The organism is Nonomuraea sp. KM88 (assembly GCF_052245635.1).
Taxonomy (GTDB): Bacteria; Actinomycetota; Actinomycetes; order Streptosporangiales; family Streptosporangiaceae; genus Nonomuraea.
Genome location: NZ_JBQQCC010000030.1, coordinates 1 through 55,884, shown reverse-complemented (window position 1 = coordinate 55,884; position 55,884 = coordinate 1). Strand labels below are relative to the sequence as shown.

Sequence of the window (55,884 nt, the reverse complement as noted above, 5' to 3'; positions counted from 1 at the left end):
GGCTGCTCAAAGGGCTCGCCGACTCGTCGAGCACCTGGAACCTGCTGGCCAACCAGGTCATGATGTTCCAGCTCGACCGGCTCACCGACCCCGGGCTGCAGCAGCTCAACCCCGACACCTGGGACGGCTACGCGGCCGCGCGCGACCGGCTGTGGACCGGCATCGGCGAGCGCCGCGTGTCCAACCCGGTGGTGCTCACCGGCGACGCCCACGTCAACTGCGCCGCGGAGCTCAAGGCCGACTACGCCGACCCCGGCTCGCCTAGCGTGGGCGTGGAGTTCGTCGGCACCTCGATCACCTCCGGCGGCGACGGATCCGACGACACGCCGGGAGGCCAGGAGTGGCTGGCCTCCAACCCCCACCTGAAGTTCTTCAACAACCAGCGCGGATACGTGCGCTGCCGGGCCGACGCCGACACGCTGACCACCGACTACGTGGTGGTGGACAAGGTCACCACGGCCGGTGGCGCCGCGTCGGTGCGCAGATCGTTCGTCGTCGAATCCGGCCACCCGGCCCTGCAGGACATGTGAGGCTGATCATGAGAAGGACGTTCCACGCCGCCGCCGCGGTGGCGCTCTGCTCGGGCCTGTTCACGATGCCCGCCTCCGCCGGGTCCGCCTCCCCTGGGCCGTCCGCCGCCGGGGCCGCGGTGCGGCGGCTGCCCGTCACGCCGGCGGGCCAGGTCCTGGTGGTGCAGGCCAACCTGCAGGACTCGGTACGCCAGGCGGACGCCCGCGACACCAGAGACCTGGACAACTTCGCCAGGCTGCTGGCCGAGAAGGCCCCCGCGGCGCCGGACGCCCTGCTGCTCACCGAGATCCTCGGCCCCGGCGCCCGCCACCTGGCGAACGCGCTGAGCCGGGCCACCGGGCAGCGCTACCGGGCCGAGGTGGCGGGTGAACGCTCCGCCTTCCTGCCCGACGGCGCGGTCAGGGAGAACGCGATCATCCTGAACACCGGCACGATGACCGCCGCCGCGCGCGGCGGCTTCGAACGGGTGCAGGACGAGGACCAGGCCTACGTGGTGGCCGCGCGGCGGGACGGCACGCTGCGCGTGCCGCTGGTCGCCGCGCACCCCGGTGGCGATCCCGCGCCGGCCGCCGCCTGGCTCGCCGATCGGTTCGCCCACGAGGACGGCGTCACCGTGCTCGGCGGCGACTTCCGCGCCGGGCGCTGCGCCGTACCCGCGGAGGACCAGGCCATCGGCTGCGAGCCGCAGGCGTTCTGGGCGGACCTGACGGGGCCGCGCGCCTACACCGACGCGTACTTCGAGCGCGGCGACGCGCAGGCGCGCCGGCACAGCGGGTACGTCTTCGCCAGGGGGGATGTGCTGAAAGCCGCGATCGACACCGACATGCCGGACGTCTCGGACTGCAAGGCGGCCTTCGACGCCGGGCGCTCGCACACGGCGGACCGGGACTGCCGCGCCGCGTACTACGCCGACGAGCCGTTCGGGTGGGCGCTCATCGGGGCCGCCCGCGACGAGCAGCAGTCGGTGGTCCCGGCGAAGCTCGCGCTGGATCACTGCGAGCTCGCTGTGCGCACCGCCGACGCGATGGCCAGGGTCGTCAACAACACCGCGGCGCCGCTGTCGCGGCCGGTCCGCGTGAGCGCGTCCGAGCCGCTCACCGTCACCCCCGCCGAGGCCGCCCTCGATGTGCCCGCCGGCCAGGCGAAGAACGTGATCGTGACCGTCACCGCGCCCAGGGACACCGAGCCGGGCGAGCACACCGTCACCGTGACGATCGGCAGCGAGAAGCGGGAGATCCCGGTCACCGTCACCGAGGACTGCGTCGAGCCGAAGGTGTACGCGACCAGCTTCCACGCAGGCTTCGGCCCCGAACTGGCGGTGGACGACGACATCGCGACCTACTGGCACTCGGAGTACCAGCCGCCGCACCCGCTGCCCCAGTCGATCACCCTCAACCTGGGCGAGACCAGGCAGGTCAGCGCGCTGGACTACCAGCCGCGCTTCGACGGCAACCTCAACGGCACGATCCTGGACTACAAGGTCTACCTCAGCACAGACGGCCGGACGTTCACGGAGGTCGCCGGCGGATCGTGGGCGGCCGACGCGCGGCAGAAGAGCGCCTCGTTCGACGCGGCGGACGCCCGCTACGTGCGGCTGGAGGGCAGCCGGGCCAGCGGCGGGTCCTACCTGTCGGCGGCGGAGGTCACCGTCCGATGAGCAGGTTCGCGGGGCAGGCGGCCGTCGTCACGGGTGGCGCGCGGGGCATCGGCGCCGCCACGGTCCGCCGGCTGGCGGCGGAGGGCGCCTCGGTGGTCGTCGCCGACATCGACGACGCGGCGGGCCGGGACGTGGCGGACAGCGTCCCCGGGGCCGTGTACGCCGCCTGCGACGTGGCCTCGCCGCAGGCGTGGGACGACCTGCGCACGCTGGTCCTGGACCGGTTCGGGCGGCTGGACGTGCTCGTCGGCAACGCGTACGTGCTGCGGCAGGGGCCAGCCGACGAGGTGGGGCCGGACGACTGGAACGCCCAGCTCGCGGTCAACCTCGGCGGGTTCTACCTGGGCGTGCGCGCGTTCATCGGCGAGCTGCGGCGGGCACGCGGCGCTCTCGTGGCGGTCTCCAGCGTGCACGCCGGTTTCGGCCTGCCCGGTCGCCCTGCCTACGCCGCGTCCAAGGGCGGGCTGCTCTCGCTGACCAGGCAGCTCGCCGTGGAGTACGGCCCCGAGGTACGCGCCAACGCGGTGGTGCCCGGCCCCATCCTGACCGGGGCGTGGGACGGCATCGACGAGGCCGGCCGGGAACGCAGCGCCCGCGCCACGGCGGCCGGGCGGCTGGGCAGCCCGGACGAGGTCGCCGCCGCCATCGCGTTCCTGGCCAGCGGCGAGGCGTCGTTCGTCACCGGCGCCGCGCTGACCGTCGACGGCGGCTGGAGCGTCATGAAGGACTCCGACTGAACCCGTCTTGCCGCTACTGATCGAAAAGGGACCCATGCGTATCGTCTCGCTCACGACCTACCTGGTGGCGCCCCGCTGGCTGTTCCTGCGCGTCGACACCGACGAGGGCATCACCGGCTGGGGCGAGCCGGTGGTCGAGGGCAGGGCGGCCACGGTGGCCGCGGCCGTGACGGAACTGTCCGAGTATCTGGTCGGCGCCGACCCGCTGCGCATCGAGGACCACTGGCAGGTGCTCACCAAGGGCGGCTTCTACCGGGGCGGGCCGGTGTTGTCCAGCGCGGTCGCCGGCATCGACCAGGCGCTGTGGGACATCGCCGGCAAGGCCTACGGCGTGCCGGTGCACCGGCTGCTCGGCGGGCCGGTCAGAGACCGTGTCCGGGTCTACAGCTGGGTCGGCGGTGACTCTCCCGCCGAGGCGTCCGACGCGGCGGCAGGGCTGGTGGAGGCCGGGTTCACCGCGCTGAAGATGAACGCCGCCGGCATCCTGCGCGCCATCGACACGGCGGCCTCCGTCAGGGCGATCGTGGACCGGCTCGCGTCGGTGCGCGCCGCAGTCGGCGACGAGGTCGACATCGCGCTGGACTTCCACGGACGGCTGAGCCTGCCCATGGCCCGCAGGGTGCTGCCGCTGCTGGAGCCGTACCTGCCGTTCTTCGTGGAAGAGCCGGTCGTGCCCGAGCTCACCGGCGAGCTGGCGGCGGTCACCTCGGCCACCGCCATCCCGATCGCGGCGGGGGAGCGGCTGTACTCGCGGTGGGATTTCCGCCCCGCGCTGGAGGCGGGGATTGCGGTCGCCCAGCCGGACGTCTCGCACGCGGGCGGCATCTCCGAGACCCGGCGTATCGCCGCCATGGCCGAGGTCTACGGCGCCGCCCTCGCCCCCCACTGCCCGCTCGGCCCGATCGCCCTGGCCGCCAGCCTGCAGACCGGCTTCGCCACCCCGAACCTGCTCATCCAGGAGCAGAGCCTCGGCCTCCACTACAACGAGCCCGCCGACCTGCTCGACTACCTGGTGGACCCGTCGGTGTTCCAGTACGCCGACGGGCACGTGCCGCTGCTGACCGGCCCCGGCCTCGGCATCGAGATCGACGCCGCCGCCGTCGAACGCGCCGCCGAGACCGGCCACCGCTGGCGCTCCCCGGTCTGGCGCCGCGACGACGGCGGCCTCGCCGAGTGGTGATCGCCCGGTGCGTCCTGAGCCCGGGTGGCACGCGTCGGGGCTGGGTCGAGAGCAGGACTGTTCTGGTGGGCGACGTTGTCCTGGCTGTCGGGCCGTAGATCCCTCGCTTCAGGTCATGCCTATGAAATATCCGGATTGAGTGAGCGCTGGGCCCCTACGGTCGACGGACGCCGCCTGCGGCAGTCGTGACCGAGCAAGGTCGGCTGGCGGTGGAAGAGCCCCCCGGGGTTCGTGGGGAACGTCGCCATCGCGGGTTCGAACGCGGTGGTCGAGGTCTTTGACGGCCTCGTGGCGCTGGACACCGCCACTGGCAAGGAACGCTGGAAGTACCTCCGGCGGGGATATGTCGCTCGTGATCTCGCGGTGTCTTCCGATGGCCGCGTTGTCACGATCGACATGGACATCAGGCGGAAGTTCAGCTACGGGCCTACCGCTCAATCACGGCGGGTGCTCCTGGACGCGTCCACGGGAAGGGTTCTCGCCGAGCACGCCCATGCCTGGGGAGGTGCCCGTGACGCGGAGCTGCACTCGAAAGGGGTCGTCACCGCACCACGCCCGAAACGGGATTTCAGCTTGTCCTCCGGACGCCTCACCGGCTGGGACCCGGTCACCTCCGTGGCCACCTGGCACCACAAACCGCCGAAAGGTTGTGTGGGCGGCTACGAGGCCCGCCACTTCAACACTTCCCGTGCGCTGGGCAGGGACGTGCTGGCCCTGCTCATCATCTGCGCTCCGTGGGCCAAGGAGAAGGCCCCCGGAGACAAGCCGCGGAATTTCACCTTCGCCGTGCTCGGCTTGGATCCCGCCACCGGCGACGAGGTGTGGCGGCGCGAGCGGAAGGTGTCGGTCAAGCCGGAAAGCGTCCGAATCCTCCCGTCAGCGGACGCGCGGGCCTTCTCGGTGGTCTGGGGCGAGCGCAAGGGCATGGTGCTGGATCAGGCGTCAGGAAAGGTCATCGCCCGGGAACGGGTGACCGGCACGTTCAGCGTGGAAGGCTTCAGGCTGTATGGCGCCGGCAAGGATCACAAGCAAACCTACGAGTGGAAGAGGTACGGCGCGAAGAAGGGGAAGCGGGCGTCGCCCAAGTTGACGGGGGTCGAACGTTGGCCCGACGGAGACAGCGCGGCCGAACGCCTGCCACTCGACGACGCGCTGGTGACGGCCTATCCGTCCTGGGGACGGGACACGGACATGATCGTCACCGTGTTCGTCACCCCGTGGGACACGGGCGACACGGTCAGGATCCCGATTTTCCTCCCTCGCTGGGGAGGCCTCAGCGGCGACGAGCCCACCGTAGGAGTGCTGCCCGCGCCCGGTGCGTTGGTCGTCGCCGTGGTGATGAACTCCGAAGTCGTCGGTCTCGTGTGAGAGGCGGGTTCACGGGCGGCCCAGCGCCGCGCAGCGGGCGCGGACTGCCTCCGCCTGCGTGTCCCCGAGAGCGTCGTAGCACTCCACGGCCCGCTTCCAGGCGTCCAGCGCGGCCGCCGTGTCGCCCGCCGCCGCGTGCGTCTCCCCGAGCCGGACCAGCGTCTGCGCGGCAGGGTGGAGGTCGTCGCACTCCTGGAACAGTTCGGCCGCCCGCTCGTAGCCGGCCACCGCCCGCGTGTGGTCGCCCATGGCGTCCAGCACGTAGGCGATGCTGTCCCAGGCATGCCCCTCGCCCTGGGCGTAACCGAGGTCGGCCAGGATGGCCTGCGCATGGCTGCAGTCGGTGAGCGCCTGGTCGTACTCACCGAGCTGGGCGCGCCACCAACCGGCGTTGTTCAGCGCCCGGGCCTTGCCGATGGTGTCCCCGCCCTCCTCGAAGAGCTCCAGGGCCCGGAGCGCGTGGCGGAGCTCCTCGCCGGGCCGTACCCGGCTGACCGGGACCGTCAGGCCCAGGTGCAGGTGCGCCTCCAGGACGGGCTCACCGAGGTCGCGGTGGAGCTCGATGGCCTGGTCGAAGTGCGTGACCGCCTTCTCGTCGTGGCCGAGCTTGGCGCGGGCGCGGGCCAGGCGGCTGTGACTGCCGGCCTGCGCCAGGCGGTCACCGAGCCGCGCGGCGGCGCCCAGCGCCACCGCCTCGACGTGCAGGATCTCCTCCCAGGGGCCGCGGCGCTGCATGAACTCGCCGAACCCCCAGGCCAGCTGCCAGGCGTGCCGGTCCAGTCCGGCCTCGGCCGCCTCCGACACCACCGCGGGCAGCGCCACCGACTCGGCGGCGTACCAGCGCAGGGCCTCCCCCTGCCCGGCGAAGTGCTCCACGGCGACGCCAGGGGCGGGCGGGTCCGGCTTGACGCGTTCGCGGTGCGGGTAGCAGATGGCGCTGGCCGCGCAGGCCGAGTGCAGGTAGTGGTCCAGCAGGCGGCGGGTGGCGGACCGGCGCACGGTGCGGCTGTCGGTGGCGCGGGCCTGCTCGGCGGCGTACGCGCGCAGCAGGTCGTGCAGGCGCACGCGGCCGCGGGCGGAGTGGTCGACGAGGTTGGCGCGGTCGAGGTGGTCGATCAGCTTCCGCGTACGCTCCACGGGCAGGGCGGCAAGGCTCGCCACCGCGGTCACCGGAAAGTCCGGTCCGGCCTGCCTGCCGAGATGGCGGAAGAGGCCGGCCGCCTCCTCGGTGAGCTCGCGGTAGGACCGGGCGAACACGACGCGCAGGTCGATCGCGGGGTCGGTGTCGGCGAACGGTTCCAGGCCGGTTTCCGCTCGTTCGAGGTCGGCGGCGACCTCGGCCAGGGGCAGCTCGCTCCGCCGTACCATCCGCGCCGCCACGATGGCCAGGGCCAGCGGCAGGCGCCCGCACCTGTCGATGATCAGCTCCGCGGCCTCGGGCTCGGCCGCCAGGCGGGCCTCACCGACCCGGGCGGCCAGCAGGTCGCGGGCCTCCTCACGAGAAAGGACTCCCAGATGGAGGAGGGACGCTCCGACGGTGACCGACAGCGAGGGCAGCTCGGACCGGCTCGTGATCAGCGTCAGCGACCCAGGCGCGGTGGCCAGCAGCGGAGCGACCTGCTCGGCGCCGCGGGCGTCGTCGAGCATGACGAGCACCCGGCGGTCGGACACCAGACTGCGGTAGAGCCCGATCTGCGCCTCGACGCCGGAGGGCACCTGGCTCTCCGCGACGCCGAGCGCGCCGAGGAAGCGGGGCAGGACCGCGCGTGCGCCGGCGGGGTCGAGGGCGCCGAGGTCGGCGTAGAGCTGGCCGCCGGGGAAACGGTCGCGGTGCAGGTGGGCCCAGCGCAGCGCCAGCGACGACTTGCCCACTCCCGGCGGTCCCGAGATCACGCACACGGCGCCGGCGGCGGCCAGCCCATCCAGCTCGGCCTTCCGGCCGACGAAGCACCCGAGGCGGACGGGCAACTGCGCGGGTACGGGACGTTCGGCCTCGGCCACCTCGCCCTGCCGCAGCAACATGCGATGGACCTGGCGCAGCGCCGTCCCTGGTTCGACGCCCAGTTCCTCGGCGAGCGTGTGGCGCACGCCGGCGAAGCAGGTCAGCGCCTCGGCCGTACGCCCCGACGCGTGCAGCGCCTCGATCAGCGCGACGGCGACCAGCTCGTCCAGCGGGTACTCCTCCGCCAGCGGCGACAGCGCCGCCACCGCGGCTCCCGGATCGGCTTCGGCCACCGAACGCGCCCACCGCAGCAGGATCTCCTTCCGCTCGTCCCGCAGCCGCCGGCGGGCCCGCTCGGCCCATTCGCCCGGCAGCCCTGTCAGCGGGTCACCGTGCCACAGCGCCAGCGCCTCACTCAGCGGCGGCCGGGGATCCGGTACGGCTGCCGCCCGCTCGGCGAGGCGGCGGAACCGCGACAGGTCCACGGCGGACTCGTCCACGTCGAGCAGGTAGCCGCCGAGCTTGCGCAGCACGTCGCCGTCGTCGCCGAGCACCTCGTGGCGGAGGTGGGTGATGATCGTGTACAGGGTGTTCCGCGCGCCGGACGGGATCCGTTCGCCCCAGATGCGGGTCAGCAGCGTCTCGACGGGAACGACCCGGCCGACCTCCCAGGCGAGGGCAGCGAGCGCGAGCGCGGCCTGCGGAGGGCGCACCGCACTGGTCTGATCCGCGCGCTCCAGCTCCACCGGTCCGAGCAACCGAATCAACATGGCTTTCCAGCGTAGTCAGGGGAGATCGACTCCTCCCAGGTTGTCATGTGTTCGGAACAGCATTGAGAAGTCATTGAGAAATCGCTGAGATGCCCGGGTGAGGCTGCCAGGCGAAGGCTCCTCTTCAGGAAGCGAGGGCTCATGAACGCCTTACACGGACTCTGCGACCGCCTTGTCGCACGGCTCGTCCCCCAGGTCAAGGCCTCAGCCTTGGGGTGCTACTGGCAGTGGGACGACAAGCCGCAGCAGTGCTACAAGCGCTGGTGCTGCGAGTACATCAACGGGACCAGGTGCAACGGCTGGGTCCGCTGCTGACCGGGAACAGAAAGCAGGACGTCATGCGGGTTCTCACCAGATTCACCGATCGGCTCGTCGAACGGCTCGTCCCCCAGGTCAGGGCCGCCGCCAGCAGCTGCTGGGAGGAATATCGCACCGTGATGGGCGGCCGGTGCCAGTACCGCAGGTGCTGCACCTACAACACGGGGACCAGGTGCAACGGCTGGTCGTACTGCTAGACGCCGATCCGGTGTCGTGATCCACGGGCCGGGCCCTCTGATCAGGCCCGGCCCTCCGTACCGCGATGAGGAGATCGTGATGGTTTACGCCCTGTGGGCGGCCGTGGTGGTGCTGGCCGTGCTGTGCGCCCTCAACCTGGCGCTGGGCCTGGGCATCATCCGCAGGTTGCGCGAACACACCGAGCGCCTCAACGGCCTGTACGAGCAGGCCGGCGGCGCCCCGCCGCCCTCGCTCCTGCCCGGTGAGACGGTGGCGGAGTTCGAGGTGGAGCACGGGCTGCGCGGGCGTACGCTGGTCGGCTTCTTCTCCCCGTCGTGCGCGCCCTGCAAGGAACTGGCCCCCAAGTTCGCCGAGCTGGCCGCGACGATGCCGCGTGACCAGGTCATCGCCGTGATCGCCGGCTTCCGCGACGAGATCGGGCCGATGCGCGAACTGCTCGAACCGGTCGCCATGGTCGACACGGCCGGCCCGGACGGCGGGTCGATGGCCACGGCGTTCAAGGTGGCTGCCTTCCCCCGGGTCTTCCTCATCGACGACAGCCGTACGGTGCTCGCGACGGGACATGACCTGGCCGACGTGCTGGCCCTTACCGCCGCGCGTGGCTGAGCGGTCCTGGCCGCGCGCCCTGGCCGCCGTCACGGGGCTGGCCTGGCGCAGCGCGCCCGTGACGGTGATCCTCTACGTCGGCGCCACCCTCGCCCAGGCCGCGGTCCCCATCTCCACGACCTGGTTCACCAAAGCGCTGCTCGACGCGCTGACCACCGAGCGCGGCTCCGTGCTCGGCGCGGCGCTCGGGCTGGCCGCCAGCGGCCTGGCCGCAGGCGTGCTGCCGAGCCTGTCCACCTACGCCAACGGCGCCCTCGGCAGGGCGGTCGGCCTGCGCGCCACCGACCGGCTGTTCACCGCCACCGGGAAGTTCGCCGGGCTGCGCTACTTCGAAGACCCCGCCTTCCTGGACCGGCTGCGCCTGGCCCAGCAGTCCACCACCGACTGCCACGGGCTGCTCGGATCCGCTTTCGACGTCGGCAGGGCCGCGCTCACGGTCGCCGGGTTCCTCGGGGCGCTGGCCCTGATCAACCCGTGGATGGCCGTGATCGTGCTGGTCTCGCTCGCGCCCGCGCTCGCCGCCCAGCTACGCCTGGCCAGGCAGTACACGACGATGATGTGGCAGACCAGTCCCGCCCAGCGCAGGGAGTTCTTCTACGGCCAGCTGCTGACCGGCGTCCAGGCCGCCAAGGAGGTCCGGCTGTTCGGGATCGGCGGCTTCCTGCGCGAGCGGATGCTGGCCGAGCGCAGAGGCGTCAACCGCGCCCAGCGCGGCCTGGACCTGCGCAGGCTGGCCACGAACGGCGCGCTCGAACTGCTGGCCGCGCTGGTCGCCGGCGGTGGGCTGGTGTGGGCCGGAATGGCGGCGCGCGAAGGCAGGATCAGCGCGGGAGACGTGGTGATGTTCATCGGCGCGGTGGCCGGCACCCAGCTGGGGCTCAACACGATGGTGCACATGATCGCGCAGATGGCCCAGAGCCTGAGGATGTTCGGCCACTACCTCGACGTCACCCACACCCCGCCCGACCTGCCCGCGACGGCCACCGCCCCGCTGCCGGCGCTGCGGCGCGGCATCGAACTGCGTGACGTGTGGTTCCGGTACGGCGACGACCACCCCTACATCCTGCGCGGCGTCGACCTGTTCATCCCGTACGGCGGCACCATCGCCCTCGTCGGGCTGAACGGAGCGGGCAAGAGCACCCTGGTCAAGCTGCTGTGCCGGTTCTACGACCCCACCAAGGGCACGATCCTGTGGGACGGGGTGGACCTGCGCCGCTGCGACCCCGCCGACCTGCGCGCCAGGATCAGCGCCGTCTTCCAGGACCACATGGCCTACGACCTGTCCGCCGCCGAGAACATCGGCCTCGGGAACCTTCCCCTGATCGGCTCCGAACCCGACATCCAGGCCGCCGCCCGGCGGGCCGGCGTCCACGACACGCTCGTCGCGCTGCCGCGCGGCTACGACACCCTGCTGACCCGGCTCTTCTTCAGCGACGGCGACGAGGACTCCGCGTCCACCGGGGTCGAGCTGTCGGGCGGGCAGTGGCAGCGCATGGCCATCGCCCGCGCGCTGCTGCGCGACCGGCCCGACCTGATGATCCTCGACGAGCCCAGCTCGGGGCTGGATCCCGAAGCCGAGCACGACATCCACGTCCGGATGCGCGCCGGCCGGTCAGGGCGTACCAGCCTGCTCATCTCCCACCGGCTCAACACCGTGCGCGACGCCGACCTCATCGTCGTGCTGGAGGAGGGGCAGGTGGCCGAGCAGGGGCGGCACGAGGAACTGATGGACCGGGAGGGCCCTTACGCCAGGCTGTTCACCCTGCAGTCGGCGGGCTACGTCACGGAGCACACCGCATGAGATACGTGGTGGGAGTCGTGCTGGGCGCTGTCGCCGTCCTGGTGTGGCTGCGCGGGCGGTTCGTCACGGTCACGGTCGAGGGCGCCAGCATGGAACCCACCCTGCACCCGGGCCAGCGGCTGCTGGCCCGGCGCACCAGGGGCGTGACCGGCGAGGTCGTGATCGTGCGCAACCCGCACCCCGTTCCGCCGCTGCTGGTCAAGCGGCTGGCCGCCTGCGAAGGCGAGCGCCTGCCCGCGGTGCTGGGCGGCGGGCTGGTGCCCGCCGGGCGCGTCGCGGTCCTCGGTGACAACCCGCCCCGGAGCGTGGACTCCCGGCACTTCGGCCTGTTGCCCGCCTCTCATGTGGTGGCGGTCATCAGGTCCCTGCCGCCACGAGAGGGACGGTAGCCGATCATGCGGTACGTCGAGGTGGCGAGCGGGCTGCTGCTGGTCACGGTGTTCGCGCTCGCCCTGGCGGGCAAGGTCCGCGGCCGTCGGGCGTGGGAGGGGTTCGTCGAGTCGCTCAGGGAGATGGCCGTGATCGGCCGGGCGGTCGTCCCGATGGCCGCCGTGGCCGTCACCGCGGGGGAGGCCGCGGTGATCGTGCTGGTCCTGGTGCCGCCACGCTGGGCCGGGACGGCGGGATTCGCGCTGGCGGCGGTGCTGCTGGGCTGCTTCACCCTGGCTGTGGGCGTGGTCGCCCGCAGGCCCGCTCCGGTGCCGTGCCGTTGCTTCGGCCCCTCCGAGACACCGGTCGGCGTGGCGCACGTGGTGCGCAACCTGATCCTCGTCACGGTGTCCCTGCTCGGGCTGGTGGGATCGCTGGCGAACGACTCCGCCGACCCGATGATCAGCGCGGCTGCCGGAACGCTGGGCGCTGTACTGGGACTGCTGCTGGCGCGATGGGACGACCTCGCGGCGCTGCTGAGGCCGTCCTGGTGAACGCCTCGCGCTCGCCTGCCGGGCGGCGTGGAACGGTCACACCAGGGCGGCGACCGCGCGCAGGGTGACGCCCGTGCCGACGAGCAGGACGAGCGCGGCGGTCATGGTGGCGCTGTAGGGGCGCAGGCGCTGCAGCCGTCCCACCAGGGTGAGGTCACCCAGCTTGCGCAGGGCGAGCGCGGCGGCCAGCAGCGTGAACGCCATGCCGAGCCCGTAGCAGACGACGGTCATGACACCAAACACGGTACGTCCCAGCGCCACCGCGCCGAGCAGGACGACCAGGGCAGACGGGCTCGGCACCAGCCCGCCGGCCACGGCCAGCGCCACCACACCACCCGACCGCCGCCCCTGCCCGTGGCCGTGACCATGCCCGTGGTCGGGGACGGGGACGGGGACGGGGCTGCGGCGGCGGGCGGAGCGGAGCAGGCCGACGCCGATCAGGGCGATGATGAGGCCGCTGGCCACCCCGAGCCACCTCAGCACCGCCTCCCCCGTGAACGACGCGGTGAGCGTGACGAGCACGCCCAGGACCAGCACCCCCGCCGTATGGGTGGCGGTGACCGTGGCCGCGACGGCGACCGTGTCCCGCAAACGTCTGTCCCGTCCGGCGAGGTAGGCGGCCATGACTGTCTTGCCGTGGCCGGGCATCGCCGCGTGCACGGCTCCGAGCAGCAGCGACAGGAACAGGGCCAGCATGCCGAGCGGCACGGTCAGCCGGTCGGCGCCGACCAGCGTGTTCAGCCGGTCGGCCAGCAGAGCGGTGTAGCGGGTGATGGTGTCCACGCCCGGCACGGTCACGGACGTTGCGGCGTCTCCGGCCCCCGGCTCCACCGTGACGCGCGCTCGGCGTACGTCGAGCGGGGAACTGAGCAGGTCGGCGGGGTAGTCGCGCAACCCGCCCGACACGCTGTGCGCCGGCACGCTGGAGGCGCTGAGCCGCACGCCGTCTCCCCGGGCCGTGATCTCCCGCCAGCCCACGGTGCCGGCGCGGTGGGTGTTGGCGAAGGTGAGGGTGAGCGGCCGGTCCACCCGCAAAGGCGCGGTCAGGCGGCACGTCAGCCTGCTGGTACGCAGCCCCGCGGCCCCCGCCTGGTAGGCGAAGGACGCCTCGGTGACCCGCCAGGCCAGCGGCCGCCCCTCCACAGTGCCCCTGACGGTGTCGCGCAGCCCAGCGCAGGCACGACGGGCGTGGGCGTCCACGGGGCCGCGTACCGGCTGCTGCAGGGTCGGGATCTCGGCGCTGTCCACAATCGAGACGAGCTCGATCCGGTCGCGGTGAATCGTCAGTCCGTCGTAGTGGTTGACGCTGAAGTTGCCCAGCGGATGCGCGGCCAGCGCTGCGGAGACCAGAGGGGCGGCCAGTGGAACGATCATGCCGTCGCCGCCAGCAGCTTGCGCGCCCGTGCGGCCCCAGCCGGGGAGAAGTGCGGGTTGATGGACAGAGCCCTGGTCAGGTGGGCGCGGGCGGAGGTGGTGTGCCCGAGCGCCTGCTCTATCTCGCCGCGGTGGTAGGCGAACAGCGCGTGGTGCCCGCCGAGCCTTTCCGCGCGGGCGGCGTACGTGGCGGCCTCGGCATGGCGGCCCGCCCGGTGCAGTGCCCAGCCCAGGGCGTCGGCGACCTCGATGCTCCGGCGCCGTTTCCACTCCGCCCGCAGGTGCCGGACCGCGGTGTCCGGATCGCCGTGATCCGCTTCGTACGTGCCCATGGCCAGGTGGTCGGTCTTCCCGGCGGCGGCTAGGAGCTTGTGCTGGGCGGTGAACACGGCGTACTGACGCCTGGCCCCCGCCCGGTCGCCGAGGTGTTCGAGCAGTTCGCCGTACTCGACGACGAACGACGGGGCCCGGGCGACGACGGCGGCGTAGCCGCGCCGCGCCTGGTCGACGTGGCCGAGCGCGGCCTGTGCGCGGGCCTTGCCCACCTGCGAGGGCACGTGCCCGGGATCGGTGGCCAGCGCCTCGGCGTAGGCGGCGAGCGCGGGGCGCGGGTCACCGGTTTCCCAGGCCAGGTCGCCGAGTTGCCCCTGGCAGAAGGCGTACTCGGCGGGGTCGCCGGCGATCGCGCACGCGCGGTGCAGCAGTTCGCGTGCGGGCCCCGGCCGCCCGTGCACCCGCTCCAGGCGTGCGGCCCTGGTGAAGGAGGCGAAGTCGGGGCGGCCGTCGAGCATGTGCCGCAACGTGCTCTCGGCCTGGCGGTAGTGGCCGAGTTCGAGGTGGGCGTCGGTGAGCACGCCGTAGAGCGGCCAGCGGTAGGGGGCGGCCTTGCGGGCCCGTTCGGCCCATCGGACCGCGTCGGCGAAGTCGTGCCCGGCGTTGGCCAGCGCGCCCATGCCGATCACGGCGTCGATGTACGGCTCACCGTCGCCCGTGGGCAGGCGCATCGAACGTTCGAACGCGCCCTTGGCCTTGGCGTGGTAGGCGCCGTCGGCGGTGCGGCGGGCCTGCTCCAGGTACAGGAAGCCGAGGCCCGCCCAGGCCGCCGCGTCGTCCGGGTGACGGCGCAGGCGGTTCTGGGCGTCCTCGATGGACCCGGCCAGGTCGTGCGGCGACCACCCCGCCTGCCTGGGCGTTGGTTCGTCCCGGCGCAGGGCGCCGCCGGGGGCGTACAGGGCCAGCAGCACGCATCCCAGCAGCAGGCATCCCAGCAGGGGCAACGATCGCCGTATACGACTCATCTGATCGGGTGTCCTCGGTGTGGGCTCAGACGGCGGTGACGGGCAGCGCCAGGTAGGGGAAGCTGCCGGAGATGGGTTTGAGCAGGAACGCCGGGTTGTCCTCGGCGATGAGCCCCGGAGCGCCGGGCCCCGCGGGCTCGCCCAGGAGCATGCGCAGGTTGACGGTCACGACGTCGTCGATGAGGCGGCGGCCGTTGGGGTAGCCCTGCTCGTCGCCCTTGAGCAGGCCGTACTTGTCCGGCTCGGCGGCGACGGGCGTGCTCATGTTGAGGCGCAGCTCCTCCGCCTTGACGATGCGCGAGACGTCCCGGTTGAGCAGGTGGGAGTTGAGGTCGCGGTTGATCGGCCCGTCGCCCCGCGTGGTCAGGCCGGTGAGGTAGATCTCCTCCAGGTCCTTGCGCGGGGTCGGCGGCGCCGCGACCTTGGCCTGTTTCGCGACGACCTTGGCCTGGTCGGGGTCGAGCGTGGACGGCATGACGAGCCCGCCGCTCTCGTCGCCGTCGGGCCGCAGCGTGTTGAAGCGGTCGCGCTGCTTCAACGGAATGATGACCTCGTTGAAGTTGGGGTTGCCCAGCCGCGAGACCTGCTTGAAGCCGGCGGACTCTGAGCCGAGCACGCCGCTGGACCTGCGGGAGGCGGTGGTCCAGACGCCTATGACGGGGTTGGCCGCGGGGTCGCCGCCGAGCGCCAGCTCCGACTTGGGGATCTGCAGGGCCAGCGAGCTGACGTTGAGCGGCACGCCGGTCTTGACCGGGAAGAACGGCAGCCCGAACCTGAGCAGGTTGACCGCGTGGTTGTCGGAGTAGAACGGGTCGGCGGCCGTGCCGGTGAAGACCTTGCCCCCTCCCGGCAGGTCACGGACGGCCTTGCGGCGCAGCTCCGGATAGTTCGGCGTGGCCAGGGCGCCCATGTCGGTGGGAGCGACATAACCGTCGCGCACGAGCGTCTCCCACTTGCTGTCGCGCAGCCTGGTCAGCGTGTAGCTCTGCTCAACCAGGGCGTCGGCCGGACCCGCCTGGTGCTTGCGGACCAAGGAGGGCACCGGCAGCCCCTTGGTGGTGAACGTCCAGCGGTAGGTGACGGCGGCCCGGCCGGTGCCGGTGTTGTCGATGTGCACCTCGTAGCGGGCGCCGGTGTCGAACTGGTAGGGCTTGTTCGGCACCTGGAAAGGGATGTAGTTGGCCACGATCGTGACCGTGTCCTGGCGTTCGGGGCTGATGAAGGCGTACAGGTCGGTCGCGTCGACCTGCTTGTCCCGGGTGGTCGCGGGGGCGTCCCAGTGGCTGGTCGCCGTGCCCGGCCGCATGGAGGGGCCGAGCAGCACCGTGGTCGTCAGCATGGCTATGGCGGCGCCGCCGGTGGTGGCCCACGTCCACCGGCTTCTCGCGCTGGTCACTTGCATCTGTCTCTCGTTTCGCCGGCACCCGGCCGTGCCCGCGGGCACGGCCGGGCGGATCTCAGGTCTGGGGAGGTCGCCCTACGGCACGTACTGGACGACCGCGTCGAGGTTGGCCAGGTAGGCGCCCTCGTTCAGCGGGATGCCGGTGAGCTGCCTGACGGTCCGGCTGAGGTAGGGGCTGACGTAGAACGGCCAGTGCTTGGGCCCGATGCCGCCTTCGAGCGGCCGGGGCGTGGGAACGTACGGGGCGAACTCCGACAGCCGGTAGGTGGCCACGAGCTGCTCGCCCTGGGGCCGGCCGTCGATCTCGACCTGAGCGTGCGCGCCGTCGGGGCGCAGGTAGATGTCGTGGATGGCGACCCTGTGCCCGCTCCTGACGTCGTTGATGACGAACCCGCCGGGGTAGTAGACCCCGTTGCACGGGTCGATGTGGTCCTGCTTCCACCCGATGGGCATGTAGATGCCCCTGTTGCCGGGCTTGGCCTGCATGGGGGCGAGGCCCTCCACCCGGGCGCCGCGCTCGTCGAGGAGCCTGATGATGTCGTTGCCGAAATCGAAGTTCGCGTGCCCCTTCGGGCCGAAGTAGGGGAACTCGAAACACGTGGCGCTCGGCGGCTGAATGGATGGGCTGCCGGGGATCGCGGGAGCGGCCCCCGCGGGGGCGGCCGTCGCCGCGATTATCGCGGCGCCGATCATGAGTGTTCCGGTAATGCGGGAAAGGGTGCGCATGGCTGTCGTCCTTTCGTTGTCACGAGACGGTCAAACGCCTCTGACCTGCAATGACATGCTCAACGTAGTGAAGATGTCACTCCTTGTAAAGGGAGTGTAAATGCAGTCATCGAAAGGCCGGCACCGGTAAATCGGGTGCACAAAAACAATGCGTGGCGTGGCCAGTTGTGCGGGGTGCAAAAGGAGAAAGGCGCCCGGTTTTGGGGGCGCCTTATGGTGGCCTCAGATTCCGGTGGCTGGGGAGGGTGGGACGGTGGCCGTGGGGGTCGCGCGCATGCTGGTTGCTCCTTGGAGGGAGATGGGGAGGCGCAGCGGGGCGGCGCCGGGGCGCCGCGCTCACATAGTGTAGTTATACCACTGCACAGAGCCTCGGTCAGCGGTCGACGGCGCAGGCGTCCCTGTTGAGGGAGAACCTGCTCGGCAGGGACGTGTCGCCCGTGTGGCTGACGAGATAACCCAGCGTGACGCTGCCGCCAGGGGCGATGGAGCCGTTGTGGGCGGCGTTGACCGCGGTGACGATGTCGCCGCTCTGGGTGAGGTCGGTGTTCCAGTCGGAGATGACGGTCTGCCCGCGCGAGAGGGGGAATCTCAGCGTCCACCCGTTGATCGGGGTGGTGCCGGTGTTGGTGATGGTGAGGTCGACGGTCATGCCGCCACCCCAGGTCTGCGTGGTGTGCCCGATGAGGCAGGCCGGCTTCGCGCGTTCGAACGAGACGCGGTGCAGGCCCCCGGGAAGGTCGTTGACGACGTACAGCTCGCCCTCCGGCGTGGCGCCGAACGCGGTGACCTGCGTCGGCGTCTGGCCGATCTCGGCCTGGTGATAGCCGCCCGCGCCGTCCTCGCGCAGCGCCCACACGGTGGAGGAGCAGTAGTCGGTGGCGATGTAGGTGCCGCCGACCAGGTCGGCGAACTCCTCGCCGTGATAGACCTGCCCGCCGATGACCGCGCAGCCGCCGGTGTGCGGGGAGTAGGTGAAGACCGGCTCGGTGTAGTCGGCGCCGGAGTCGCACTGGGTCTCGTCGAACACCTCCAGCCCCTCGTAGCAGGACCAGCCGAGGTTCGCGCCGGACTGCCGTCCGGGCTTGATGTGGTTGATCTCCTCCCACCTGCCCTGGCCGACGTCGGCGATCCACATCGAGCCGTCCGCCGGGTCGACGGAGAAGCGCCAGGGGTTGCGCCCGCCGTACATCCAGATCTCCTCGCGCGCGCCCGCGACGCCGGCGAACGGGTTGTCCTCGGGTACGCAGTAGGCCAGGTCGCCGCAGCTCCGGCTGACGTCGATGCGCAGGATCTTGCCCAGCAGGGTGTCCACGCGCTGCCCGGAGTCGAAGGGGTCGCCTGAGCCGCCGCCGTCGCCGATGCTCATGTACAGGTTGCCGTCGGTGCCGAAGGCGATCTGGCCGCCGTTGTGGTTGCTGTTCTCGGCGTGCTCCTGGGAGAGCAGGGGTTCGAGGTTCGCGTCGTCCAGCCCGTACCGTGCCAGGGTCACCGCGCCGTCCGGCAGCGCCGTGTAGGCGAGGTACACGTCATGGCTCTCGGCGAAGTCGGGCGAGAGGGCGATGCCGAGCAGCCCGCGCTCGTTGCCGGACTCGTCCACCGACGCCGTGATGTCGATGATCGGGGTCTGGCCGAGACCGGTGTCCGGGTGGTAGACCCGCACGGTCCCGCGCTTCTCGGTGACGAACAGCCTGTCCGTCCCGTCATCGGGTGCGGCGATGGCGGTGGGGCGGCGTAAACCGAAGGCGACCTGGGTGGTGACCGTGTTGATCTCCTCCAGCGGCACCTCGGAGACGGACGTCGCCGCGGCGACCGGTGGGGTGAGCACGCCCACGGGGGCGAGCAGCGGCAGGGTCAGGGCGAGCAGTGCGGGGGCGGCCCAGCGTTTACCTGGCATGAGGGACTCCAGAGGCGAGGCGTCGTCGGATCGGACGGTATAGGCTCGCCCGCCGTCCCAACCAGGGCGGCGATCAAGATGTACGCGCGGAGCTGACGCGCCAGGCCATTGACACCATCTCACCTGCGGTGATGCGACATCCTCCGGCAAGGGCCGCCACCGGCCGCATGAAACGTACATCGCCCAGCGCGCGCGTGGCCGCCCGTTCGAGGCGCTGCTGTCCGCCGTCCGTGTGGGCGGTGCTGGCCGGTGCGGACTCGGTCGACGTCGAGGCGCTCAGTCAACAACCGCGAGGTGGTCGGCGGCGCCCCCGTGCCACTCGATCATGAAAAGGGTGGCGTCGTCGCTGGTGCGTTCGCTCCGTTCCTGCTTCAGCGTGTGGGAGAGCCGACGCAGATCCGCCCGCACTCCCTCCGACGCTTCTTCCCCCAGGCGCTTGACGCAGCGGATGAGGCGTTCCTCACCGAACGGCTCGCCACCGGCGACGCGCTCCTCGATGATGCCGTCGGTGTAGCACAGCACCCGGTCGTCCCGCTGGAGCATGTGCACTGCGATCCGGGGCTCCTCTCCGCCGAAGCCTACGGGCAACGTCGTCGCGCTCTCCAGCGTGCGCGCGACCCGGCCATCGCGGATCAGCAGCGGCGCGGGATGTCCCGCGTTGACCAGCTCCAGCTCACCGGTGGTGATGTTCACCTGCATCAGCTGCGCCGTGACGAAGTGGTCAGGCCCGAACTGCCGGGAGATGGCATCGTCCATGAAGGCGTACTTCTCCGCCAGGCTGATGAACACGCGCCGGGCATGCCGGTAGGCGCCGATGGCGATGGTCGCCATCGAGGCGGCGTCCAGGCCGTGGCCCATCGCGTCGATCACGGCCACTTGCAGGATGTTGTCGTTCAGGGCGTAGTCGAAGCTGTCGCCGGCGACGCGGTAGGCGGGCTCCAGGATGCCGGCCACCTCGATCTGCGGCACGGACATCGACAGCGGCGGCAGCAGGCTCCATTGGATCTCCGCGGACACGCTCATCGGCTCCCGGCGCCGGGTCAGGAAGAACTGGTCGGTGTAGGCGTTCTTGGTGACCAGCATGTCGGCGACCAGACCGGCGAGCCGGCGTAGCAGGCGCCGGTCGTCGTCGGTGACGGCGTCCAGGGTCAGGGCCATCACCCCCACCTGATCGCTTCCGTCCAGCAGGGGCAGGTACATCCGTACGCCTCTGACCTGCGCAACCTCGACGACATCCGCGCTCAGGAAGGCCCGGCCGGCGGGGGAGTCGGCCATCGGCTTGGGCTGGCCCATGTGCAGCTTCCTGCCCGAAAGCGGCACCAGCAGCTCTTAGGCGTAGTCCTGGAGCAGGATCGAGACGTCACGGCCGCCAACCCTGGCCACTTCCTCCGCGATCAGCGGGGCGATCAGCTGCGGCGGCATCAGCCGTGCCCTGTCCAGCAGCAGGCCGAGCAGGCGCTCACCGAAACCCTCCGACCGGTCCACGATCTCCTCGCCCATGGCCGGGCTCACCCCCTCTTCCCCCGCCACTGATTTCATCTTCGGACGACGCTCGCGCTCCGGTGAGAGGTTCACCGAGGACATCGCCCGGCTGGCCACTGTCAGGGCGTGTCGTGGCAGCCCGCCGCTACAGGTACTGACCCGCCTCGGCGCTGGCTGTCTTCGACACACGCGCCGACACCACGTTGGCGAGGTTGATGACCACGCCGTTCACTTCGGTCTCACGGCCATATCTCGCTCGCATCAACACCAGGCCGCGCCGCTCGTCCATGGCACGGGCGATCGCCGCCACCGCCTCCGGTTCCCCGTCGAAGTCCCCGCTCATCACGGAGACGTCTTCGCCGCTTATCAGGTGGAATCGAATGATCAGTGCGACATTCTCCGGCACGGTCGGCTCCTTTCACCAGAATCCGCAAGGGACCTCCTGCCCAGGGTCGAATGCTGTAGGCGGCTGCCCTCCACATTCGCCTCCTGCGGGGCGGACGCGGTGCCCTCCAATCAAGCTGGGACACGGAAGTGACCATCGCGGCACCCGCTGCGCACCGGTTTGTTGCTCTGGTCAGTGGTCGGTGATGAGGGCGTCCAAGGCGGCTTCCTTGTCGACTTCGCTCGGCAGGGCGTAGCGGCGTGTTTCTGGAAGCTGATCCGGCTGGTTGCGTGATCTTGAGGGCATGTTTCCGGAAACCACCTGGTCAGCCTACTTCCAGAATTGGGAAATTCCGGAAGTAGGAGGTAAGATAAACGTACCGAGGACTTTTCGAGCGTTGGCACTCAGGTCTGCGTCGCCCCCGGCGAACCACCACCGGCCTCTTCGGGGGCCCGGACAGGTCAGGCGACCATGACGCCGACACTTCTTTCTCCACCCGCACCGCTCAGCTCCACCTCATCCGCGATCCCCCGGGTCGATTCTGCGCTACGGCTCGGTCTCCATCCGGTGCTGGATCGGCGAGCTGTGGTGGACGGGGCCTGGTGGCCCTACTCCCGCGACGCGGCCACCGAACTGCCCGGCCTCATCGCCGCCGTCGACCGGCTGCTTGGCCGTGTAACGCTCCGCATCGGCCTGCATGGCGATGCGTGGCAGAGCATCCCGCACCGCATCCCGGCACGCGGGCGTCAGGTCCGCGTCGGCTGGTTCCGCCACACCGACCCGCGCCTGATCACTCTCATCTTCGCGGCCGGCGACCCGATCGTCCTGCTGGTCATCCCGCCGGACACCGCCGCCGGTCCCGCTGAGGCCACGCTCAAGCTCACCGCCCAGGACACCGCCGGCTTGAGCGTCGACGACGCTCTCACAGGCGCGCGTTTGCCGCCCGATCCCGTTCCGCCTCTGAGCGGGACGGCCGCCGACGGCACGGCCCGCTGGGAGAATGAGGGCGGGTCAGTCACCGGTCAGCAGCCGCCCTCCCTACCAGACGGCCATCAGCACCGGCGTAACCCGCGTTCCGTCTGCCGACCGGATCAGACGGTAGAAGGACCCGCCCGTTCCGGCGGACCGATCTCCAGCCGGCAGGCATCTCATCCCATTCCAGCTTCTCCAAAGGAATCCGCCATAACTGTCATCGACATCGCGCCACTCGGCGTGGCCGACCGGTCAAAGCCGACCACCGTTCATCTGTCCGGAGAGATCGACATCTTCACCAGCGCAGCGCTCCGCCGTCAACTGCTGAGCACGCTGCACTACAGCACGAGCCTGCTCATCCTCGACCTGTCGCAGGTGTCCTTCTGCGACGCCGGCGGCGTGGGCGTCCTGGTCGGCATCCAGCGCCGCGCCCGGTCGATGGGCATCACCTTGGCGCTGAAAGCGCCCCGCCCGTTCATGTCCCGGCTGCTGCACATCACCGGCCTGGACCGCAGCCTGCCGATGGTGGCGTGACCGGGGTGCGCGCCCAGGCCCCGGCATACGACGGGCGATCTCCGTTCCCGCACGCCGAGCAGCGCCTCAATGTCCATGCCGGGCAGGTGGCACTGACGATCACGATCGTCATCGCGCCGTTCATCGCGCTGGGTGCCGGAATCTGGCTGGCGTGGGGAAGGGGGATCACCCTCACCGACCTGCTGCTGACCGCCGTCTTCTACATCGTGACCGGGCTGGGAGTGACGGTCGGCTTCCATCGGCTGCTGACTCACCGCTCCTTCACCGCCCGCCCCTGGCTACGCATCGTCCTGGCCATGGCCGGATCGATGAGCTTCCAGGGCAACCTCATCGACTGGGTGGCCGTCCACCGCCGCCACCACGCCTTCACCGACCAGCCCGGCGACCCGCACTCCCCCTACCGCTACGGCACCGGTCCTGGCGGGCAACTGCGCGGCCTGGCCCACGCCCACCTGGGCTGGCTGTTCTCCAGCGAACCCACCTCAGCCGCACGGTATGCCCCTGACCTGCTGCGCAACGACCCGGCCATGCTGCGCATCTCACGCGCCTTCCCCGCCTTGTGCGCCGCCTCCCTGCTCCTGCCGTTTGCGGCGGGCTGGGCGATCAGCGGCAGCCCGTACGGCGGGCTGACCGCGTTCATCTGGGCCGGCCTGGTCCGCATCGCCCTGCTGCAACACGTCACCTGGAGCGTCAACTCCCTGTGCCACATGATCGGCGAGCGGCCGCACACCACCCGCCGCCACGACCGCTCCACCGACCTGTGGCCGCTGGCCCTGCTGTCCTTCGGAGAAAGCTGGCACAACGGCCACCACAGCCAGCCCAACTGCGCCCGGCACGGCCGAAGCGGCCGACAAATCGACCCTTCCGCCGCCCTCATCAGCCTGTTCGAACGCCTGAACTGGGCCACCAACGTGCACTGGCAGCCCCCCGAAATCCTCGGCCACCAACGCACGGTGGCCGGCAAACACACGCTGCGCGCCAGCATCCCACGCCCCGGCGAGACAAGAGACCCCGCATAGTCGGTAGTGAAGTGCGCCGATCGGCAGACGTCACAGTAGTCAGCCACGGATCCGGACCATTCGAGTCCTCCGCGTCAGGCCGAGGGACGGTCGTGGAGCAGGGCGGCCAGTTCCACCCGCGAGGTCACGCCCAGCTTGGGGAAGGCCTTGTAGAGGTGGTAGGCGACCGTACGAGGGCTGAGGAACAGGTGCGCGGCGATCTCCCTGTTGCTGGCGCCGGTGGTCGCCATCCGCACGACCTGGAGCTCCTGGGGCGTGAGCGCGGCCAGTCCGGCCGTGGCCGTGGCGGCGGGCTTGGAGCCGTGGCCGGTGGCGCGGAGTTCGGCGTTCGCGCGCTCCGCCCACGCCGTGGCGCCGAGCCGGTCGAAGGCCTCGAACGCGGCCTGCAGGGGTCCGCGGGCGTCGGCGCGGCGGCGTGCGCGGCGCAGCCACTCGCCGTAGGCCAGACGCGTGCGAGCGTGGTCGAAGGCCCGTGGCCGGCCGGAGAGCCCGGCGCGGTCATGGAGTTCGAGAGCCCGTTCGAAGTGGCTTTCCGCGTCGTCGTGGTCGGCGAGCAGCGCGGAGCAGCGGTGCAGCGCGGCCAGTGCCCAGTCGCGGCGCACCCTGGCCGACCAGGCGGCGTAGCGCGCCAGGTGCGGCCGGGCCAGGTCGGCCCTGCCCGCTCTGGCTGCGGCCTCGACCAGGTCGGGGGTCTGCATGATGGCGATCAGCGGATGGCCGCCGCTCACCGCGGCATGGGGCAGGAGGTGGGCCAGCGCCTCGTCGGCGTGGCCGAGCGAGAGGTCGAGCAGCCCCAGCGCCCACGAGGCGATGGCGGCGCTCGGCGGGATGCGCTGCGCCTCGGCGTGGCGCAGGCAGAGCATGGCCCGTTCACGGCATGACTCCTCCTCGCCCGCCACCGCGTCCAGCCAGGCGAGCACCCCTCTGAAGTGGCAGGCGCGGTTGTCCTGGCCCAGCTCCACGGCCAGGTCGAGCCCTTCGGCGGCGGTGGCCGCGGCGAAGTGGTGGCGGCCGGACAGCAGTTCGGCTGAGGCGAGCAGCTGCAGCGCGAGGGGCAACCAGCCGATGCGGCCCGCGGCCCGGCAGGCCCGCACCGCCTCGCCCGCCACGTCGGTCAGCCCCACGTCGTCGCCCACCATGGCGGCGGCCGCGGTCATGATCGCGCCGAGGGGTGTCTCGGGGGTGACCGCGCCGAGCGGCGGCCTGGCGTTCTCCATGCCGTCCACCGGGTGGCCGGCGCCGTCGACGACCTGGCCGAGGGCGAGCACCGTGCCGACCAGAGGCGTGAGCGGGCTGCCGTGCGGGAGAGGGACGGCGGCCAGCGCCTCGGAGGCCGAGCGCGTACGTGCCGGGTCGTTGAGGAACCAGCCGTTCTTCACGGCGTCGAGCAGCATGGTGGCGGCGAGTTCCGGATACGTCCTCGCGATGGGCGCGGAGCGGTCGAGCAGCAGGCGGTGGACGTCGGCCGGGGAGCCGCGGTCGAAGGCGGCGCTCGCGCGGAGCAGGCCGAGCCTGGCCCGGCCCTCGGGGCCGGCGCCGGCGCGCTCCGCCTGGCCGGCGAGCGCCTCGGCGAGCTCGGGGTCGCCCGACGTGCCGGCGGCCTCCGCCGCGGAGACGAGCAGGGCGGCCCGGTCAGGAGCCGAGGCGGTCAGCCACGCCGCCCGCTCCAGCGCGACTGCCGCGGTGCCCGGAGCTCCGCGGCGCAGCGCGCGCAGGGCGCCGCGTTCGAGGTCGCGGGCCACCTCGGCGTCGGGTCCCGTCGCCGCGGCGGCGCGGTGCCAGGCTCCGCGTTCGGGATCGAGCGCTCTGGCCAGCGCCCGGTGCACGGCGAGCCGCCGGCTGAAGGGCGCGTCGTGGTAGACGGCGGTCCTGACGAGGGGGTGGCGGAACACCACCCGGCGGCCGTCGGCGGTGTCCTCGATCGTGACGATGCCCGCCCTCTCCGCGGCGTCCAGCGCCTGCGCGCGTACGCCCAGCTCGCCGGCCGCGCGGAGGACGGCGGCGAGCTCGCCGCCGTCCTCGGCTGCGGCTACGAGCAGCAGCGTGGCCGTGTCCGCGGGGAGGTCGCGAACGCGGTCGGCGTACAGGCGGCGCAGGTGGTCGGGGATCGGCAGCGGGCCGAGCAGCGGGGTGTGGGCGGTGCGCTGGTCCGCGGTGAGCGCCGTGGGCAGGTCGGCGAGGGCCAGGGGGTTGCCGCCGGCCGCGGCGGCGATCCGCTCGCGTACGTGCGCGGCCAGCTCCGGGTGCCGCTCGGCGAGGAAGGCGGAGGCGGAGGCGTGGTCGAGCCCTCGCACGGGCAGCTCGGGCAGCCCGGGGAAACGTGCGGGGGAGCCGTCGCGGACCGCGAACAGCAGCCCGATCGACTCGCCGGTCAGCCGCCGGCCCACGAACCCCAGCGCGTCGGCGGACGGCACGTCGAGCCAGTGCGCGTCGTCCACCACGCAGAGCACGGGGGTTTCCTCGGCCGCGTCGCCCAGCAACGTGAGCATGCCCAGCGAGACCAGCAACCGCCCGCCCGCGCCTTCCGCCGCCGGGCCGCCGTCGCCGGGCCCGGCCAGGCCGAAGGCCCGGGACAGCGCGGCGGCCTGCGGGCCAGGGAGCGCGCGGACGCCTGGGAGCAGGGGGCGCAGGAGCTGGTGCAGAGCCGCGAAGGGCAGGTCGGCCTCGCTCTCGACGCCGTGGACGCGCAGCACGCGGACGCCCTCCGCCCGGCCGGCGGAGTGGTCGAGGAGGGCGGTCTTGCCCGTGCCTGGCTCGCCGGTCAGCAGGAGCGCTGCGCTGCCGCCCGCCCGGACCGCCTCGATGAGGTGCTGGATCCGGCGGAGCTCCGCGTCGCGCCCGTACAGCATGTCTCGGAACCCTAGCCCACGGTCCGCGACCTCCCGCATCCCCACTGTTCGGTTGACGGATTCGGGACCCGGCCGGCTCCTCCTACCGTCGGGGTCCGTAATTACGAGAGGTCAGGGGGTGGCCGGAATGAAGGATCGCGGTGCCGTGGTCGTCACGGGCGCTTCGTCGGGCATCGGCAGGACGACCACGCTGGCGCTGGCCAGGGTGGGGTTCACCGTGTTCGCCGGGGTCAGGAGCGACGCCGCGGCCCAGGAGGTGGCGGCGCTGGCGCCGGGCAGGACGTTGCCGCTGCGGCTCGACGTCACCGACGGACATCTGATCGCGGAGGCGGTCGCGACGGTGTCCGATCACGTGGGCTCCGGCGGGCTGTCCGGAGTGGTGAACAACGCGGGCACCGGCTCGCCGTACCCGCTGGAGCTGATCCCGCTGGACGACCTGCGGCGCGAGCTGGAGGTCAACCTCGTCGGGCAGCTCGCGGTGGCCCAGGCCTTCCTGCCGTTGTTGCGCAGGGGAGCCGGACGGCTGGTGAACGTGGGCTCCGAGGGCGGGCGGATCACGCTGCCGTACATCGCCCCGGTCACCATGCCGAAACACGCGCTCGTGTCGCTCACCGACGCGTTGCGCATGGAGCTGCGCCCGTGGGGGATCCACGTGGTGCTGGTCGAGCCCGGCGCGACCGCGACCGCGGCGCCGGGCAAGATGATCGCCGCCGCCCGGCGGCTCGTCGACGGCCTGCCCGAGCCGGGCAGGCAGCTGTACGGCGAGTCGTTCGGCGCGGTCGTCGACCGGATCGCCGAGCGCAGCGACCGCGGCAGCCCGCCCGACGTGATCGCCCGCGCGATCCTGCGCGCGCTGACCGCGCCCCGCCCGGCGACCCGATATCCCGCGGGCGGGCACGCCAAGCTGCTCACCAAGCTGCCCCGGCTGCTGCCCGACCGCCTGCTCGACCGGCTCTTCCTGCGGATGCTCGGCATGGACCCGGCCTTCGGCGGCCGGCGGCACGAAGCCCGCCCCCGGCCCGCGACCCGAAAGCGAGATGGACGATGACCACTCTGCCCACTGACCCGATCACCTCGCTGGACGCGGACTTCGCGCCGATGGCGTTGCAGGTGGGCGAGTCGATGCTGGCCGTACCAGGACTGAGCATCCGGGAGAAGATGTTCACCTGGATCACCAGCGACGTGTGCGACGGCAATCTCGGGTTGCCGTTCGAGACGCATCTCAAGGTGCTGACCACCGCGGGCGGGGCCTCCTGGCAGACGGTCAGGGAGGTGCTGCGCCACCTGGCGCCGTACGCGGGCTACCCGGCCGTGGTGCGGGCGTTCGTCCGCCTGGCCGAGATCGAGGCCGCGCACCCGGAGGTGAAGGGCGTAGATCTGCCCGCGCCGGAAGCGTGGGAGCCTCCCGCCTACCCGGAGGGCGCCGACGCCGGGCTCGCCGCCTTCGCCACCGATCAGGCCGGGCAGCGGTGGGGGCGGCCGTACCTGACGCCGCGCGAGCGCGCGCTGATCTGCGTGGCCGCCGACGTCGTCCAGCAGACGCTCGGCACGCCCTTCCGCACGCACGTGGAGGCCGCCCGGCGCGCCGGCGTGGAAGGGGAGGAGCTGCGGTGGCTGCTGCGCATGATGGCCGAGCTGAGCGTCGGCCGGTCCATCGAGGCGATGGAGCGGCTCGACGCGTACCTGAAGGGGGGCACGTCGTGAGCGAGGACTTCCCGATGCCACGGGCCTGCCCGTTCGACCCGCCGCCCCGGTACGCCGAGCTCCGCGAGAGCGCGCCGGTCACCCGCGTCTCGATCCCCGGCGGCAGGACGGCCTGGCTGGTCACCGGTCACGCGAACGTACGCGCCGTGCTGTCGAACCCGCATGTCAGCTCCGACCGTACGCATCCCGGCTTCCCCCTGGTCATGCCCGGGTTCGGGCGGCACCTCAGGGGCTCGATCCTGACCATGGACCCGCCGGAGCACAACAGGCACCGGCGGATGGTCACCACCGAGTTCACGGTCAGGCGGGTGCAGGGCATGCGTCCGCGCGTGCAGGAGATCGTGGACGGGCGGATCGACGAGCTGCTGGCCGGGCCGCGCCCCGCGGACCTGGTGCAGGCGCTGTCCCTGCCGGTCCCGTCGCTGGTGATCTGCGAGCTGCTCGGCGTGCCGTACGGCGAGCGAGGGTTCTTCCACGCCCGCACGGCGGAGATCGTCAACAAGGGCACCACGGCCGAGCGGCGCGCGGCGGCGATGGGCGAGGTGCGCCGCTTCCTGTACCGGCTGGTCGGCGAGAAGGTTCGCGACCCTGGCGATGACCTGCTGAGCCGCCTGGTCGTGAAATACCAGGAAGCGGACATGTTCGACCATGAGGCGATGTCCGGGATGGCGCTCACGCTGCTGATCGCCGGGCACGAGACCACGGCGAACATGATCTCGCTCGGGACGCTCGCCCTCCTGGAGAACCCGGACCTGCTCGCCGAGCTTCAGGCGGACCCGACGCTCATGCCCGGCGCGGTCGAGGAGCTGTTGCGCTACTTCACCATCGTCGACCAGGCCACCTCCCGGGTGGCGACGCGGGACATGGAGGTGGACGGCGTGCTCATCCGCGCCGGAGAGGGCGTCATCGCCGCCGCCTCGTCGGCCAACCGCGACCCCCGCGCCTTCGAGGACCCGGACACCCTCGACATCCACCGCTCCGCCCGCGGACATCTCGCCTTCGGCTTCGGCATCCACCAGTGCCTGGGGCAGAACCTGGCCCGGCTGGAGCTGGAGATCGTCTACACCACGCTGTTCCGCCGCGTCCCCGGCCTGAGGCCGGCCGTGCCGTTCGACGAGCTGCCGTTCAAGCAGGACGCGAACGTGTACGGGCTGCACCGCCTCCCGGTGACGTGGTGAGCGGCGTGCCTGCCGGCATGGAGGTCGGCGTCGACCAGGACCTGTGCTGCGCCGCCGGCCAGTGCGTGCTGATCGCGCCCGACGTGTTCGACCAGCGTGCGGAGGACGGCGTCGCGGTCCTGCACGACCCGACGCCGTGCGCGAGGCCGCCCAGGTCTGCCCGGCCATGGCCATCTCGGTACGGGAGGCGCCGTGACCGTCCACGACCATGTGGTCGTGGTGGGTGCCTCGGTCGCGGGCATCACCGCGGCCGAGGCGCTGCGCCGCAACGGCCACAGGGGGAGGCTGACCGTCGTCGGCGCGGAACACAGCGCTCCCTACGACCGGCCGCCGCTGTCGAAGCAGGTGCTGTCCGGGGCGTGGCCGCCGGAGCGGATCGTGTTGCGGCCGCGGGATCGGCTCGCCGCGCTCGACCTCGACCTGCGCCTCGGCGTGGCCGCGACCGGCTTGGACCACGACGGGCGCAGGCTGCGCGTGACCTCTGGCGGCCCGCTCGGCTATGACGCGCTGATCATCGCCACCGGCGTGCTGCCGAGCCGCCTGCCGGGCGACGACCTGGCCGGTGTGCACTACCTCCGCACGCTCGACGACGCCCTCGCGTTGCGTGCCCGGCTCCAGCCGGGGGCGCGCCTGCTGGTCGCCGGCGCGGGCTTCATCCGGGGGCGGCAGCGCACTGTGGCGAAGCTGATGCAACGTCCACCCCTGACGGTGCGGGTCGAGCCTGGCGGAGGCGGTCTTGAACAGGTACTCGGCACGTGGATAGGACAGCCGGCCCCGCCCGGTTGCGGGGCAGATGTCGGCGGCCGCGGGCGCGCGAGATCCGGAGGCAGGGGCGCGCCGGTCGGCCAGGAACACCGGCCCGGCGGTGCGGCCGGCCAGCAGGCGGGGCAGGATGCGGGCGGTGGGGGTGGCCCAGTGCACGTACTCGAGGGCGCCGCCCTTGCTGGTGACGCGGGCGCGGCGGAACTCCAGGTCGAGGTCTTCGATGTTGAGGGTGAGGATTTCCTCGGCGCGGGCGGCGGTGTCGTACAGGAGCCGCCAGAGCACTCGTTCGCGCAGCGCGTGAGCGGGGTCGGTGAACTGCCTCTCCAGCCGGGTGCGCAGGAGGGCGCGGTCACCGCGGCGGGCGGGTTTGCGGCGCTCCAGGCGCCGGGCCGGGTTGGTGGCCAGTCGTTCCTGGCGCTGGGCCCAGGCGGTGAAGGAGACCAGCGCGGACAGGTGCCGGTTCCACGTGGCCGCTGCCGCGGTGTTCCAGCGCTCCATCACCGCGGCGTAGTGCTCCGGCTGCAGGGCGGTGATCGGGTTCTGCGGGCCGGCCAGCGCGGTCAGGCGGGTCAGGGTCTCGGCGTAACCGGCGCGGGTGGTGGCCGCGGTGCGGGACTCCAGGAAGCGCTCGACCGCCACGGCGGTGGTCGCGCCGACGGTGGCCGAGCCTGTGGTCGAGCTGGCGGGGTCGGGTGGGATGGGGAACGCCACGACGGACACGACGCCGTCCTCCTGCACGTGGATGTGACACATAACGTTGCCGAGTCGCCCGCGGCGCGGCGGAGGCCGAACTGGGCGGACGCGGCCCGGCGAGGGCCAGTGTGACAGATAATGCAACTTCCCTGTCACATCGACCACGGCGCGTGGCGGACGCTCAGTCGTCGTCGGCACGAGAGCCCGCCACCCGGGAATTTCGGCGACGAGGCCGTCCCGGCGTGGGCCGGGTTTCACGGCTCCAGGCGGGTGAGGTCGAGCCGGGCCAGCCGGTCGGGGTCGGACAGGATGTCGATGGTGGAAATCTTGCCGTCGGAGATGGTGAAGCTCATGACGGAGATGAGCCGTCCGTCAATGGTGTTGACCAGGCCGGCGAGACCATTGACCAGCGCCGGGTGGGCGGTGGCGCTGGTGGCCATGCGCTGGAAGGTGGCGAGCTGCCCGGCCACCGCCGCGACACCGCGCAGGACCTTCATGCCGCCGGCGAGCGTCCCGCCGTCGCCGCGCAGCACCACGTCGGGGTCGAGAATGGACACCAGCGCGGCGAAGTCGCCGCCGCGGGCGGCGGCCAGGAACGCGTCCACCACGCGACGCTGATCGGCCGGATCGGGGTCGGGGTTCGGGGTCGCGCCGCGGACGCGCTGACGGGCGCGGCTGGCGAGCTTCTTGGCCGCCACGGGGGTGCGGTCCACGATGGGCGCGATCTGCTCGAACGGCAGGCCGAACATGTCATGGAGCACGAACGCCAACCGTTCGGCCGGGGTCAGGGACTCCAGCACGACCAGCAGCGCCAGGCCCACCGAATCCGCCAGCAGCACTTCCTGCTCCGGGTCGGCGGCATCCGCAAGGCTGACCACCGGATCGGGCAGGCGCTCCTCCAGCGATTCCTCGCGCCGGGACTTACGGGCACGCAGCATGTCCAGGCACACCCGGCCGACCACGGTGGTCAGCCACCCACCGAGATTGTCGATGTCGCCCGAGTCCGAGCGCGCCAGCCGCAGCCATGCCTCCTGGACCGCGTCCTCGGCCTCGCTCAGCGAGCCGAGCATGCGGTAGGCAACCGCCTTCAGATGGGGACGGTGCCCCTGGAACTGGTCGGCCAGAAAGTCGTGGGGCGTCACGGTTGTCTTCCTCTCATCTCAGTCACGTCAAAGCGCTGACGCACCAAACCAAGGGAAGGTGACCGCGTACGCACCCGGTCACCTTTCCCGCGGACCATCCGTCATGCCGGCGACCAACACTCCTGACGAAGGGTTGCCGAACGATGAGCAGGATGGATGTCCACGGAACGGTCGCGGACGGCTTCGAACAGGTGCGCGAGGAGTTCGCCGCGGTGGTGGCCGAGCAGGACGGACGGGTGGGCTCGCAGCTGACCGCCTACGCGCACGGCCGGCGGGTGGTCGACCTGTGGGCCGGAGATGAGGTGAGCGGCGACACGCTGACCGGGGTGTACTCCTCCACCAAGGGTGCCGCGACGCTGGTGGCGGCTCTGCTGGTGCAGGAGGGGGTCCTCGACCTGGACGAGCCGGTGGCCCGGCACTGGCCGGAGTTCGCCGCCGCCGGCAAGGACACGATCACGCTGCGGGACGTGCTCACACACCGCTCCGGCGTCATCGGCGTCGATGGCGGGCTGTCGGCGGCCGAACTGGCCGACGACGCGGTGATCGCCTCCCGCCTGGCCGGGCAGCGGCCGTACTGGCGGCCCGGTTCGGCCTACGGCTACGGCGGGTTCGTCACGTTCGCCATGGTGAACGAAGTGATCCGGCGGGTGACCGGCCGGTCGCTGCAGCAGGTCTACGACGAGCGCGCCCGGACCCCGTACGGGCTGGACCTCTACCTGGGGCTGCCCGCGGCCGAGGAGCAGCGGTTCCGGCCGATCCAGTGGTGGACGGCCACGCCGGAACAGGAGGCCGCGTTCTGGTCGAACCTGCCCGGCCCGCACAGCATCCTCGGCATCGGTTACGGGCTCAACAGCACGCCGCCGCTGGACCAAGTGGCCTTCGCCAACACCCGCGCCGTCCGTGCGAACGGCCAGGCGTCGGCCGGCGGGGTGGGCAGCGCGCGCGGGCTGGCCGGCCTGTACGCGGCGGCCGTCTGGGGGCTCGACGGACGCCCCCCGCTGCTCAAGCCGGACACCGTCGCCGAGTTCGCGCAGATCCACTCGTCCGGCGCCGACCTGGTCCGCGGCGCGCAGGGCAACTACGCGCTCGGGTTCCAGGCCAAAGGGCTGCGATACGCGTTCCTCAGCGCCAACGCGTTCGGCCACGACGGCTCGGCGGGCTCGGAGTCCTTCGCCGACCCGGTCAGTGGCATCGCCTTCGGCTACACGCGCCGCCGCTTCGGCTTCGCCTGGTCCTACCCCGAGCACGACCGGCTCGCCGCCGCCGTCCACCGCGCCGCCACCGCCGCCTGAGGAGCCTGGTGATGAGTGTTCCCGAGAGAAGAAGCGGCCTGGCCCTGCTGGTGATCGCCGCCGCGCAACTGCTGATGGTGATGGACGGCACCATCGTGACCGTGGGCCTGCCCGTCATCGGAGCCGGGCTCGGCATCGCCGAGGCCGACCTGGACTGGGTGCTGACCGCCTACGCCCTGGCCTTCGGCGGCCTGCTGCTGGCCGGCGGCCGGGCCGGCGACCTGTTCGGCCGGCGCAGGCTGTTCCGGGCCGGGCTGGTCGTCTTCCTGGCCGCCTCCCTGCTGGGCGGCGTGGCCGGCACCGGGAGCGTGCTGATCGCCGCCCGCGTGCTGCAGGGCGTCGGCGCCGCGATCGTCGCTCCGGCCGCGCTGTCCCTGCTCGCCGACACCTTCCCCGCCGGGCCGGAGCGCAACAAGGCGCTCGGCGTGTACGGCGCGATGGGCGGCCTGGGCTCGGTCGCCGGCCTGCTGCTGGGCGGCGCGCTCACCGAATACGCGGGCTGGCGCTGGATCATGTTCGTCAACATCCCCATCGCACTCGTGGTCCTCGCCGGATCCTCCGCCCTAACGCCCGGCAGCCGCGAGCGCGGCGGACTCGACCTGCCCGGCGCGGCCACCGTGACGCTCGCCCTCGGCTCACTGGTCTACGCGATCAACCGGGCCGGCTCGCACGGCGCCGGCGACGGGCTCACCCTGACCTTCGGCGCAGCCGCCGTCGCGCTGCTCGTGGTGTTCGCGTTCATCCAGCGCACCGCGCGCAGCCCGATGCTGCCCTCAGGCGTCCTGGCTGACCGCGGCCGGCTCGGCGCCAACCTCGTCATGCTGCTCATGGGCGCCGGGCAACTGGCCACCTTCTACTTCCTCACCCTCTACATGCAGACGATCAAGCAGTACTCGCCCATGATCACCGGTCTGGCCTATCTGCCGTTCGCGATCGGCATCGGCCTCGGCTCCGGACTCATCGGACCCCGGTTGCAGGCCCGCACCTCCACCCGGGCCGTCCTCGCGATTGGGATGGCGGTGGCCGCCGCGGCGATGGGCTGGTTCAGCCTGCTCACCCCCGACCAGAACCCCCTGCTCGCGCTCCTGCCCGCCCAGCTCGCTGGCGGCATCGGCCTGGGCATCGGCTTCGTCGCGGCCACCATCGGCGGCGTACAGGGCGTCGCACCGCGCGACTCAGGCATCGCCTCCGGCCTGGTCAACACCAGCCAGCAGATCGGCGGCGCCCTCGGCCTGGCCGTCCTGGCCGGCATCGCCGTCACCGCCACCGCCAACCAGCCCTCGGGCACACCCCTGCCCGACGCGCTGACCAGCGGCTACACCGCCGGCATGCTCGGCGCGGGCGGCTTCTACCTGGCCGCGATCCTCACCGCCGTCCTCCTCCTACGCCCCCGGCCCGCCAACCGGGACACCGAGCCCACACCGCAGGCCCTCGGCAGCACGCCCGGCTGAAATCGACCGCCCCAACCGGTCACCTTCGCTCTACACGATCCGTCAAAGCAGCGATCCACCAGTTGAGACCCCGAAGGGAACCCCCACCATGACCACCATCGAATCGCGCCTGCCCAACCCCGCCGTGCTCATCCCCGAACTCAAGGACATCGGCGGCGCCCTGTACAAGGCGACCGGCAACGGCACCATCCCGCAGACCACCATCAGCCTCATGCAGCTGCGCGCGGGCCAGATCGCCGGCAGCACGTACCTAACCGTCCTGCACACCGGCAACCTCCGCAAGGCCGGCGCCACCGAGGAGAGCATCACCGCCGTGGCCTCCTGGCAGGACGCGCCCTACTTCACCGACGCCGAACGCATCGCACTGGAACTCGTCGAATCCGTGCTCACCCCGAACCCGTCCGGCGAACGCGTCCCTGACGAGCTGTACGCCCGAGCCTCCGAACAGTACGACGACAAGGCGCTCGCCACCCTCATCATGGCCATCGGCCAGGTCTGCTTCTTCCTCCCCCTGGCCCTCATCGGCAAGCCGCTTCCCGGTGTGTCGCCGGCGGAGCAGTGGAGACCGTAACGCCCGAAATCCTCAGGGCGAGGACACGGCAACCCGTACCTCGCCCTGCCCCGGGCCAGATCAGGGCCGAGAGCCCAAGCGACGGACCCGCGCGGGCCCGTCCCGCACACCGACATCGCAAGGAGAACGAATCATGCACGCGCGGATGGCCAACCCTGCCTACCTGGTTCCAGACGCGGGACACGCGATCGGGGCCCTCATGCAGGCCATGCAGCACGACATGGAACAAGGCATCGTTCCGGCGGCGACACTGATGCTGGCCGCCATGCGCGGCAGTCAGATCAACGGCGGCAGCGCCTGTCTGTACGCCGACGCGGCCGAGGCCAGAAAGGCCGGAGTCACCGACGACCAGCTGATCACGGTGGCGGCATGGCGGCAGTCACCGTACTTCACCGACGCTGAACGGGCCGCCCTGGCGCTGGCCGAAGCGGCGACCCGCATGAACGACCGGTCCGGCGACGCCATCCCCGACGCGGTCTGGGACGAACTCGTCGAGCATTATGACGAACGACAGCGCGCCACCCTGATCCTGTGGATGGCCACCAGCAACCTCTTCAATACCATCAACAACATCATCAACGATCCTGCTGGCACCACCTGGAACTAACCGGTCCTCCTGCACGGTTGCCCCCTTGCGGAAACCGTGGAGGAGCGCCTGCCGGACCCGAGGAGGCAAGGTCGCTCCCAAGTACCACACGCCCCGCTTCATGCTGGTGCCCCAGCTCCGGGCCGAACTGGAGGTGCGTACCCCGGCCGAGCGCGCCCCGGGCCGCGCCTGGCAGGCGGGTCCCGCGATCGAGGCCGCGCTGCCGGCGGCCGCGGCTCGGCCGACTCGGGTCGGCTACGCCCGCTGCAGCACCGCCCAGCAGGAGCTGCAGAGCCAGCTCGACGCTCTCCGCGAGGTGAGCTGCGAGCCGATCTTCTCCGAGAAGATCAGCACCCGTATCAAGGTGCGGCCGGAGTTCACCAAGGCGATGGAATACGCGCGCACCATCAAGAAGGCTGTCCCGCACCAGCGGGTGATCTTCACCGTGCACGAGATGAAACGCCTGGGCCGCGGTGCCGCCGAACTGCTGACAATCGCCGAGGAACTGCGCCACCACGACATCGAACTCGAACTGCTGACCGGCCCGCTGCAGGGCATCTACAACCCTTCCGGGCACGGGGCGGCGTTGTTCGCGTTCTTCGCCGGGATGGCGGAGTCCGAACGCGAGTACATCCGCGAGAAGTCCCTGGAGGGGCAGGCCTCAGCCCGGGAGCGGGGTCGGCACGGCGGGCGGCCGAAGGTGTTCGACGACGACATGATCGCCTACGCGCGGACGTTGCGCGAGCGCGGCGTGGCCGTGCCCGACATCGCCCGCAAGCTGGTCATCCCCACCGGCAAGAACAAGGGACGGCGCCCGTCTGTGGCCAGCGTCTACCGTGCCCTGGCCGACAGCGCATCCAATCCGGACACCGCCAACCCCGCCGGTCTCGGCTGACGTGCCGGCGGATCGGGCGCCGCCGATCGCCGACGGGTCAACACCGACGCTGTGGCCAAGGACCAACGGCTGGTTCCGCTCTTCCTACGGCAGCGGGCGGTGTCGTGGATCGATGGTGCGGTGTCAGGAGAAGAGGCGGGAGGGGTGGACGCCGTCCACCAGCCCGGTGTCAGGGGGGTGGATGCTGTAGCCGAGCATGTCGCGGGTCCGGTTGCTGAGCTGGCGGGCCACCTGCCTGCCAGGGGAGAGGGTGAAGGCCTCCCGGGTGCGTAGCCACGGCTCGCAGTACTGCGCGGTGACGGTTAAGGACGGCGCGGCCGATGGCGGGGGCCGGCCGTGCCAGAGGGTGCCGAGGAGCAGGGTGCAGGAGCCAGGCGGCGGGGCGAGGAGCGCGCCCGGCGTGGCCGGATGGCGGGAAGCCCAGCGGTGGCTGCCCGGCCACACCGTCACCGTGGTGCCCGGGTCGAGGGCCCACAGGGCGGCGATGGACAGGGCAGGCCTGGGGCGGGCAAGCGGGTAACGCTGGTCGTCGTAACCCGCGAGACGGGCGGGCGCGCCTGGGGACACCTCGACAACCTCCAGCTGGGACAGCAGGTAGTTGGGCAGCAGCAGCCGGTCGAGCAGGGCGAGCACGCGGGGATGGTCGATGAGGGGATCCGCGGCCCGGGTGTTGTGCAGGACCCCGTACAGGCGGCGGATGTGCCGCGACCGGAAGGGGTCGCGGCCCGCGGGACCGAGCAGCGGGGTGAGTTCGGCGCGGATGCGGCTGCAGGTGTCTGGGGTGAGCAGGTCGGGCATGATGAGGTAGCCGTCACGGTGGAGCGCGGACATGGCTCCGGCGGTGGCCGGCATCCTGCCCTTGCGGGTCATGGCGTGTCGCCTTGGGTCATGCCGAGCGCGCCGGTGCTGAACTCCCAGATCTCTTGCAACACTGCGGCCCGGTCGGGGCGGGGATCCTGGTCGAGGACGATGGCCAGCACCGACCGCATGCCGCCGACGACGGCCGCGGACATCAGCTCGGCGTCGCGCCCGCGGGTGATGATGCCTTCGGCTTGGCCGGCGGCCACGTGCTTGGCCCCGAGGGCGATGACCTGCCTGGCGCAGCGGGCTTCCATCGCGGCGACCTGGGCGTCGCCGACCATCCGGCCGAGCACAATGGGGGCGAGCGGCTCGTCGTAGACCCAGTCGATCCACCGGGTGAGCTGGGCACGCCAGCGTTCGAGCCAGGTGTGGCCGGCGAAGGGGCTGAGCACGGTCTTGTCCAGAAGCCGGTCGTAGAAGTCGGCGAGCAGCGCGGTCATCAAGCCGCTGCGGGTGCCGAAGTATCGGTACGGCAGGCCGACGCTGAGCCCGGCGCGGCGCGCGACCGCCGCGACCTCGATGTCGCCGGTCTCGATGAGTTGTTCGGCGGCGGCGTCGAGGATGCGGCGCTGGGTGGCGGCGCCGCGTTCGGTCAATGACTCCATACCACCAGGTTAGTTGAGTTCAACTCAAGGTCCAAGGTCTTCCAGCGCCGCCAGAGCGATGATCAGCCATGGCCACGTGCTAAACAGCGGAGCCCGGGTCACGCCGACTTATCCTGCGCGGAAGTTGACGTGGATTGTCCCGGAAAGCTTCTTTGCTTGCCCTGCTGTGCGTTCCCTATGACCGCGCCAGCTGCATTCGCGTAGCAGGAGGGCTCACGGCTCAGTCGATTCCGCGCCTCCTTCCGTGAGCGCGATCAGCTCTTTGGAGTCGTTAGTGCGTGCTTCCCTCTGTCAGGTCCCCACGTGATAGGGCGGCCAGGCGGTATTCACGCGGGGGACTGGCCAAGCCCGGCGTCGCGGGCGCGGATGATGGCCTCGGCGCGGTCAGCGACCTGGAGTTTGGTGAAGATGCTGGAGATGTGGTTGGCCACGGTCTTGGGGGAGATGCCCAGGCGGCGGCCTATCTCGCCGTTGGGACGACCGGCGGCGATCAGGTCGAGCACATCCCGCTCCCGATCGGTCAGCTGGGGAAAAGGAACATCGGCCGGGGGCGGGGCGGAGAAGAAGCCGAGCACCCGTTGCGCGATGCCGGGCCCGAAGATCGCCTCACCGGCGGCTACGGCCCGGATGGCCCGTACGATCTCGTCTTGTTCGGCGCCTTTGAGCAGGTAGCCGCGGGCTCCGGCGCGCATGGCGGCGAACACCGAGTCGTCGTCGTGGTACATCGTCAGCATGAGCACCGCGACCTTGGGGGCGTCGCGGGTGATCTGCCTGGTCGCCGTGATGCCATCCAGATCGGGCATCTGGATGTCCATGACCAGGACGTCCGGGCGGTGGGTGACGGCCTGGCGCACGGCCTCGTGGCCATTGGCGGCATCGCCGATCACGGTGAGCCCGTCGATCGAGCCGAGCAGCGCGCGCAGGCCGCTGCGCACGATGGGGTGGTCGTCGGCCAGCAGGACAGTGATCATGATGCTCCCAGCGGCAGGACGGCCACGACCTGGCCGCCGTCAGGGCCGGGGCCTGCTGCGCAGGATCCACCGAGCTCGGCGGCGCGTTCGCGCATGGATGACAATCCCACTCCCGGTTCCCACTCCTGCGGCGAGTCGCCGTTGTCGCTGATGCGCAGACGTAATGCGGCGCCTGCGTCAATCCGCACGTGGATGCGGCTGGCGTCGGAGTGGCGTACGGCGTTGGTCATCGCCTCGGTGGCGATGCGGAAGGCCGCCGCCTCGACCGCTGCCGGAAGCGAGGGCAGGGTGTCGGGAGCGGCTACGTGGACGGCGATGCCGTCGCGTTGCAGGTGGGCGGCGCGTTGCCGGATCGCCCCGACCAGGCCGAGATCGTCCAGGGCGGGCGGGCGCAGGTCGTAGACCAGCCGGCGGATGTCGTTGATCGCCTGGGCGGTCTCGGCACGGAGTTCGGCGACCAGCTCCCGTGCCGTATCGGGGTCGGCGTTGATCAGGTTGCGGGCGGCGTCGGCCTTGAACGTCACCCCGGTGAGCACGGGGCCGAGCCCGTCGTGCAGGTCGCGGCGCAGCCGCCGCCGCTCTTCCTCCCGGGCCACGACAATCTCCTCGCGGGAGTGCTGCACCTGCTCCGACAGGGCCAGGGCGTGCACGGCGAGTGACAGCGGCGCGGCGAGCAACTGGAGTATGGCGTGGTCGGCCCCGCTGAGGCGGTTCTCCCCGTAGCGCAGACCCACCACCAGCTCGCCGACATCCTGCTTGCCGTAGCGCAGCGGGTACGTGTGCAGGTGTTGCGGAGGACGGCCGGATGTGACCACCACCTCCGCCGCCTGGCCGGCGTCTGCTTGCCCGGCCGCGACGGTGTGCAGCGCCGCGTACGGGATCCGCAGCGCTTCGCGCACCGCCTCCAGCACCCCGGGCAACCCGGCGTCCAGGCGTTCGCCCACCCGCCAGACAGCTCGCATCGGGTCGGCGCGGTCGCCGTACAGGATCCGGTCGACGCCGCGTTGCAGGCGGACGCGTACCGGGTTGAATCCGACCGCGATCAGCACCGTGGCCGCGACCGAACTGCCCAGCCCCACTTGCCGCCGCATCACGGTGTCCAGCACCGCGACCAGGGCCATGTAGGTGCCGATGACGCCGGTCGTCAAGAGCGCGTACAGCACCGTACGGGAGAAGACCAGCCGAATGTCCAGAAGCTGATGACGCAAGATCGCCACCATGATCGCCGCCGGGATGAGCGGTATGGCCAGCAGAATCAGGACCGGTCCGGACTGGAAGACGCCCCAGGCCGTGAGGACCACCGCGACGACCAAGACGGCTTGCACCAGCCACAACAGCTGGCGGCGGCGCGTCTCGTCCCCTCGCCGGTAGCGGACGGCCAACGCGACCAGGCCGATCACGACGGTGATGACGATACGTACTTCGCTGACGAGCCACAGCGGCGCCAGATCGGCATGGCCGGGCAGGACCAGATATCCGCTCAGCCCGGTGCCCATCCCATCGGGGCCGGCCCCCATTTCCAGCACGAACAGCGGAGCGGTGGCCACGGTGGCCCACATCAGCCGGCGCAGCACCGGCCCGGCCGCTCGGCCGTCGGGGAACAGCTGCAGGATCAGCGGCAGGAACAGCCCGATCGACCACGGCCAGGCATAGGCGCCCACCGTCACGAGCACGCGTACCCCGGCGGTGGGCCACCCTGCGTCCTGGCCGTACTGGATCAGAGGGACGACGGCCGCCGACGTCGCGTGGCCGAGGCCGTCGGCGATCAGCAGCCAGCCGATCGGATTGCCCCGCCGATGCCAGGCGATGAGCAGGCCGCATAAGGAGAACGCCAAGCCCATCGCGGCGTTCGTCACGACGAAGGAGTCCAGAGCCTCCGCCACGCCCCTGCCGAGGATCACACTGCCGATCACGGCTGTGGCCACTTCTGTGGCCGCCACGCTGAACAGCGCCACGGCCGCCGCGCGACCGCTTCGTGTCCGCAGGCGATCGGCCTCAACAGCGGGTGTGGTGGTCACCATCACATGATGAGGTCTGCGATCCTGGCTTGTCCTGGGTGCAGGCACCCGGACCGGCTGGGAAAATCTCCCGGCCGATAACTCCGGCACACCGTGGCTGAGGGCAACGGGCCACGCGCACGGTGGTGGTCATCCGATTCCCCCTGTCAAGGAGTGCCATGACCGCCATCGTCACGCCGGCGACGACCGCCGCCGCACCATCTCGGGTCCGGTGCCTGAGCCTCGGCCTACTCGTTGCGATCGGGCCGCTCAGCATCGCGGCCATCCGCGCGATCTTGCCGTACGGCGCCACCGACACCTCGGCGGAGGTGTTCGCCAAGATCGCAGCCCACCAGGACGTCGAGTCGGTGGTCCTGTGGCTGTCTCTGCTCGCCACGTTCACTCTGGTGCCGGGCGCGATCGCGCTCGGCCTGCGGGCGGCCAGACATAGTCGCCTGCTCGGCACGGCAGCGCTGGTGATGTCGGTGGCCGGCTTCTCCGGACTGCCCGCGATCGTGGCCATCGATCAGGCGGCGGTCTCAGCGGCGGCCGCGGGCGTGCCTGCCGACGTCGCCGCCCGCCTGCTCGAGCATCTGCTCAACGAGCCCACTGTCGCCGCCGCCACCATGATCTTCGTGATCGGCCACATCGTCGGCGTGGTGCTACTGGGGATCGCCCTGTGGCGCGGCGGCATCCTGCCCGGCTGGGCGGGGTGCGTCCTGTCGATCTCACAACCACTGCATCTGGTCTTCGCGATGATCGTGCCCAACCAGTTCCTCGACGGATGCGCCTGGCTGTTGACCGCGACCGGCTTCGCCCTCGCCGCTGCATCCGCGCCACGCACTCCCACAACACCCTGACCCATGAACCGTTGACAACCTTAATGCCATTTAGGAAACTGAATGACATGGAGGATACGTCGGGAGTAACGCCCGATCGCCGGCGGCGGCGGCGGGCCGAAACGATCACCGAGATCCTGGCCATCGCCGAGGAACAGATGACCACCGACGGGGTGGCGGCACTCAACCTGGCCCAGGTCGCCCGGCGGATGGGGCTGACGCCGGCGGCGTTGTATCAGTACTTCGCCTCCAAGAACGCCATCTACGAGGCGTTGTTCGCCCTGGGAATGGCCGATCTGGAGCCGGTGCTGATGGCGGCCGAGAAACGGGCGCAGACCGATCCGGTAGCGGCGATGACCACCTGCCAGCAGGACATCCTGCGCTGGTGCATGAATCGGCCGGTGCTGGCGCAGATCATCTTCCTGCGCCCGGTGCCAGGTTTCGAGCCATCAGAGACGACCTGGGCCTCTGCGCTGAGCCAGTTCCAGCGACTGCGGGAGATCCTGCGCATGGCAGGTGCGGCAGGTCAGGTCCGTCCCGAGGGCGCCACCGACGACGCGATGGAGATCCTCGTCTGCCTGGCCTCGGGGGTGCTGACTCGGCAGCTGGCCAACGAGCCCGACGCGCCGGTCGACGGCGGCCGGATCGCCCAGTTGCTGCCGACCGTCTTGGACATGTTCTTCACCTACTACGCCTCCCATGACGCCTGACAAGGTGGCGGCACGGGGTGCCGCCCCAGGAAGGAACGTTCCATGCATTCTGTGTCCGCCTTGGAGGAGCGGTAGCCATGGCCCGCCCCCACCATGAGAGCGTCCATCTCCACATCAAGGCCGCGCCGCAGGCGATCTGGAGCCTGATCGCCGACATCACCCGCATGGGCGAATGGAGCCCGATCTGCCGGTGCTGCGCGTGGCTCGCTCCGGCCACCGGACCGGTGGCCGGAGCCCGGTTCGTCGGCCACAACCGGATGGGCGCCTTGCGCTGGTCACGTGAGTGCGAGGTACTGGTCAGCGAGCCCGGCGCCGAGTTCGCCTTCCGCTCCTTCGTCGGCGGCCGCCCTTCGACGCTGTGGCGCTACCTGCTGGTTCCGGACGGGGCCGCAGGTGCCAGAGTGACCGAGGAGTACACCGTGTCGAGCGACTCCTCCAGCCCTCGCTGGGTCACGGCGCTTGAGAGCATCCCAGCGATACGCGGGCGCAATCGGGCCGCCATGCGCAACGGCATGATCGAGACCCTGCAACGCATCAAGACAGCCGCCGAGGCCGGCACACCGGCCCGGCGCTAGCCATCCCGGCAACCGTCGATCGCCGACGGCGCGGCGCGGCTGTCGCTGCCCGCGCCCCTACTGACACCTCGTGACCTCCCCGCCACCTCATGACCTCCGCACGACCGATCGGCAACACGGACGGCTATCAAACGCATACGTTAAGAAAGAGGACGCCCATGTCTGCGCCGCAGACGCACCCCCGTACCGAGTCTGACCTGTCGGCGTTCCTGCTGGCTCATGCCGGGTTCCGGGTCGAGTTCGGCCGCCTGGCCGAGGTCATCGGCAACGCGCGCGACGCCCGCCACGCCGAGCTGATCGAGGACCAGATCGAGTTCGTCCTGTCCTACCTGCACCATCACCACACCGATGAGGACACCTGGGTCTGGCCCCTGCTGCGCGCCCGCGCCCCGCACTCGGAGCAGATGCTGGCCGCGCTGGAACGGCAACACCAGCAGATCGACCCCGACCTGTCACTGGCCGGCGACCGCGCCCAGCCGCCGGCGCAGCGCGAGGCTGCGTTGCGCCGGCTGCACACCGCGCTGGCCCACCATCTGGATGAGGAGGAACGCGACGCGGTCCCGCTGATCCGCTCCCAGCTCACCGCCGAGGAATGGCGCGCCCATGGCCTACAGGTGGTCCGCGCATACGACCGCCGGCGGGTGCCCCTGCTGTTCGGCTGGGCCTGCGCCGCCGGGCCACCCGAGCTGGTCCGCCACGCACTCATCGACTTCCCCACCCCGATCCGCCTGCTCTTTCGGCTGCGCTGGTGGCCCGCCTACCGCCGCCGCCACACCCGCCTGTACGCAAGCCCGCCCCGCCGCCACCCCGACCGCGCCTGACCACCAACCACCAGAGGCGGTACAGGCGAGCCACCTCGCACCTATCCCTCCATCACCGCTCCTGGGCACGGGCTCCCAGACGGGCCGGGAAATCCTCCCGGCCGTCCAGCCATACGCCCCCTCCCGGTCGGGAGCCCCGCCACCGCACGCTGATGGCATACCGACAGGCCGAACCATCGGCCACGACCACCACAAGGAGAAGATCATGAAACGCGTCGCATCGGCGTCGCCGCGTTCGGACAATGACTCCATATCACCGTGTTAGTTGAGTTCAACTCAACATCTACCGGCATGCAAGTGCCCACGTCCACTCTTACGAATATCCCGGCACCCCTCGGAAGGGCACCAATTAGCCGGAAGTGGTCCGGGAGAAGCTCACACAACAAAACGGAAGGAACAGTCATGAGTAAACTTCACAAGACGGTGGGTGTCGCCTCGGCCATGGCGGCCCTGGCCGCGGGGCTGGCGTTCCCGAGCGCCGCGTCGGCTCAGTCACTGGGCTCCAAGGTCAGCACCTTTGGGACGCAGACCGCTGGCGACTGCACGATGTTCGAGGGCGCGCGGTGGACTCTCTACTCGGACGGCACGGCGGAGTTCGACGGTAAGGTCAGAAGCAGCGGCAGCAACGATGCCTGGCTGATGTGGGTGTACCTCAAGGACGAGAGCGGCGCGGTCCTGGGCCGTTTGACGAACGTCGAGTACCAGAACCCCTCCGACCCGGCCAGGTTCGTCAAGAACCTGCCCAAAAAGCAGACCCAGCGGTGGTTTGCTCATGGCCGGTTCGACCCCGACCTGTTCCCGCTCGTGAAGCGCATGTCTCTGGGGAGACACTGCTGACCCGGCCCCACGGCACGTTCGAGTCCGGCTCAGCGCGACCACGGCTGGGACAGCAGCGGTGCCCTGTCCGCGCTCGCCTCGGTCCGCTGGTCCTGCCACAGCTACAGGTGGAGTTGTGGCAGGACAGTTTCCGTCTCAGTGTCTCGGGCCTGGTCGACTCGGTGTTCAAGGCCGTCGGCACCGCTGCCGTGGTCGCCTCCATCGTCGCCTGAACCTCGCCACGCCGCCCCCTCTGCCCCACCGCACGCCATCTCCTGTCAACCCTTCGCATCCGGAGCAAGCAGATGAACAACTGCTCACATGTGGTGATCGGGATCACGGCGGCGCTCCTCGCGGCGGCCGCCCTGCCCGCCACCGCCCAGGCCGCCACGCGATCGTCTCAAGCCGGTCAGTTCACCGCCGCGCCACAGTCCTGGGGCCCGTACTACTCGCCCGGCGGCAAGCGGGCCCAAGCTTCCGGCACGGTCACCGCGACCGGTGAGGACCACGAGGTGATCCCGTCGGCCGCCACGCTGACCGTGTCCGGCACCGTCTCCGACCTGAGCCGATCCTCCTCCACCTGCGGGTGGGTGGTGTTCGGCATCGCCACCGTCAACACCGCCGGCAACCGGGTGACCTGGAAGCGACAGCACGAACGCAGCTGCGCCTACCGCACCCCGAAGCGCTTCTCCTTCACCTACCACCGCGTCTACCAGGTCGAGTTGAAGGTGTGCGCCGAAGGCCGGGGACGCTGGCCGTCGATCCAGTGCACCGCCGGCAACCCCGCCTGGAAGGACATCTACACCTCCCCGCACTAACCCTGTGCGCCGAGGGAGCAGAACCACGACCGCGCTGAACACAGGGCTTTACCCGGCGAGAAGACGCCCAGGAGAAGATCATGACACGCGTGACCCGCGCACAGGCCACACCGCCACCGCGCCAGTTTTCGTGGCCGGTGTCGATCGCCATCGTCGCCGGCCTGATCATCACCGCCCTCGCGCTGCCGTATCTGGCCCACCCCCTGCTCTATCCGTGGGCAGTGTCGCTGACCGGCGAACCGACCCTGACCGGGTACTGGCACGGCCAGGTGTCCTTCCCGCAGCAGGGACGGCAGCAGGTGGTCATGGATCTACGCGCCGAGCCGCGGGGCGGGCGGTGCTCCAACTGCTCACCCATCGACGGCGAGGTCAAGGTATGCGACCCCGGCCGCCCTGTCGTCTATGAGATGTGGGGCCGCGTCAGCGACCGCAGCGCCGCCCGCTTCTCCCTGAACACCCGCCCCAGCCGCCAGACCCCCGCCATGTCCCCTGTCACGTCCCTCGGCCAGCTCGACGGCCGGTGGCCTGGCGGCGACACGATCACCATCGCCGCCAACCGGTGGCGGCCCGGCGACCAGCCGTTGCGTTTCCAGATGCGCCGCACCACCGAGGCCGCCTTCACCACCGTCTGCTGACCACGACCGTCGACGTGGCGCTGGACCTCCAGCCCTATCACTGACCGACACCAAGGCGAAGGAATCCTCCCGTGAGCTGCTGCACAGCGTCCCGTCCACTCACCGGCCTGACCGCCGCCGTGGTGACGGCCGCCGTCTGGCTGGCTACGGCGAGATCGTCTGGTCGCCGAACCTCGGCAACGCCACCCTGGTCCGCCTCCACCAGAGGGGTCCCAACATCGTCGTCACGTGGAGCGGCCTGGGCCGTGACTGGGACTACTTCAACGTGCGCTGGAGCAAAGACGGAGGCAAGGCCACCCAGGTCCAGGTAGGCCGGCTGACCCCGTGGAGCGGCCAGTACCGGATGGCCCCGTTCGCCACCGGAGGCGTCGCCACGACCACCGGCGGCGAGGAGACCTTCAGGTTCGCCTTCATCGTCCAGGGTTGCGACAAGACCACCTTCGGCTTCGACCGCGGCCCCTGGAGCATCCCACCTCCATCCGCGTCGCCCACTGACCGCATTCCCCTGGCGGCACCCAGATCACCGCCGCCCACCCCGCACGCAGGCCATCCGTTCGGCGCGATGGTTTCGCACCCGATCCGATCAAGGAGAACGAACCATGCCAAGAAGCTGCGCCCGGCTCACCATTGCCGTCACAGCCGCCGTTGCCGCGAGCATCCTCACCTTGTCCGCCGCGCCCTTAAGCGCTGCCGCGAACGCGTCGACCACCGCCGCCGCTGTGGGCTGCGGCACCGCGGCACAGTACTACGACAAGGTCCCCGTGAGCGGCACCGGATCGCTCGCCAAGCAGTACAACTTCAGGCTGAGCCAGGCGGTGCACTGTCTCATCGACGCCGAACGCGCCCAGGCCGGGCTACCGCCGCTCACCCGGGTCGGCAAACTGGACGCGGCGTCGGCTGATCACGCGCGTGCCGCCGTGTTGCTGAAGTGGTGGAAGCCGGGGGCGGACTCGCACCGCAACCCGCGGACTGGTTCAACGCCGTCGAGCAGGATCCGGGGTGCGGGCTACTGCCCGAACCCCCGTTCATGGGCCGTCGCCGAGACCACCTACAACGGCTGGGGCGGCGCAGGCACCCCGAGGGCAGCCGTCCACTGGTGGGTGTATGTCAGCAAGGCCGGCCACCGCGAGATCATCCTGAGCAAGTCGCTGACCGACGTCGGCACTCTCGGGGTCGTGGCAGGGGCCGCGAACCCGGCCGGCGCGGGCGCAAGCAAGGCGGGAACGTACGTCGTCACCTTCGGGCGCTGCCGGCAATAGGAATGGCGCACCGCCCGCTCCGGCTGGCTTTCACATGAACGGCATCGTCATGACAGCACTTCCGTAGCACCTTTCGTCCAGGCATCGGTAGGGAGACGCGATGAGGGCGAACACAGCTCAGGCGAACACGCGGATGATGGGCATCGTGCACAGCGCGCTCCAGCGCGATCTGGAGCGCGCCCGAGCAGTGCTGACGGCCGAACCGTATCCGCGGGGGCGCCAGCGACGGGCACTCGGCGAGCATGTCGTGTGGATGATGGACTTCCTGCACGAGCACCACCAGGGTGAGGACGACGGGCTCTGGCCACTGGTACGTGAGCGCAACCCCGCCGCCGGGCCGCTGCTCGACTCCCTGGAGGCCGATCACCGGCGGATCGCCCCGGCGATGGAGTCACTAACGGCGGTGGGCCAGCGGTACGCCGGCACGACGACGGACCAAGCGCGCACCGCACTGGTGGCGGCGCTGGACGCGCTCACCCAGGTACTCGTGCCCCACCTCGACTGCGAAGTGGCACAAGTCTCAGCACCATGGCCGAGGGGCATACATGAGACTTCCGGTATGGCTCACGACGCGCAGAAGCAGCGTCAACGGCGATTCCCCTGACCCGCCACCAGATGTCCCACGCACGGAACCACGCATGGCGACCGACCTCGGCGACGCGCTGACGGCCTACTGGCGCAACGGGGGAACGCCACCGGTGACCTGTGGCTCTACCCGGGCACGGGCAAGCCCGGGCCGGCTTTCCAGCCTCGCGTGAAGATTGGAAACGGCTGGAACGGCTACACCTTCGCCGGGATCACCAACTGGCGCCGCTACGAACTCCGTGACCGAGACATCATCGCGCGCGACGACACGACCGGTGACCTGTGGCTGGATGTAACCTCCTGTGCCTTCGAACGAGCCGAGGAGCCAGACGTGCCCTTGACCAACCAACAGATCTACCAGCGGTACGTCTGGGCGGGGATGACCCGGGACGCCGCCACGCTGGCCGAGATGTTCACCGCGGACGGTGTCCTGGAGACACCGCTCGTCTCGGCCGGCGGCCCCTACCCGCGTCGCTTGGAGGGACGCGAGGAGATCCGCCGGGCCATGGCCGCGTACTACGAACGCTCGGCGACTGGCGACCGCACCGTGAACGTGGACAAGAGCCGCTACCTCCTGCACACCACGACCGACCCCGACGTGTTCATCGTCGAGATCGACACCGTCTTCGACAGCCCCGCGGGGCCGAGCAGCATGTCCCTGGTTCAGATCTTCCGCCTCCGCGACGACAAGATCGCCCTGCTGCGCGACTACTTCGCTCCCGAGGAGGCCGCTTGAGCCAAGCCGATCAACATCAAAGAGACGACTACACCGCCCGGCGCGTTCAGCAGGGCTCGTGCTGTGACCGGGAATGATCACAGTTGCCGGTACGCGGACAGGTGCCGGCCAGCACGCCCTGAGATTCATTTGGTTGCCGAAGCAGACCACGTGCAGGGGATCGGCCGCCGGGTCAGCGTCGAACTGATCAGGACGGCGCTGCTCGCCGCCGCATGCCCCTGGCGGCGCAGTCCTGCGCTGCGCATGCGGCCCTGGGGGCTGCTCTCGCGAGAGCGCCGCGCAGGGCATCGCCGTACGACCGCCCCGCCGTACACCCCAACCCCCGGCCCGGGTGTCGTGCGGCAGCCGGGTACAGACCATCCCGCTGTCCTTGGCCACGTCGATCGCCGCCACCCGGGCCAGCGTCTCCTCCGGCTCGTCTTCCTGCCCGGCCTCGGCCACCGCCGCGGGCCCTCGTGCTCGCCGCTGATCATTTCGTGACGTCGCAGCGGATACCAACCCCGGTGACTTGGTTGATTCGGCGACGAGCGCTCCTCGGCTCATTCGAGGGCGCGGGAAGCAGGGCCAGGCGTACACGCTCGGCCTCCCACAGACCCATCGCACCGTCCCTGATGACCAGGGTCAGGTCGATCATGACGCGACGGCGGCACTCACGTAGGGGGCGGGCCCTGTCACTGTGGAAGGTTCCCTGGCCTCTGCGTGAGCGCGGTCAACTCCCTAAAGCCGTCAGTGCGCGCTCCCGTCAGTAGGGCAGGTAGTAGCTGAGTACATCGGCGGTGAGCGGCGGGAAGAGTGTTTGGAACAGTTCCTCATCTCCGGCGTAGACGTCGGGCCGGGTGCGGGTCAGCCCTTCGATTCCGTGCGGGCCGAACAGCAGGGCTGGTATGTGGTCGGGCGCCGCTGCGGCGCCTCCCACGGCTCCGGGCGCCTGCATGACGCCGCCGGTGACGACCTCGCCGAGGCCGTCGGCGTGCACCGGGATCCGGTAGTGGGCGCCGAAGGTGGAGATGACGATGTCGCGGTCGGTGCGATCGATCCCGGCTGTGGTGAGGCGGTGCCAGAGCAGCGGCCGCAGCCGGTCGAGCAGCGCCGCGACGTCCGGGACGCGGACGTAGTACTGATCCGCGTGCTTGCGCGGTTCGTGGTCGAGGAACTCCTGCCAGGCGGCGGCGGTCACCGTGCCGGACCGGTGGACGACCCGCACCTGGCCGTCGGGTGCCAGGGCGGCGACGCCGCGGAGCAGGTCCCGTGCCGCCGCCTCATCCAGTGCGGCCGCCTCGGCCAGGGTCACCTGGTCGCCGGGGGGCGTGGTGCGTGCGGTGGCGACAACGGTTCCGGCGCGCTCCAGGACCCACAGGTTGCTCGCCTCGTGGGCCAGCAGCCATCGCCAGCGTGCCGGCGAGTGCGGCATGGCCACGTCGAAGTGGTTCTGGGCCGCCTCCTGCAGGGCTGCCATGGCGGGGATGTCGCCGGGCCGGGCAGCGCGGAGCCCGGAAGTTGCCTCGCCGGGCGGCAGGCTGTGCACGGCCGGCGCCGGCGCGATGTCGATGGCGTACTCGTAGCCGAACAGCCGGTAGAAGTACGGGATCCCGATCATCGTCTGAATGACGTGGCCGCGGGCGGCGGAGCGGTCGTGGGCCCATCGCATGAGCGCCCGTACGAGTCCGCGCCCTTCGTATGCGCGGTCGGTGGCCACCAGTTCCACCTGGCCCGCGGGCAGGTGGACGCCGCCGATGCGTACGTCCTCGTCGAGGAGGGTCGCGGTGGAGACGACCCGGTCGCCGTCCACGACCACGGCGCAGGCAGGCCATCCGGCGTCGGGATCTGCGACGACCAACCGGTGGTCGAGGGCGTCGGCCGGGACACCGCGTTCGGCCAGCAGCGCGCCGATCTGGTCGAGGTCTGCCGGCTGCGCCTGCCGCAGGACCAGGCCGTCGCCCAGTGAGCCGGGTAGAGGGGAGGCAGCGGTCGTGCGTGTCGTGCTCACGGCGGGACTATCGCATCGCCTGGACGCCTCGTCTATAGGGTTTCTCCGCTTGCGTAGTGGCGAGTCTCGGTACAGGGCAGGCGACCCTGGTGTGCCTCGTTCGGGCATCCCCTTTCCGACCGACAGGCTCGTAGCAGGCGTCGTCCGTCACGACGGTCAGGTCCTCATCGTGCGCTGGCCGCCGGAGGGACTGCCTTTGCGGCCCAGGCGATAGGTGCGATGGTACCCTGATCCGCATCACCCAGATCGGTGACCATGGCGGTGGTCTGTACTGCCCCCTCGCAGGTCCCCACATGACAGGGCCGGGCAGGCGATATTTAGTCGGGTGACCGGCCAGCCCGGCTTCGCGGGAGCGGATGATGGCCTCGGCGCGGGCCCAGGGCAGGCGCGCGGACGCTCCTGCCCGACCCATGAATGGTCACTACAATCGTTCACGATCCTGGAGAATCGCGGCGCGCCGGTGGCTGCTCGCCCCAACGTGCGTGGAGGAGCTCATGCCCGCTAGCTGTGTTGACCCGCAGGGTTGTTGACGCGGGTGATCGGTGGGTGGCCGCCGAGTGCGGTGTGGCATCAGTGGTGGTTGTAGGTGTGGAGAAAGTCTTGCAGGGCGGTGGTGCGTTCGTCGTTACTTCGGTAGGGGCGGGCGTAGGCCCATTCGTCGAGCAGGGTGCGGTTGAAGCGTTCGACCTTGCCGTTGATCTGCGGACGGTAGGCGCGGGTGTGTTTGCCGGTCGCGCCGAGGTCGGCCAGGGCTTGGCGCCAGGCGGTGGCTTTGCGGTAGCTCCAGGCGTTGTCGGTGAGCACGCGTTCAATGTGGGTGATGCCCAGGCCGGCGAAGTGGGCGGCGGCGCGGCGGAGGAAGGCGGCGCAGGTGTCGGCCTTCTCGTCGGGGGTGGACCTCGCTTGTGTAGTAGGCCAGGCGGGTGTGATCGTCGACGGCGGAGTGGATGTAGTCGAAGCCGAGGGTGCGGGTGCGGTCGTGGCTGCGTTGGTCGCGGCCGTGGATGCGCCAGCCGCCGCCGTTGGGGATGCGACCGAGTTTCTTGACGTCGACGTGGAGCAGTTCGCCGGGTCTGTCGCGTTCGTAGCGGCGGATCGGCCGGCCGGTGGGCCGGTCCAGGTGGGCCAGGCGGTGCAGGCCGTGGCGGGTCAGGATGCGGTGCACCGTGGAGGTGGGCAGGCCCACGTTCTTCATTTCGCCAGCAACTCCTCGACCGTTTGCACGCCGCGCTCCAGCACCGCGGCGTAGATGTCCGAACCACCAATCGTGTCCGGGTAGTCCGGGCACTCATGCTTCAGCCGCAAAATAGTCGCGCGTTGATCATCGGTTGCCGCACGCAACCGCAGGGCGTCGGGGACGTGCGGCCGCTCGACGACATGCAGCCAGAACGTCAGGTCGACCTTCCACACCTCGTTGACGAGCAAGACGGCGTAGAAGCGCTCGTCGGTGAGTCGCGGGGTCGGCCGGCGCTCGCCTCGTTCGTCGCGGAAGTCCACAGCAAGCACCTCGACGCGGCCGGCCAGGGTGGCCAAGCCGGCCAGGACGTGGAGCGCGGTGGCGTCCGGGGCGTCGAACATGACGTCGAGGTCGCGGACAATCATCAGGCCGGACAGCGCGCTACCGATCACCTGGGCATGCCAGGGGAACGCGGTCGGCAGGTCCAGCTGGTCGAGGAGCCGGCTCGCCTCGGCCTGCAGGACCTGAGCGTGTTCGACCAGCGACATGGACACAACGTAGGAGACGGCCAACGGGCAACACCAGTGATTTTCCGGGGACGATCACCTCGCCGTCGACCGTTAGGGCGGCGGGCTGACCGCTCTGGCCTCTGCGGCACCACATCGAGCCGCCGATCGACCACGTCGCCCATCAGACCAAGACGTCAGCCGGCAACTCCGGCACGTAAGACGTGCGCCGAGGGCCGGGGATCGGAGCCGTCGATCCAGTGCACCACCGGCAACCCCGCGTGGAAGGCCATCGACACCTCGATCGGCTGGCGGTCGGCACGGCCTGCGCCCTGGCGGCCATCCACGGCGCCGAGGTCGTTCATCGGGACTTCAAACCCGCCAACGTGCTGCTCGGTCCCGACGGGCCGCGCGTGGTCGACTTCGGCATCTCCCGGCCACTCGACGCCGGCACGGCGCCTTCGACGATGGCGGGCACCCCGCCCTATATGGCGCCCGAGCAGCTCAAGGGAGACCACGCATCTCCCGCGGCCGACGTTTTCGCCTGGGCCGCGACCATGGTCTACGCCGCGACCAGCCGGGCACCGTTCGGCAGCGACACCGTCGCCGCCGTCTTCCACCGCATTCTCACCCAGGAGCCCGACCTTTCAGGCATTCCGCAGAGCCTGCGCGACACCCTGACCGCCTGCCTGTCGAAGGATCCCCGGAGCCGCCCCTCGGCGCGGTCGCTGCTGATCCGCCTGGTCGACCCCGGTGACCCTACCGTCACGGTTCCCGATGTCGGCCCGGTCCCCAGCGCGTACGTCCCGACTGGCTGGCCCACCCCCGGCCTGACCAAAGTGCTGCCGACCGAGCCCATGCCTCGCACGGCGCCCATGCCCGTGGACGGATCGACGGTACCGACGCCCCCTCTTGGCGGCGCCAGCATCCCCACCCTCCAGCAGCTCCAGGCGCTGTTTGAACTTGCCCAATGACGCGGCCTGCGCCACATCCTTCAGACGGTCGAACTCGCTGCGCCGACTGATCGGATCCACCACCAGCATCCGCGCCAGCCTGGCCTTGGCCCCAGCGTCGAGCCGCCCAGCGACGCTCTGGTAGAAGCTGTTGTTGACCTCGGCGCGGATCGTCGCGGCCATCGCATCCAGCGTGGTGTAGCCCGGCAGCTCACAGCGCGCCCGGACAAGCTCCTCCAATGCCACGTTGATCAAGTCCGCAGGATTGTCTTTGGTCAGGACCGCTCCGCGAATCGCGTCCTCGGCAACCTTCCGGACCCCGGCCCCGTCATAGACGACCTTCATCCGCTTGCGGACGAACTCCCGATGCCGCTTGGCCGACCGAACCGCCGCACGCTCCAACGCTACGTCCTCGCCGAGCCCCAGAACGTCCCTCACATGCCGCACCACCAGCAGCGGCACATGCTCGACCTTCGGGAAGTACCCCAGCCGCTGGTAGGACTTCAACCACACCACCAGGGCCAGCAGATGCTGCTGATCCTGCGTCTTGGTCCGCGCCCACTCCACCTCGGCATCCGTCGGCGTGAACGCCTCAGCCAGCTCCCGCCCCGACACCACGCGGCCAAACCGTGGATACGCCGTCCGATCGACCGAGGTCACAGCCAACCCCCGCAGATGCGGCCAACAAGACGCCACCAACCCTAACGATCAGCCCTCAGCCCCGCGGCCCCTTTCCGGCGTATTCCGGCCGCCCCCGGAGATCTCCCAGAGTTCGTGCGAACTGAAGGGTCTTCAGGATGAACCCGAGGGTCTTCACGTTCTAGGGATGGTTTCGACCCTTGGGTTCGCCGGAACCGGCGAGGTCTTGTTCCTCAGCAGCCGTGATCAGGAGCTGCCGGGCGGAGTCGGCGTAGCGGATGGCGGTCTTGGTGTCGAGGCCGAAGACCGAGGCGAGATGCAGTGGGTCGCCGCCGCAGGCGAGGGCTTCTTCGAGGATCCGATCGATGCGCAGGCGTTCCAGGGTGGCGGCCTGTTTGTGCAGGATCAGCGAGGCTCCCTGGCCGCTGGCCGGCGCCGTGGTCGTGGCGGTGATGTGGTTGATGAGCAGGTGTGGGTTGGCGGTGTTGGGCCAGCGGGCGGCGCGATGGCGGAGCCAGTCGAGGAGCAGCCGGTGCGTGAGGTCGTCGAGTGGGCGGGCCCGGCTGGCGATGACGATGCGGCGGTTGCCGAGGTCGACGTCGTCCAGGCGCAGCGCGAGCATGTCGGCCGCGCGGGCGGCGTGGACTCCGGCGAGCGCGACCATGACCCGGGCCGCCGGAGTGGTGGCGGCTTGGACGGATCGATCGATGTCACCGGTGAGCAGCGGTTGCAGAACGCCGTAGGGGTATTGACCGACCCTGAGGCGGCGGGTGGGGTCGCGGAAGATTGTGCCGTTCTTCTTGGCGCGGGAGAACAGCGACCGCAACGCGATCAGGGCGTGGTGGCGGTGGTGGCCGTGGAGTTGGTCAAGCGCGGCCAGGACGTCGTCGCGGGTGACCTCGCGCAGGTGGTCGTAGCGGTCTGACCAGGTCAGCAGAATGGGCCGGATCCGGCTCATGTATCCATAGACGGTCGCCGGAGCTCGCGCCTTGTTGCGCGGGCCGCCGTCGTGCAGGACCCGCAGCCACGCCTCGACATCCCGGCCGATTCCGGGAGCCAGGCCGTCCAGCTTGCCGGTGAGCCAGTCCTCGAACGGGGGTCGGCGGTCGTCGTGAAACAGGCCCATGCGGGTGAGCACGTCGATGGTGCGGCCGACGCCGATCACCCGCTTGCGCAGGACGGGGGACATCTCCGAGTGCAAGACGGGCTCGCCATCGACACGGCCGGCCAGCAGGGTGGTCAGGCCCTGCTCGATGTCCTCACGGACTCCGCGTTTCCAGCCGCGGGCCTCGCCGAGGAGGTGGATGGTCCAGCGGGCCCAGGCCATGAGCGGGTCGTTCAGAGTGAGGCGATCGCGCCGGTCGAATCGTGTGTAGTCGTGGGGCAGGTCGAACAGCCGCAACGGCGTTCCCGCAGATGGCGGGCGTCCTGCGGGGACAGGATCCGGCTTGGGCGGGCGCCCGATCCGTCCTCCTGGATTACGGATCCGGCCGCCCTTCTTCCGCGCACGACCCCAGAGTGGATTCAGGTGGGCCAGGAAGAGCTGGTGATGGCGGACCTGAGACAGCAACGGCTGGACTCCGATGGCCACCTGGCCCGTCTGCGCGTCACGACGAGCCTGGCACCAGCACAACCGGCAATAGCCCTCACGTGCGGGCAGCCGCCGAGAGCATCCGGCGCAGTAATCGGCCGGGAACCGGGAGGCGAACGCAGCGCAGGCTCCGCATCGCGAGGTGGACAACATGCCCCAGGCCAGGCAGTCGGTGCAGTTCGAGGGTCGCATGGGGGTTCATCCCGTTGGATCACGGTGGCGGGAGCGACCGCCCGTCCTTGCGCTTGGGCGTCACTGCCGGGCCTGCGGACGAGGCCGCCGCGGGCTGCTGCCGGTCATGCTCGACGCGCTGGACCTTCTCCGGCTCGGGGATAAGGAGTTCGTCGACTCCGCAGCCCAGCACGGCGCAGATGACGTTGAGATCGTCGAGTTTGATGCTGGCCGGATCGCCCGACCACAGTCCGGACATCTTCCCGGCGCTGATGACCAGCCCATGCTCGGCGAGCATGCGCTGCAGGTCGCTGGCCTTCCAGATGCCGCGGTGGGCGGCGGCCAGGCGCAGGTTCCACTTCATGCGTGCTCCCTTCCGGACGCTGGCA

At 70.8% G+C, this 55,884-nt stretch carries 52 protein-coding genes and 6 pseudogenes (1 of these 58 only partly in view); 35 read left to right on the top strand and 23 right to left on the bottom strand.

Going from position 1 to position 55,884, the window contains the following annotated elements:
- From ACTWPV_RS46620 to ACTWPV_RS46600, 5 genes and pseudogenes are all read left to right on the top strand, one after another.
- A protein-coding gene (locus tag ACTWPV_RS46620; RefSeq protein ID WP_443156757.1) for an alkaline phosphatase D family protein crosses the window boundary here: on the top strand, positions 1 to 530 show its 3' portion. It extends 1,027 nt beyond the left edge of the window; the window shows 530 of its 1,557 coding nt (coding positions 1,028–1,557); its start codon lies beyond the left edge, outside the window; its stop codon occupies positions 528 to 530.
- 8 nt (positions 531 to 538) lie between these two features.
- Complete coding sequence (locus ACTWPV_RS46615; RefSeq protein WP_443156756.1) at positions 539 to 2,188, top strand: discoidin domain-containing protein; 1,650 nt, start codon at positions 539 to 541, stop codon at positions 2,186 to 2,188.
- Positions 2,185 to 2,925, top strand: a complete 741-nt coding sequence (locus ACTWPV_RS46610) for an SDR family NAD(P)-dependent oxidoreductase (protein ID WP_443156755.1) — start codon at positions 2,185 to 2,187, stop codon at positions 2,923 to 2,925. Before ACTWPV_RS46615 ends, ACTWPV_RS46610 begins: the two co-directional genes overlap by 4 nt.
- Before the next feature lie 34 nt (positions 2,926 to 2,959).
- On the top strand, positions 2,960 to 4,105 hold the full coding sequence (gene dgoD / locus ACTWPV_RS46605; RefSeq protein ID WP_443156754.1) for a galactonate dehydratase: 1,146 nt from the start codon (positions 2,960 to 2,962) through the stop codon (positions 4,103 to 4,105).
- A 213-nt stretch (positions 4,106 to 4,318) separates the two neighbouring features.
- Positions 4,319 to 5,473 (top strand): annotated as a pseudogene (locus ACTWPV_RS46600) (outer membrane protein assembly factor BamB family protein); the annotation flags it as partial.
- Positions 5,474 to 5,482: 9 nt separating this feature from the next.
- Here ACTWPV_RS46600 and ACTWPV_RS46595 read toward each other — a convergent pair.
- Positions 5,483 to 8,185, bottom strand: coding sequence for a BTAD domain-containing putative transcriptional regulator (locus tag ACTWPV_RS46595; RefSeq protein ID WP_443156753.1), 2,703 nt, complete (start codon positions 8,183 to 8,185; stop codon positions 5,483 to 5,485).
- A gap of 141 nt (positions 8,186 to 8,326) precedes the next feature.
- Between ACTWPV_RS46595 and ACTWPV_RS46590 the strand changes: the two genes are divergently transcribed.
- From ACTWPV_RS46590 to ACTWPV_RS46565, 6 genes are all read left to right on the top strand, one after another.
- A complete protein-coding gene (locus tag ACTWPV_RS46590) occupies positions 8,327 to 8,500 on the top strand; it encodes a hypothetical protein (RefSeq protein WP_347649380.1) in 174 nt (57 codons plus the stop codon).
- 23 nt (positions 8,501 to 8,523) lie between these two features.
- Positions 8,524 to 8,700 carry a hypothetical protein gene (locus ACTWPV_RS46585; protein WP_347649379.1) on the top strand — a complete coding sequence of 59 codons (177 nt, stop codon included), beginning with the start codon at positions 8,524 to 8,526 and terminating at the stop codon, positions 8,698 to 8,700.
- Positions 8,701 to 8,779: 79 nt separating this feature from the next.
- Positions 8,780 to 9,307 (top strand): TlpA family protein disulfide reductase, encoded by a 528-nt coding sequence (locus ACTWPV_RS46580; protein WP_347649378.1) that lies wholly within the window; start codon positions 8,780 to 8,782, stop codon positions 9,305 to 9,307.
- The gene (locus tag ACTWPV_RS46575; RefSeq protein WP_347649377.1) at positions 9,300 to 11,108 is read left to right on the top strand and encodes an ABC transporter ATP-binding protein; all 1,809 of its coding nucleotides are present in this window, start codon (positions 9,300 to 9,302) and stop codon (positions 11,106 to 11,108) included. The genes ACTWPV_RS46580 and ACTWPV_RS46575 overlap by 8 nt, the downstream gene beginning before the upstream one ends.
- Complete coding sequence (locus ACTWPV_RS46570) at positions 11,105 to 11,497, top strand: S26 family signal peptidase (RefSeq protein WP_347649376.1); 393 nt, start codon at positions 11,105 to 11,107, stop codon at positions 11,495 to 11,497. The genes ACTWPV_RS46575 and ACTWPV_RS46570 overlap by 4 nt, the downstream gene beginning before the upstream one ends.
- A 6-nt stretch (positions 11,498 to 11,503) precedes the next feature.
- On the top strand, positions 11,504 to 12,031 hold the full coding sequence (locus ACTWPV_RS46565; protein ID WP_443156752.1) for a MauE/DoxX family redox-associated membrane protein: 528 nt from the start codon (positions 11,504 to 11,506) through the stop codon (positions 12,029 to 12,031).
- 36 nt (positions 12,032 to 12,067) lie between these two features.
- Here ACTWPV_RS46565 and ACTWPV_RS46560 read toward each other — a convergent pair whose 3' ends face one another.
- The 8 genes from ACTWPV_RS46560 to ACTWPV_RS46525 form a co-directional block, all read right to left on the bottom strand.
- Positions 12,068 to 13,405: a High-affinity nickel-transporter gene (locus ACTWPV_RS46560; RefSeq protein ID WP_443156751.1), complete on the bottom strand. Its 1,338-nt coding sequence runs from the start codon at positions 13,403 to 13,405 to the stop codon at positions 12,068 to 12,070.
- Entirely contained in the window at positions 13,402 to 14,682 is a 1,281-nt protein-coding gene (locus ACTWPV_RS46555) for a tetratricopeptide repeat protein (protein WP_443156750.1), read from the bottom strand. The genes ACTWPV_RS46560 and ACTWPV_RS46555 overlap by 4 nt, the downstream gene beginning before the upstream one ends.
- 46 nt (positions 14,683 to 14,728) lie before the next feature.
- Positions 14,729 to 16,105 (bottom strand): DUF4331 domain-containing protein, encoded by a 1,377-nt coding sequence (locus ACTWPV_RS46550; RefSeq protein ID WP_443156749.1) that lies wholly within the window; start codon positions 16,103 to 16,105, stop codon positions 14,729 to 14,731.
- 75 nt (positions 16,106 to 16,180) lie between these two features.
- Positions 16,181 to 16,831: a hypothetical protein gene (locus ACTWPV_RS46545; RefSeq protein ID WP_443156748.1), complete on the bottom strand. Its 651-nt coding sequence runs from the start codon at positions 16,829 to 16,831 to the stop codon at positions 16,181 to 16,183.
- Between the two features lie 373 nt (positions 16,832 to 17,204).
- Positions 17,205 to 18,725 (bottom strand): PQQ-dependent sugar dehydrogenase, encoded by a 1,521-nt coding sequence (locus tag ACTWPV_RS46540; RefSeq protein WP_443156747.1) that lies wholly within the window; start codon positions 18,723 to 18,725, stop codon positions 17,205 to 17,207.
- A 276-nt stretch (positions 18,726 to 19,001) separates the two neighbouring features.
- Complete coding sequence (locus ACTWPV_RS46535; protein WP_443156746.1) at positions 19,002 to 20,018, bottom strand: PP2C family protein-serine/threonine phosphatase; 1,017 nt, start codon at positions 20,016 to 20,018, stop codon at positions 19,002 to 19,004.
- 36 nt (positions 20,019 to 20,054) lie between these two features.
- Positions 20,055 to 20,255 (bottom strand): hypothetical protein, encoded by a 201-nt coding sequence (locus tag ACTWPV_RS46530; RefSeq protein ID WP_443156745.1) that lies wholly within the window; start codon positions 20,253 to 20,255, stop codon positions 20,055 to 20,057.
- Positions 20,256 to 20,352: 97 nt separating this feature from the next.
- Entirely contained in the window at positions 20,353 to 20,613 is a 261-nt protein-coding gene (locus ACTWPV_RS46525; protein ID WP_347649368.1) for a hypothetical protein, read from the bottom strand.
- A gap of 450 nt (positions 20,614 to 21,063) precedes the next feature.
- Between ACTWPV_RS46525 and ACTWPV_RS46520 the strand changes: the two genes are divergently transcribed.
- Together ACTWPV_RS46520 and ACTWPV_RS46515 are read left to right on the top strand one after the other, a co-directional pair.
- Positions 21,064 to 22,098, top strand: coding sequence for an STAS domain-containing protein (locus tag ACTWPV_RS46520; RefSeq protein ID WP_347649367.1), 1,035 nt, complete (start codon positions 21,064 to 21,066; stop codon positions 22,096 to 22,098).
- Positions 22,095 to 23,117, top strand: a complete 1,023-nt coding sequence (locus ACTWPV_RS46515) for an acyl-CoA desaturase (RefSeq protein WP_443156744.1) — start codon at positions 22,095 to 22,097, stop codon at positions 23,115 to 23,117. The genes ACTWPV_RS46520 and ACTWPV_RS46515 overlap by 4 nt, the downstream gene beginning before the upstream one ends.
- Before the next feature lie 74 nt (positions 23,118 to 23,191).
- Here ACTWPV_RS46515 and ACTWPV_RS46510 read toward each other — a convergent pair whose 3' ends face one another.
- Entirely contained in the window at positions 23,192 to 25,966 is a 2,775-nt protein-coding gene (locus tag ACTWPV_RS46510) for a helix-turn-helix transcriptional regulator (protein WP_443156743.1), read from the bottom strand.
- Between the two features lie 127 nt (positions 25,967 to 26,093).
- Here ACTWPV_RS46510 and ACTWPV_RS46505 point away from each other — a divergent pair, with 127 nt between their 5' ends.
- The 5 genes and pseudogenes from ACTWPV_RS46505 to ACTWPV_RS46485 form a co-directional block, all read left to right on the top strand.
- Complete coding sequence (locus ACTWPV_RS46505) at positions 26,094 to 27,014, top strand: SDR family NAD(P)-dependent oxidoreductase (protein ID WP_443156742.1); 921 nt, start codon at positions 26,094 to 26,096, stop codon at positions 27,012 to 27,014.
- Entirely contained in the window at positions 27,011 to 27,670 is a 660-nt protein-coding gene (locus tag ACTWPV_RS46500; protein ID WP_443156741.1) for a carboxymuconolactone decarboxylase family protein, read from the top strand. Before ACTWPV_RS46505 ends, ACTWPV_RS46500 begins: the two co-directional genes overlap by 4 nt.
- Entirely contained in the window at positions 27,667 to 28,848 is a 1,182-nt protein-coding gene (locus ACTWPV_RS46495) for a cytochrome P450 (RefSeq protein WP_443156740.1), read from the top strand. The genes ACTWPV_RS46500 and ACTWPV_RS46495 overlap by 4 nt, the downstream gene beginning before the upstream one ends.
- Before the next feature lie 17 nt (positions 28,849 to 28,865).
- Positions 28,866 to 28,934: pseudogene (locus tag ACTWPV_RS46490) on the top strand (ferredoxin); the annotation flags it as partial.
- A gap of 10 nt (positions 28,935 to 28,944) precedes the next feature.
- Positions 28,945 to 29,445 (top strand): annotated as a pseudogene (locus ACTWPV_RS46485) (FAD-dependent oxidoreductase); the annotation flags it as partial.
- 132 nt (positions 29,446 to 29,577) lie between these two features.
- Here the strand turns inward: ACTWPV_RS46485 and ACTWPV_RS46480 are convergent.
- Both ACTWPV_RS46480 and sigJ read right to left on the bottom strand, forming a co-directional pair.
- Positions 29,578 to 30,366: pseudogene (locus ACTWPV_RS46480) on the bottom strand (site-specific integrase); the annotation flags it as partial.
- 194 nt (positions 30,367 to 30,560) lie between these two features.
- Positions 30,561 to 31,448, bottom strand: a complete 888-nt coding sequence (gene sigJ, locus ACTWPV_RS46475; protein WP_443156739.1) for an RNA polymerase sigma factor SigJ — start codon at positions 31,446 to 31,448, stop codon at positions 30,561 to 30,563.
- A gap of 143 nt (positions 31,449 to 31,591) precedes the next feature.
- On the opposite strand from sigJ, the gene ACTWPV_RS46470 reads away from it, so the two are divergent.
- From ACTWPV_RS46470 to ACTWPV_RS46450, 5 genes are all read left to right on the top strand, one after another.
- A complete protein-coding gene (locus tag ACTWPV_RS46470) occupies positions 31,592 to 32,740 on the top strand; it encodes a serine hydrolase domain-containing protein (RefSeq protein ID WP_443156738.1) in 1,149 nt (382 codons plus the stop codon).
- An 11-nt stretch (positions 32,741 to 32,751) separates the two neighbouring features.
- Positions 32,752 to 34,191, top strand: coding sequence for an MFS transporter (locus ACTWPV_RS46465; RefSeq protein WP_443156737.1), 1,440 nt, complete (start codon positions 32,752 to 32,754; stop codon positions 34,189 to 34,191).
- Between the two features lie 88 nt (positions 34,192 to 34,279).
- Positions 34,280 to 34,762, top strand: a complete 483-nt coding sequence (locus tag ACTWPV_RS46460) for a carboxymuconolactone decarboxylase family protein (protein ID WP_443156736.1) — start codon at positions 34,280 to 34,282, stop codon at positions 34,760 to 34,762.
- Positions 34,763 to 34,895: 133 nt separating this feature from the next.
- Complete coding sequence (locus tag ACTWPV_RS46455) at positions 34,896 to 35,369, top strand: carboxymuconolactone decarboxylase family protein (protein WP_443156735.1); 474 nt, start codon at positions 34,896 to 34,898, stop codon at positions 35,367 to 35,369.
- A 25-nt stretch (positions 35,370 to 35,394) separates the two neighbouring features.
- Positions 35,395 to 36,243 carry a recombinase family protein gene (locus ACTWPV_RS46450; RefSeq protein WP_443156734.1) on the top strand — a complete coding sequence of 283 codons (849 nt, stop codon included), beginning with the start codon at positions 35,395 to 35,397 and terminating at the stop codon, positions 36,241 to 36,243.
- A 123-nt stretch (positions 36,244 to 36,366) separates the two neighbouring features.
- Here the strand turns inward: ACTWPV_RS46450 and ACTWPV_RS46445 are convergent, their stop codons facing one another.
- The 4 genes from ACTWPV_RS46445 to ACTWPV_RS46430 all read right to left on the bottom strand — a co-directional run bounded on the left by ACTWPV_RS46445 (position 36,367) and on the right by ACTWPV_RS46430 (position 40,698).
- Entirely contained in the window at positions 36,367 to 37,113 is a 747-nt protein-coding gene (locus ACTWPV_RS46445) for a phytanoyl-CoA dioxygenase family protein (protein ID WP_443156733.1), read from the bottom strand.
- The gene (locus ACTWPV_RS46440) at positions 37,110 to 37,709 is read right to left on the bottom strand and encodes a TetR/AcrR family transcriptional regulator (RefSeq protein WP_443156732.1); all 600 of its coding nucleotides are present in this window, start codon (positions 37,707 to 37,709) and stop codon (positions 37,110 to 37,112) included. The genes ACTWPV_RS46445 and ACTWPV_RS46440 overlap by 4 nt, the downstream gene beginning before the upstream one ends.
- A 326-nt stretch (positions 37,710 to 38,035) precedes the next feature.
- Positions 38,036 to 38,680 (bottom strand): response regulator, encoded by a 645-nt coding sequence (locus ACTWPV_RS46435; protein ID WP_443156731.1) that lies wholly within the window; start codon positions 38,678 to 38,680, stop codon positions 38,036 to 38,038.
- On the bottom strand, positions 38,677 to 40,698 hold the full coding sequence (locus tag ACTWPV_RS46430) for a sensor histidine kinase (protein WP_443156730.1): 2,022 nt from the start codon (positions 40,696 to 40,698) through the stop codon (positions 38,677 to 38,679). Before ACTWPV_RS46430 ends, ACTWPV_RS46435 begins: the two co-directional genes overlap by 4 nt.
- A 158-nt stretch (positions 40,699 to 40,856) precedes the next feature.
- Between ACTWPV_RS46430 and ACTWPV_RS46425 the strand changes: the two genes are divergently transcribed.
- The 11 genes from ACTWPV_RS46425 to ACTWPV_RS46375 all read left to right on the top strand — a co-directional run bounded on the left by ACTWPV_RS46425 (position 40,857) and on the right by ACTWPV_RS46375 (position 48,951).
- On the top strand, positions 40,857 to 41,537 hold the full coding sequence (locus tag ACTWPV_RS46425; protein WP_443156729.1) for a hypothetical protein: 681 nt from the start codon (positions 40,857 to 40,859) through the stop codon (positions 41,535 to 41,537).
- Entirely contained in the window at positions 41,462 to 42,226 is a 765-nt protein-coding gene (locus tag ACTWPV_RS46420) for a TetR/AcrR family transcriptional regulator (RefSeq protein WP_443156728.1), read from the top strand. Before ACTWPV_RS46425 ends, ACTWPV_RS46420 begins: the two co-directional genes overlap by 76 nt.
- Before the next feature lie 77 nt (positions 42,227 to 42,303).
- Positions 42,304 to 42,801: an SRPBCC family protein gene (locus ACTWPV_RS46415; RefSeq protein WP_443156727.1), complete on the top strand. Its 498-nt coding sequence runs from the start codon at positions 42,304 to 42,306 to the stop codon at positions 42,799 to 42,801.
- Between the two features lie 158 nt (positions 42,802 to 42,959).
- Positions 42,960 to 43,622, top strand: a complete 663-nt coding sequence (locus ACTWPV_RS46410; protein ID WP_443156726.1) for a hemerythrin domain-containing protein — start codon at positions 42,960 to 42,962, stop codon at positions 43,620 to 43,622.
- Positions 43,623 to 44,024: 402 nt separating this feature from the next.
- Positions 44,025 to 44,459 carry a DUF6294 family protein gene (locus tag ACTWPV_RS46405; RefSeq protein WP_443156725.1) on the top strand — a complete coding sequence of 145 codons (435 nt, stop codon included), beginning with the start codon at positions 44,025 to 44,027 and terminating at the stop codon, positions 44,457 to 44,459.
- Positions 44,460 to 44,743: 284 nt separating this feature from the next.
- On the top strand, positions 44,744 to 45,256 hold the full coding sequence (locus tag ACTWPV_RS46400; protein ID WP_443156724.1) for a hypothetical protein: 513 nt from the start codon (positions 44,744 to 44,746) through the stop codon (positions 45,254 to 45,256).
- A gap of 80 nt (positions 45,257 to 45,336) precedes the next feature.
- Positions 45,337 to 45,891: a hypothetical protein gene (locus tag ACTWPV_RS46395; protein ID WP_443156723.1), complete on the top strand. Its 555-nt coding sequence runs from the start codon at positions 45,337 to 45,339 to the stop codon at positions 45,889 to 45,891.
- A gap of 599 nt (positions 45,892 to 46,490) precedes the next feature.
- Positions 46,491 to 47,150 carry a CAP domain-containing protein gene (locus ACTWPV_RS46390; protein ID WP_443156722.1) on the top strand — a complete coding sequence of 220 codons (660 nt, stop codon included), beginning with the start codon at positions 46,491 to 46,493 and terminating at the stop codon, positions 47,148 to 47,150.
- Positions 47,151 to 47,250: 100 nt separating this feature from the next.
- Positions 47,251 to 47,754, top strand: a complete 504-nt coding sequence (locus tag ACTWPV_RS46385) for a hemerythrin domain-containing protein (RefSeq protein WP_443156721.1) — start codon at positions 47,251 to 47,253, stop codon at positions 47,752 to 47,754.
- 150 nt (positions 47,755 to 47,904) lie between these two features.
- Complete coding sequence (locus tag ACTWPV_RS46380; protein ID WP_443156720.1) at positions 47,905 to 48,471, top strand: nuclear transport factor 2 family protein; 567 nt, start codon at positions 47,905 to 47,907, stop codon at positions 48,469 to 48,471.
- A gap of 150 nt (positions 48,472 to 48,621) precedes the next feature.
- Positions 48,622 to 48,951, top strand: a complete 330-nt coding sequence (locus tag ACTWPV_RS46375) for a hypothetical protein (RefSeq protein WP_443156719.1) — start codon at positions 48,622 to 48,624, stop codon at positions 48,949 to 48,951.
- 262 nt (positions 48,952 to 49,213) lie between these two features.
- Here ACTWPV_RS46375 and ACTWPV_RS46370 read toward each other — a convergent pair whose 3' ends face one another.
- The 4 genes and pseudogenes from ACTWPV_RS46370 to ACTWPV_RS46355 form a co-directional block, all read right to left on the bottom strand.
- Complete coding sequence (locus tag ACTWPV_RS46370) at positions 49,214 to 50,458, bottom strand: GNAT family N-acetyltransferase (RefSeq protein ID WP_443156718.1); 1,245 nt, start codon at positions 50,456 to 50,458, stop codon at positions 49,214 to 49,216.
- A gap of 501 nt (positions 50,459 to 50,959) precedes the next feature.
- Positions 50,960 to 51,644 (bottom strand): annotated as a pseudogene (locus ACTWPV_RS46365) (IS481 family transposase); the annotation flags it as partial.
- Between the two features lie 5 nt (positions 51,645 to 51,649).
- Positions 51,650 to 52,183, bottom strand: coding sequence for a hypothetical protein (locus ACTWPV_RS46360; RefSeq protein ID WP_443156717.1), 534 nt, complete (start codon positions 52,181 to 52,183; stop codon positions 51,650 to 51,652).
- Positions 52,184 to 52,338: 155 nt separating this feature from the next.
- On the bottom strand, positions 52,339 to 52,506 hold the full coding sequence (locus ACTWPV_RS46355) for a hypothetical protein (protein WP_443156773.1): 168 nt from the start codon (positions 52,504 to 52,506) through the stop codon (positions 52,339 to 52,341).
- Here ACTWPV_RS46355 and ACTWPV_RS46350 point away from each other — a divergent pair.
- Positions 52,450 to 52,818, top strand: a pseudogene (locus tag ACTWPV_RS46350) (protein kinase domain-containing protein); the annotation flags it as partial. The gene ACTWPV_RS46355 and the pseudogene ACTWPV_RS46350 sit on opposite strands and share 57 nt — an antisense overlap.
- Here the strand turns inward: ACTWPV_RS46350 and ACTWPV_RS46345 are convergent.
- The 3 genes from ACTWPV_RS46345 to ACTWPV_RS46335 all read right to left on the bottom strand — a co-directional run.
- Positions 52,789 to 53,754 carry a DUF4158 domain-containing protein gene (locus ACTWPV_RS46345; protein WP_443156716.1) on the bottom strand — a complete coding sequence of 322 codons (966 nt, stop codon included), beginning with the start codon at positions 53,752 to 53,754 and terminating at the stop codon, positions 52,789 to 52,791. The pseudogene ACTWPV_RS46350 and the gene ACTWPV_RS46345 overlap by 30 nt on opposite strands.
- Positions 53,755 to 53,914: 160 nt before the next feature.
- A complete protein-coding gene (locus ACTWPV_RS46340; protein ID WP_443156715.1) occupies positions 53,915 to 55,135 on the bottom strand; it encodes a hypothetical protein in 1,221 nt (406 codons plus the stop codon).
- A 400-nt stretch (positions 55,136 to 55,535) separates the two neighbouring features.
- Positions 55,536 to 55,884: helix-turn-helix domain-containing protein (locus ACTWPV_RS46335; RefSeq protein ID WP_443156714.1), on the bottom strand; the 349-nt coding region annotated here is incomplete at its 5' end.

Bases quoted from the DNA above. Each gene is read 5' to 3' on its own strand.
- ACTWPV_RS46615 (WP_443156756.1), top strand. From the start codon at position 539: ATGAGAAGGACGTTCCACGCCGCCGCCGCGGTGGCGCTCTGCTCGGGC.
- ACTWPV_RS46610 (WP_443156755.1), top strand. From the start codon at position 2,185: ATGAGCAGGTTCGCGGGGCAGGCGGCCGTCGTCACGGGTGGCGCGCGG.
- dgoD (WP_443156754.1), top strand. From the start codon at position 2,960: ATGCGTATCGTCTCGCTCACGACCTACCTGGTGGCGCCCCGCTGGCTG.
- ACTWPV_RS46595 (WP_443156753.1), bottom strand. From the start codon at position 8,185: ATGTTGATTCGGTTGCTCGGACCGGTGGAGCTGGAGCGCGCGGATCAG.
- ACTWPV_RS46590 (WP_347649380.1), top strand. From the start codon at position 8,327: ATGAACGCCTTACACGGACTCTGCGACCGCCTTGTCGCACGGCTCGTC.
- ACTWPV_RS46585 (WP_347649379.1), top strand. From the start codon at position 8,524: ATGCGGGTTCTCACCAGATTCACCGATCGGCTCGTCGAACGGCTCGTC.
- ACTWPV_RS46580 (WP_347649378.1), top strand. From the start codon at position 8,780: ATGGTTTACGCCCTGTGGGCGGCCGTGGTGGTGCTGGCCGTGCTGTGC.
- ACTWPV_RS46570 (WP_347649376.1), top strand. From the start codon at position 11,105: ATGAGATACGTGGTGGGAGTCGTGCTGGGCGCTGTCGCCGTCCTGGTG.
- ACTWPV_RS46565 (WP_443156752.1), top strand. From the start codon at position 11,504: ATGCGGTACGTCGAGGTGGCGAGCGGGCTGCTGCTGGTCACGGTGTTC.
- ACTWPV_RS46560 (WP_443156751.1), bottom strand. From the start codon at position 13,405: ATGATCGTTCCACTGGCCGCCCCTCTGGTCTCCGCAGCGCTGGCCGCG.
- ACTWPV_RS46550 (WP_443156749.1), bottom strand. From the start codon at position 16,105: ATGCAAGTGACCAGCGCGAGAAGCCGGTGGACGTGGGCCACCACCGGC.
- ACTWPV_RS46545 (WP_443156748.1), bottom strand. From the start codon at position 16,831: ATGCGCACCCTTTCCCGCATTACCGGAACACTCATGATCGGCGCCGCG.
- ACTWPV_RS46540 (WP_443156747.1), bottom strand. From the start codon at position 18,725: ATGCCAGGTAAACGCTGGGCCGCCCCCGCACTGCTCGCCCTGACCCTG.
- ACTWPV_RS46535 (WP_443156746.1), bottom strand. From the start codon at position 20,018: ATGGGCCAGCCCAAGCCGATGGCCGACTCCCCCGCCGGCCGGGCCTTC.
- ACTWPV_RS46520 (WP_347649367.1), top strand. From the start codon at position 21,064: ATGACGCCGACACTTCTTTCTCCACCCGCACCGCTCAGCTCCACCTCA.
- ACTWPV_RS46510 (WP_443156743.1), bottom strand. From the start codon at position 25,966: ATGCTGTACGGGCGCGACGCGGAGCTCCGCCGGATCCAGCACCTCATC.
- ACTWPV_RS46505 (WP_443156742.1), top strand. From the start codon at position 26,094: ATGAAGGATCGCGGTGCCGTGGTCGTCACGGGCGCTTCGTCGGGCATC.
- ACTWPV_RS46500 (WP_443156741.1), top strand. From the start codon at position 27,011: ATGACCACTCTGCCCACTGACCCGATCACCTCGCTGGACGCGGACTTC.
- ACTWPV_RS46470 (WP_443156738.1), top strand. From the start codon at position 31,592: ATGAGCAGGATGGATGTCCACGGAACGGTCGCGGACGGCTTCGAACAG.
- ACTWPV_RS46465 (WP_443156737.1), top strand. From the start codon at position 32,752: ATGAGTGTTCCCGAGAGAAGAAGCGGCCTGGCCCTGCTGGTGATCGCC.
- ACTWPV_RS46460 (WP_443156736.1), top strand. From the start codon at position 34,280: ATGACCACCATCGAATCGCGCCTGCCCAACCCCGCCGTGCTCATCCCC.
- ACTWPV_RS46455 (WP_443156735.1), top strand. From the start codon at position 34,896: ATGCACGCGCGGATGGCCAACCCTGCCTACCTGGTTCCAGACGCGGGA.
- ACTWPV_RS46445 (WP_443156733.1), bottom strand. From the start codon at position 37,113: ATGACCCGCAAGGGCAGGATGCCGGCCACCGCCGGAGCCATGTCCGCG.
- ACTWPV_RS46440 (WP_443156732.1), bottom strand. From the start codon at position 37,709: ATGGAGTCATTGACCGAACGCGGCGCCGCCACCCAGCGCCGCATCCTC.
- ACTWPV_RS46435 (WP_443156731.1), bottom strand. From the start codon at position 38,680: ATGATCACTGTCCTGCTGGCCGACGACCACCCCATCGTGCGCAGCGGC.
- ACTWPV_RS46425 (WP_443156729.1), top strand. From the start codon at position 40,857: ATGACCGCCATCGTCACGCCGGCGACGACCGCCGCCGCACCATCTCGG.
- ACTWPV_RS46420 (WP_443156728.1), top strand. From the start codon at position 41,462: ATGCGCCTGGCTGTTGACCGCGACCGGCTTCGCCCTCGCCGCTGCATC.
- ACTWPV_RS46415 (WP_443156727.1), top strand. From the start codon at position 42,304: ATGGCCCGCCCCCACCATGAGAGCGTCCATCTCCACATCAAGGCCGCG.
- ACTWPV_RS46410 (WP_443156726.1), top strand. From the start codon at position 42,960: ATGTCTGCGCCGCAGACGCACCCCCGTACCGAGTCTGACCTGTCGGCG.
- ACTWPV_RS46405 (WP_443156725.1), top strand. From the start codon at position 44,025: ATGAGTAAACTTCACAAGACGGTGGGTGTCGCCTCGGCCATGGCGGCC.
- ACTWPV_RS46400 (WP_443156724.1), top strand. From the start codon at position 44,744: ATGAACAACTGCTCACATGTGGTGATCGGGATCACGGCGGCGCTCCTC.
- ACTWPV_RS46395 (WP_443156723.1), top strand. From the start codon at position 45,337: ATGACACGCGTGACCCGCGCACAGGCCACACCGCCACCGCGCCAGTTT.
- ACTWPV_RS46390 (WP_443156722.1), top strand. From the start codon at position 46,491: ATGCCAAGAAGCTGCGCCCGGCTCACCATTGCCGTCACAGCCGCCGTT.
- ACTWPV_RS46385 (WP_443156721.1), top strand. From the start codon at position 47,251: ATGAGGGCGAACACAGCTCAGGCGAACACGCGGATGATGGGCATCGTG.
- ACTWPV_RS46360 (WP_443156717.1), bottom strand. From the start codon at position 52,183: ATGTCGCTGGTCGAACACGCTCAGGTCCTGCAGGCCGAGGCGAGCCGG.
- ACTWPV_RS46355 (WP_443156773.1), bottom strand. From the start codon at position 52,506: ATGAACGACCTCGGCGCCGTGGATGGCCGCCAGGGCGCAGGCCGTGCC.